The 57,671-nt window shown below is 73.9% G+C and carries 46 protein-coding genes and 1 other RNA gene (2 of these 47 only partly in view); 35 read left to right on the top strand and 12 right to left on the bottom strand.

Annotation, left to right across the window (positions count from 1 at the left end):
* The 10 genes from IR158_RS06550 to IR158_RS06505 form a co-directional block, all read left to right on the top strand.
* Positions 1-1,185, top strand: the 3' portion of a protein-coding gene (locus IR158_RS06550; RefSeq protein ID WP_291811005.1) for a 3' terminal RNA ribose 2'-O-methyltransferase Hen1. It extends 333 nt beyond the left edge of the window; the window shows 1,185 of its 1,518 coding nt (coding positions 334-1,518); its start codon lies beyond the left edge, outside the window; its stop codon occupies positions 1,183-1,185.
* On the top strand, positions 1,182-3,764 hold the full coding sequence (locus IR158_RS06545; protein ID WP_291811002.1) for a polynucleotide kinase-phosphatase: 2,583 nt from the start codon (positions 1,182-1,184) through the stop codon (positions 3,762-3,764). Before IR158_RS06550 ends, IR158_RS06545 begins: the two co-directional genes overlap by 4 nt.
* A gap of 59 nt (positions 3,765-3,823) precedes the next feature.
* The gene (locus tag IR158_RS06540; protein WP_291811000.1) at positions 3,824-4,567 is read left to right on the top strand and encodes an AAA family ATPase; all 744 of its coding nucleotides are present in this window, start codon (positions 3,824-3,826) and stop codon (positions 4,565-4,567) included.
* Between the two features lie 168 nt (positions 4,568-4,735).
* Positions 4,736-5,773 (top strand): LacI family DNA-binding transcriptional regulator, encoded by a 1,038-nt coding sequence (locus tag IR158_RS06535; RefSeq protein WP_291810999.1) that lies wholly within the window; start codon positions 4,736-4,738, stop codon positions 5,771-5,773.
* A 135-nt stretch (positions 5,774-5,908) separates the two neighbouring features.
* Positions 5,909-6,658, top strand: coding sequence for a hypothetical protein (locus IR158_RS06530; protein WP_291810997.1), 750 nt, complete (start codon positions 5,909-5,911; stop codon positions 6,656-6,658).
* 61 nt (positions 6,659-6,719) lie between these two features.
* Positions 6,720-7,751, top strand: a complete 1,032-nt coding sequence (locus IR158_RS06525; RefSeq protein WP_291810994.1) for a substrate-binding domain-containing protein — start codon at positions 6,720-6,722, stop codon at positions 7,749-7,751.
* A 59-nt stretch (positions 7,752-7,810) separates the two neighbouring features.
* The gene (locus IR158_RS06520; RefSeq protein ID WP_291810992.1) at positions 7,811-9,328 is read left to right on the top strand and encodes a sugar ABC transporter ATP-binding protein; all 1,518 of its coding nucleotides are present in this window, start codon (positions 7,811-7,813) and stop codon (positions 9,326-9,328) included.
* On the top strand, positions 9,321-10,364 hold the full coding sequence (locus IR158_RS06515; RefSeq protein WP_291810990.1) for an ABC transporter permease: 1,044 nt from the start codon (positions 9,321-9,323) through the stop codon (positions 10,362-10,364). Before IR158_RS06520 ends, IR158_RS06515 begins: the two co-directional genes overlap by 8 nt.
* Entirely contained in the window at positions 10,361-11,374 is a 1,014-nt protein-coding gene (locus IR158_RS06510; RefSeq protein WP_291810987.1) for an ABC transporter permease, read from the top strand. Before IR158_RS06515 ends, IR158_RS06510 begins: the two co-directional genes overlap by 4 nt.
* Complete coding sequence (locus tag IR158_RS06505) at positions 11,371-12,378, top strand: DUF4432 family protein (RefSeq protein WP_291810984.1); 1,008 nt, start codon at positions 11,371-11,373, stop codon at positions 12,376-12,378. The genes IR158_RS06510 and IR158_RS06505 overlap by 4 nt, the downstream gene beginning before the upstream one ends.
* A gap of 13 nt (positions 12,379-12,391) precedes the next feature.
* On the opposite strand, the gene IR158_RS06500 is transcribed toward IR158_RS06505, so the two are convergent.
* Entirely contained in the window at positions 12,392-13,666 is a 1,275-nt protein-coding gene (locus tag IR158_RS06500) for an amidohydrolase (RefSeq protein ID WP_291810981.1), read from the bottom strand.
* A gap of 146 nt (positions 13,667-13,812) precedes the next feature.
* Here IR158_RS06500 and IR158_RS06495 point away from each other — a divergent pair, with 146 nt between their 5' ends.
* The 8 genes from IR158_RS06495 (at position 13,813) to IR158_RS06460 (ending at position 22,018) form a co-directional block, all read left to right on the top strand.
* Entirely contained in the window at positions 13,813-14,778 is a 966-nt protein-coding gene (locus IR158_RS06495; protein ID WP_291810979.1) for a hypothetical protein, read from the top strand.
* 59 nt (positions 14,779-14,837) lie between these two features.
* An RNA gene (ffs, locus tag IR158_RS06490) (signal recognition particle sRNA small type) lies at positions 14,838-14,934 on the top strand.
* A gap of 159 nt (positions 14,935-15,093) precedes the next feature.
* A complete protein-coding gene (locus IR158_RS06485; protein ID WP_291810977.1) occupies positions 15,094-16,020 on the top strand; it encodes an ATP-binding cassette domain-containing protein in 927 nt (308 codons plus the stop codon).
* Positions 16,017-17,378, top strand: coding sequence for an FtsX-like permease family protein (locus IR158_RS06480; protein WP_291810974.1), 1,362 nt, complete (start codon positions 16,017-16,019; stop codon positions 17,376-17,378). The genes IR158_RS06485 and IR158_RS06480 overlap by 4 nt, the downstream gene beginning before the upstream one ends.
* A gap of 76 nt (positions 17,379-17,454) precedes the next feature.
* Positions 17,455-20,070, top strand: coding sequence for a DNA polymerase III subunit gamma and tau (locus IR158_RS06475; RefSeq protein ID WP_291810971.1), 2,616 nt, complete (start codon positions 17,455-17,457; stop codon positions 20,068-20,070).
* A 74-nt stretch (positions 20,071-20,144) separates the two neighbouring features.
* Positions 20,145-20,813, top strand: a complete 669-nt coding sequence (locus IR158_RS06470) for a hypothetical protein (RefSeq protein ID WP_291810969.1) — start codon at positions 20,145-20,147, stop codon at positions 20,811-20,813.
* A 4-nt stretch (positions 20,814-20,817) separates the two neighbouring features.
* A complete protein-coding gene (gene recR / locus IR158_RS06465; RefSeq protein ID WP_291810965.1) occupies positions 20,818-21,417 on the top strand; it encodes a recombination mediator RecR in 600 nt (199 codons plus the stop codon).
* Positions 21,418-21,436: 19 nt separating this feature from the next.
* Positions 21,437-22,018 (top strand): DUF5063 domain-containing protein, encoded by a 582-nt coding sequence (locus tag IR158_RS06460; protein WP_291810962.1) that lies wholly within the window; start codon positions 21,437-21,439, stop codon positions 22,016-22,018.
* Positions 22,019-22,135: 117 nt separating this feature from the next.
* On the opposite strand, the gene IR158_RS06455 is transcribed toward IR158_RS06460, so the two are convergent.
* The 3 genes from IR158_RS06455 to IR158_RS06445 all read right to left on the bottom strand — a co-directional run bounded on the left by IR158_RS06455 (position 22,136) and on the right by IR158_RS06445 (position 25,878).
* Positions 22,136-23,278 (bottom strand): ABC transporter permease subunit, encoded by a 1,143-nt coding sequence (locus IR158_RS06455; RefSeq protein WP_291810960.1) that lies wholly within the window; start codon positions 23,276-23,278, stop codon positions 22,136-22,138.
* Positions 23,275-24,348 carry an ABC transporter ATP-binding protein gene (locus IR158_RS06450; protein ID WP_291810957.1) on the bottom strand — a complete coding sequence of 358 codons (1,074 nt, stop codon included), beginning with the start codon at positions 24,346-24,348 and terminating at the stop codon, positions 23,275-23,277. The genes IR158_RS06455 and IR158_RS06450 overlap by 4 nt, the downstream gene beginning before the upstream one ends.
* Positions 24,349-24,606: 258 nt before the next feature.
* Positions 24,607-25,878, bottom strand: a complete 1,272-nt coding sequence (locus IR158_RS06445) for a cellulose binding domain-containing protein (protein WP_291810953.1) — start codon at positions 25,876-25,878, stop codon at positions 24,607-24,609.
* Between the two features lie 229 nt (positions 25,879-26,107).
* Between IR158_RS06445 and IR158_RS06440 the strand changes: the two genes are divergently transcribed.
* The gene (locus IR158_RS06440; RefSeq protein ID WP_291810951.1) at positions 26,108-27,373 is read left to right on the top strand and encodes an aspartate kinase; all 1,266 of its coding nucleotides are present in this window, start codon (positions 26,108-26,110) and stop codon (positions 27,371-27,373) included.
* 1 nt (position 27,374) lies between these two features.
* The gene (locus tag IR158_RS06435; RefSeq protein WP_291810949.1) at positions 27,375-28,436 is read left to right on the top strand and encodes an aspartate-semialdehyde dehydrogenase; all 1,062 of its coding nucleotides are present in this window, start codon (positions 27,375-27,377) and stop codon (positions 28,434-28,436) included.
* 153 nt (positions 28,437-28,589) lie between these two features.
* On the opposite strand, the gene IR158_RS06430 is transcribed toward IR158_RS06435, so the two are convergent.
* The 6 genes from IR158_RS06430 to IR158_RS06405 form a co-directional block, all read right to left on the bottom strand.
* Positions 28,590-29,363: a hypothetical protein gene (locus IR158_RS06430; RefSeq protein ID WP_291810946.1), complete on the bottom strand. Its 774-nt coding sequence runs from the start codon at positions 29,361-29,363 to the stop codon at positions 28,590-28,592.
* Between the two features lie 218 nt (positions 29,364-29,581).
* Positions 29,582-29,944, bottom strand: a complete 363-nt coding sequence (locus tag IR158_RS06425; protein WP_291810943.1) for a hypothetical protein — start codon at positions 29,942-29,944, stop codon at positions 29,582-29,584.
* A gap of 775 nt (positions 29,945-30,719) precedes the next feature.
* A complete protein-coding gene (locus IR158_RS06420; protein WP_291810940.1) occupies positions 30,720-31,388 on the bottom strand; it encodes a response regulator transcription factor in 669 nt (222 codons plus the stop codon).
* Positions 31,385-32,686 carry a histidine kinase gene (locus IR158_RS06415; RefSeq protein WP_291810935.1) on the bottom strand — a complete coding sequence of 434 codons (1,302 nt, stop codon included), beginning with the start codon at positions 32,684-32,686 and terminating at the stop codon, positions 31,385-31,387. The genes IR158_RS06420 and IR158_RS06415 overlap by 4 nt, the downstream gene beginning before the upstream one ends.
* Positions 32,687-32,713: 27 nt before the next feature.
* The gene (locus IR158_RS06410) at positions 32,714-34,786 is read right to left on the bottom strand and encodes a serine hydrolase (protein WP_291810933.1); all 2,073 of its coding nucleotides are present in this window, start codon (positions 34,784-34,786) and stop codon (positions 32,714-32,716) included.
* A 171-nt stretch (positions 34,787-34,957) separates the two neighbouring features.
* Complete coding sequence (locus IR158_RS06405; protein ID WP_291810931.1) at positions 34,958-37,222, bottom strand: LLM class flavin-dependent oxidoreductase; 2,265 nt, start codon at positions 37,220-37,222, stop codon at positions 34,958-34,960.
* A gap of 79 nt (positions 37,223-37,301) precedes the next feature.
* On the opposite strand from IR158_RS06405, the gene IR158_RS06400 reads away from it, so the two are divergent.
* Positions 37,302-37,796, top strand: coding sequence for a MarR family transcriptional regulator (locus IR158_RS06400; RefSeq protein WP_291810928.1), 495 nt, complete (start codon positions 37,302-37,304; stop codon positions 37,794-37,796).
* A 161-nt stretch (positions 37,797-37,957) separates the two neighbouring features.
* Here the strand turns inward: IR158_RS06400 and IR158_RS06395 are convergent, their stop codons facing one another.
* On the bottom strand, positions 37,958-40,699 hold the full coding sequence (locus IR158_RS06395; RefSeq protein WP_291810926.1) for a beta-L-arabinofuranosidase domain-containing protein: 2,742 nt from the start codon (positions 40,697-40,699) through the stop codon (positions 37,958-37,960).
* 232 nt (positions 40,700-40,931) lie between these two features.
* Here IR158_RS06395 and IR158_RS06390 point away from each other — a divergent pair, with 232 nt between their 5' ends.
* From IR158_RS06390 to IR158_RS06345, 10 genes are all read left to right on the top strand, one after another.
* The gene (locus tag IR158_RS06390) at positions 40,932-41,339 is read left to right on the top strand and encodes a GntR family transcriptional regulator (protein ID WP_291810923.1); all 408 of its coding nucleotides are present in this window, start codon (positions 40,932-40,934) and stop codon (positions 41,337-41,339) included.
* Entirely contained in the window at positions 41,336-42,265 is a 930-nt protein-coding gene (locus IR158_RS06385) for an ABC transporter ATP-binding protein (RefSeq protein WP_291810920.1), read from the top strand. The genes IR158_RS06390 and IR158_RS06385 overlap by 4 nt, the downstream gene beginning before the upstream one ends.
* On the top strand, positions 42,262-43,008 hold the full coding sequence (locus IR158_RS06380; protein WP_291810917.1) for a hypothetical protein: 747 nt from the start codon (positions 42,262-42,264) through the stop codon (positions 43,006-43,008). The genes IR158_RS06385 and IR158_RS06380 overlap by 4 nt, the downstream gene beginning before the upstream one ends.
* Before the next feature lie 30 nt (positions 43,009-43,038).
* Positions 43,039-43,776: a hypothetical protein gene (locus IR158_RS06375; RefSeq protein ID WP_291810915.1), complete on the top strand. Its 738-nt coding sequence runs from the start codon at positions 43,039-43,041 to the stop codon at positions 43,774-43,776.
* Between the two features lie 117 nt (positions 43,777-43,893).
* The gene (locus IR158_RS06370) at positions 43,894-44,853 is read left to right on the top strand and encodes an ABC transporter ATP-binding protein (protein WP_291810912.1); all 960 of its coding nucleotides are present in this window, start codon (positions 43,894-43,896) and stop codon (positions 44,851-44,853) included.
* A 1-nt stretch (position 44,854) separates the two neighbouring features.
* On the top strand, positions 44,855-45,697 hold the full coding sequence (locus tag IR158_RS06365; RefSeq protein ID WP_291810909.1) for an ABC transporter permease: 843 nt from the start codon (positions 44,855-44,857) through the stop codon (positions 45,695-45,697).
* Between the two features lie 295 nt (positions 45,698-45,992).
* A complete protein-coding gene (locus IR158_RS06360; RefSeq protein ID WP_291810906.1) occupies positions 45,993-48,521 on the top strand; it encodes a glycoside hydrolase family 48 protein in 2,529 nt (842 codons plus the stop codon).
* A 170-nt stretch (positions 48,522-48,691) separates the two neighbouring features.
* Positions 48,692-50,059: a sensor domain-containing protein gene (locus tag IR158_RS06355; protein WP_291810902.1), complete on the top strand. Its 1,368-nt coding sequence runs from the start codon at positions 48,692-48,694 to the stop codon at positions 50,057-50,059.
* Positions 50,047-50,718: a response regulator transcription factor gene (locus tag IR158_RS06350; protein WP_291810897.1), complete on the top strand. Its 672-nt coding sequence runs from the start codon at positions 50,047-50,049 to the stop codon at positions 50,716-50,718. The genes IR158_RS06355 and IR158_RS06350 overlap by 13 nt, the downstream gene beginning before the upstream one ends.
* Positions 50,715-51,686 (top strand): DUF4097 family beta strand repeat-containing protein, encoded by a 972-nt coding sequence (locus tag IR158_RS06345; protein ID WP_291810896.1) that lies wholly within the window; start codon positions 50,715-50,717, stop codon positions 51,684-51,686. The genes IR158_RS06350 and IR158_RS06345 overlap by 4 nt, the downstream gene beginning before the upstream one ends.
* A 49-nt stretch (positions 51,687-51,735) precedes the next feature.
* Here the strand turns inward: IR158_RS06345 and IR158_RS06340 are convergent, their stop codons facing one another.
* Positions 51,736-52,758, bottom strand: a complete 1,023-nt coding sequence (locus IR158_RS06340) for a LacI family DNA-binding transcriptional regulator (protein WP_291810893.1) — start codon at positions 52,756-52,758, stop codon at positions 51,736-51,738.
* Between the two features lie 346 nt (positions 52,759-53,104).
* Here IR158_RS06340 and IR158_RS06335 point away from each other — a divergent pair, with 346 nt between their 5' ends.
* From IR158_RS06335 to IR158_RS06320, 4 genes are all read left to right on the top strand, one after another.
* On the top strand, positions 53,105-54,013 hold the full coding sequence (locus tag IR158_RS06335) for a carbohydrate ABC transporter permease (RefSeq protein ID WP_291810890.1): 909 nt from the start codon (positions 53,105-53,107) through the stop codon (positions 54,011-54,013).
* Positions 54,010-54,927 (top strand): carbohydrate ABC transporter permease, encoded by a 918-nt coding sequence (locus IR158_RS06330; RefSeq protein ID WP_291810887.1) that lies wholly within the window; start codon positions 54,010-54,012, stop codon positions 54,925-54,927. Before IR158_RS06335 ends, IR158_RS06330 begins: the two co-directional genes overlap by 4 nt.
* 36 nt (positions 54,928-54,963) lie before the next feature.
* A complete protein-coding gene (locus IR158_RS06325) occupies positions 54,964-56,307 on the top strand; it encodes an extracellular solute-binding protein (protein WP_291810884.1) in 1,344 nt (447 codons plus the stop codon).
* A 109-nt stretch (positions 56,308-56,416) separates the two neighbouring features.
* Positions 56,417-57,671 carry the 5' portion of an alpha-N-arabinofuranosidase gene (locus tag IR158_RS06320; RefSeq protein WP_291810881.1) on the top strand. Its footprint extends 254 nt past the window's final position, so the window shows 1,255 of its 1,509 coding nt (coding positions 1-1,255); the start codon lies at positions 56,417-56,419; its stop codon lies beyond the right edge, outside the window.

Below are 57,671 nucleotides of genomic sequence, written 5' to 3'. Positions count from 1 at the left end.
CCCGAGCTGCCCGCACGGCGCTGGGACCTGAGCGTCCACGTCCCGGCCGTGCCGTGCCGCGGCGGCGCCGAGGCCGCGGTCCGGCTGTTCGCGCCGCTGGGGTGGCAGGTCGACGCGCGCCCCGTGCCGCTCGACCCGACGGTCCCCGCGTGGGGCGACTCGCGCTACGTCGACCTGCACCTGACGGGCACGCAGCGCGTCGCCGACGCGCTCAGCCACCTCTACGTCCTGCTGCCGACGCTCGACGCAAGCAAGCACTACTGGGTGGGGTCCGACGAGGTCACCAAGCTCGTGCGTGCGGGGGAGGGGTGGCTCGCGGCGCACCCCGAGCGCCGGGAGATCGCCCGCCGGTACCTCGCCCACCGCACCAGCCTGGCGACGTCGGCCATCGAGCGGCTCGCGGAGGTCGACGACGCCCGCCCGGAGACGGTCGACGACGCCCTCGCCGAGCCCGAGGACGCAACCGTCGACGCGGCGACCGCCGGCGCGCCCGACGCGGCGGGGCCGGCGGACGCCGCGGACCCGGCAGATCCGGCGGAGCCGACCCCACCGCCCCTGGCCCGGCAGCGCCTCGACGCCGTCGTCGCCCAGATCCGCGAGGCGGGTGCACGCAGCGTCGTCGACCTCGGGTGCGGCGAGGGCACCCTGCTGAGCGAGCTGCTGCGCGACCCCGCGTACGAGCGGCTCCTCGGCGTCGACGTCTCGGCGCGGGCCCTGACGACCGCCGCCCGGCGGCTCCACCTCGACACGCTCCCGGAGCGTCAGCGTCGGCGCATCGAGCTCGCGCACTCCTCGGTCACCTACCGCGACGCCCGCGTCGCCGGCTTCGACGTCGCGGTGCTCATGGAGGTGGTCGAGCACGTCGACCCGCCGCGCCTGGCGGCGCTGGAGCGCGCGGTCCTGGGCGCCGCCGCACCCGCGACGCTCGTCGTGACCACCCCCAACGCCGAGCACAACGTGCGGTACCCCACGCTGGAGGCCGGCACGATGCGCCACCACGACCACCGCTTCGAGTGGACGCGCGCCGAGTTCGCCGCCTGGGCACGGGCGGCCGCGGACCGTCACGGGTACGACGTCGCGCTGCTGCCCGTCGGGGTGGACGACCCGGAGGTCGGCCCGCCCACCCAGATGGCCGTCTTCCGCCGCGGTACGGCCCCGGCGAGCCACGACGGGGGTGCGCGATGACCACCCTGACGGTCCCGGCGCTCTCGCTGGTCGTCCTGGTCGGCGTGTCCGGCTCGGGCAAGTCGACCTTCGCCGCGCAGCACTTCGGCCCGTTCGAGACGCTGTCCTCGGACTTCTGCCGGGGCCTGGTCTCCAACGATGTCACCTCGCAGGACGCCACGGCCGCGGCGTTCGACGTGCTGCACCACATCGCGGGCAAGCGCCTCGACGCCGGGCTGCTCACGGTCGTCGACGCGACCAACGTGCAGCCGACGGCACGCAAGGCGCTGGTCGCGCTCGCCCGCGCGCACGACGTGCTACCCGTGGCGATCGTGCTGGACGCGCCCGAGCAGGTCTGCCTCGAGCGCAACGCCGCACGCGCCGACCGGTCGCTGGCCTCCCACGTCGTGCGGCGCCAGCGCGACCAGCTGCGCCGCTCGCTGCGCGGGCTGTCGCGCGAGGGCTTCCGCACGGTCCACGTGCTGCGGGGCACCGACGAGGTCGACGCCGCCGTGATCGACCGGCAGCCGCTGCGCAGCGACCGGCGTGCCGAGCGCGGGCCGTTCGACGTCGTCGGGGACGTGCACGGGTGCCGCTCGGAGCTCGAGACCCTGCTCGGCGCCCTGGGTTACGTGATCAGCCGCGACGCCGAGGGCCGGCCCGTCGACGCGGCCCACCCCGAGGGGCGGCGGGCGCTGTTCGTCGGCGACCTCGTCGACCGCGGCCCCGACAGCGTGGGCGTGCTGCGTCTCGTCATGGGCATGGTCGCGGGCGGGCACGCGCTCGCGGTCCCCGGCAACCACGAGCACAAGCTCGTGCGCGCGCTCGACGGCCGCAACGTGCAGGTGTCGCACGGCCTGGAGACGACGCTCGCCGAGCTGGCGCAGGAGACCGACGAGTTCCGCGCGGCGGTGCGCGAGTTCTGCGACGGCCTGGCCGCGCACCTCGTGCTCGACGACGGCCGGCTCGTCGTCGCACACGCCGGCCTCAAGGAGGAGTTCCACAACCGCGCGTCCGGGCGGGTGCGGGCGTTCGCGCTGTACGGCGACACGACCGGTGAGACCGACGAGTTCGGCCTGCCCGTGCGTCTGCCGTGGGCGGACGACTACCGCGGCCGGGCCATGGTGCTCTACGGGCACACCCCGACCCCGACGGCCACGTGGGTCAACAACACGATGTGCCTCGACACCGGGTGCGTGTTCGGCGGGCACCTGAGCGCGCTGCGCTACCCCGAGAAGGAGCTCGTCCAGGTAGCCGCCGAGCGCGTCTGGTACGAGCCGGCGCGCCCGTTCCCCACGGCGGACGAGGGCCCGACGACCGACGCGACCCCGGACGCCGCGCGCCGCGACCCCGACGTCCTCGACGTGGCGGACGTCCTGGGCAAGCGCGTCGTCGAGACGGGCCTGCACGGGCGCGTGACCGTCGCCGAGGAGAACGCGGCCGGCGCCCTGGAGGTCATGAGCCGGTTCGCCCTCGACCCGCGGTGGCTGCTCTACCTGCCGCCGACCATGAGCCCGTGCGCGACCGCCCCCGACGGCGACCTCCTGGAGCACCCCGACCAGGCGTTCGACGCCTACCGGGACGACGTCGAGAGCGTCGTGTGCGAGGAGAAGCACATGGGCTCGCGCGCCGTGGTGCTGGTGTGCCGGGACGCGGACGTCGCCGCGGCGCGCTTCGGCATGCCCGTGGGCACGACGGGCGCGGTGCACACGCGCACCGGGCGGCCGTTCTTCGACGCCGCGCGCACGGAGGCGCTGCTCGACGTGGTCCGCACGGCCGCGGCGGACGTCTGGGGGCGCGTCGGACGCGACGGCGCGCCCGCGGACTGGCTGCTGCTCGACTGCGAGCTCATGCCGTGGTCCGTCAAGGCCGAGGACCTGCTGCGCCACCAGTACGCGGCCGTCGGCGCCGCCGCACGCACCGCGCTGCCCGCGGCGAGGGCCGCGCTCGACGCCGCGTCGGCCGCCGGGCTGCCGGTCGACGAGCTGCTGGCGCGCACCCGCTCGCGCGGCGCGAACGCCGACGCCTTCGCCGCGGCGTACCGCCGCTACGTGTGGCCCACCGACGGGCTCGACGGCGTGCGGCTCGCACCGTTCCAGCTCCTCGCGACCGACGCCGGCACGTACGAGACGCGCGACCACCTGTGGCACCTCGACGTCGCCGACGCCCTGGTCGGGGCCGACCGGTCCGGCGTGCTGGCCACCACCCGACGGCTCGTCGTCGACCTCACCGACCCCGCCTCGCGTGCGGCAGGCGTCGCCTGGTGGCACGACCTGACGTCGGCCGGTGGGGAGGGGATGGTCGTCAAGCCGCTGGCCAACCTCGTGCGCGGCCGCAAGGGGCTCGTGCAGCCCGGCATCAAGGTCCGCGGACGCGAGTACCTGCGCATCATCTACGGCCCCGACTACACCGAGCCGCAGCACCTGACCCGGCTGCGCTCACGGCACCTCGGGCGCAAGCGCAGCCTCGCGCTGCGCGAGTACGCGCTGGGTCTGGAGGCGCTCGCGCGGCTCAGCGCGGGGGAGCCGCTGTGGCGCGTCCACGAGGCCGTGTTCGCGGTGCTCGCGCTGGAGTCGGAGGCCGTCGACCCGCGGCTGTGAGCCGCGGCTGCGAGCCGCGCGCGTCGTCGCGTGTCGGCCGTCCGTGATGGGGTGGGCGCATGGTCGCGCGCACGGGTCCGTGGAGCACGCTGCCCGTGCGTCGGGTGCAGGCGCGGACGGGGGTGTCCGGGGTCGACGGGGAGCGCGGCGGTGACTGGCACCTGACCGTGCCCGCGGTGCGGCAGGTGCTCGAGCAGGGCTGGGACCTGGGCCCGGTGACCGTGCTGGTGGGGGACAACGGCGCCGGCAAGTCGACGCTGGTCGAGGGCATCGCCACGGCGTTCGGCATGGCGGCCGAGGGCGGGTCGACGGGGTCGATGCACCGCACCCGCCCCACCGAGTCGGGGTTCGCGCACGACCTCCAGCTCGTGCGGGGCGCCGGTGCCCCGCGGCGCGGGTTCTTCCTGCGGGCCGAGACGATGCACGGCTTCTACACGTACCTCGACGAGCACCCCGGCAACGACCCGGTGTTCCACGAGATGTCCCACGGGGAGTCGTTCCTCGAGCTCATCGGCTCCCGGATGATGTACCCGGGCCTGTACGTCCTCGACGAGCCCGAGTCCGCGCTGTCGTTCACGGGCAGCCTCGCGCTGCTGCGCCACCTGCACGACCTGGCGCAGCACGACTCGCAGGTGATCCTCTCGACGCACTCGCCGCTGCTGGCGGCGCTGCCCGGCGCGACGGTCTACGAGGTGGGCGAGTGGGGGCTGCGCGAGTGCGCGTGGGAGGACCTGGACCTCGTCACGTCGTGGCGCGCGTTCCTCGACGCCCCGGAGCGCTACCTGCGCCATGTCCTCGACTGAGGGCGCCGACGGGCCGGGTTGGGCGCCGCACGCCGTCGCCGCCCGGAGTGCCGCTCGTGCGGGAGAGTCGGCGCGGGACGCCGGCGGGCGCGCCGTAGTATCCCTAGCCGACGGGCGTCCACGGGCCCCGCGACATCCCACCACGGCCGAGAGCGAGGCACTGCGCTGATGACCGTGAGGTCGCGGGCCGGCCGTGCAGCACGAGCGGTCGGCGTCCGGGCGGTCGCGGCGCACGCCGGCGTCTCGCTCGGTACGGTGTCGAACGTCCTCAACAGCCCCGATCGCGTCTCCGACGAGACGCGCGAGCGCGTCGAGGAGTCCATGCGCGCCCTGGGGTTCGTGCCCTCGCGCGCGGCCGGCCAGCTGCGCAGCCGCCGCTCGGAGCTGATCGGTGTCGTGGTGCCGGACGTCGGCAACCCCTTCTGGGCGGCCGTGCTGCGCGGGGTCGAGTCGGTGACGGAGGCGGCGGGCCTGACGATGATCGTCGCGTCGACGCACCAGGACCCCGCCCGTCAGCGCCGTCTGCTGCGCTCCCTGGAGAGCCAGGGCGTCGACGGCCTGGTGGTCGCGCCGATCGTGGACCGCGCGTCGGACTGGGCGCCGTTCGAGGAGCGCCGGTTCGGTGTCGTGACGCTCGACCGCCGCTCGCCCGGGTCGGGTGGTGCGTGGGTCAGCCTGGACAACGTCCTGGGGGCCGGCCTGGCCATGGGCCACCTGGCCGACGTCGGCTACCGGCGGATCGCGCTGGTGAACGGCCCGATGTCGGTGTCGTGGTGCGCGGAGCGCCGGCAGGGCGCACGCGAGGCGCTGCTGCAGCGCGGCCTCGACCCTGCTGAGGTCATGCTCGAGCTCGAGGTGACGGACCTGACGGTCGAGGAGGGCGGTGCGGCGCTCGCGCCGCTGCTGGACGCGGGCCGGCTCGACGCCGTGATGTGCGTCAACGACATGCTCGCGCTGGGTGCGCTGCTGGAGATCCGGGCGCGCGGGCTGCGCGTGCCGCAGGACGTGGCGCTCGTCGGCTACGACGACGCCGACTTCGCGCTGGCGCTGAACCCGCCGCTCACGACGGTGCACCAGCCGTCGTTCGAGATGGGGGTGGCGGCGGCCGAGCTGCTGCTGGCGGCGGACGAGCGCGAGCCGGGTGCGCACATGGAGTTCCAGCCGCTGCTCGTCGTGCGCGAGTCGAGCGGGCGACCGCCGCAATAGGTACGCGGGTTGTGCCTGACGCGGTCGTCAGCGCCCGGGCTTTGACAGCGCCTAGGGACGCATGGAGTCTTGAACCGGTTCACATGAACCGGTTCAAGAAGCGCCTCAGGCGCCCAGCGGACGAAGGACGGCAACGTGGCCAGAACCTACGCGACCCGACGTGAGTACGACGAGTGGCTCAACGAGGCCGCCAGCCTCGCGCGGGCGCTGCGCTACCCGATCACCCCTGACATGGTCAACGACTCGGCCGGGATCGTCTTCGGCGAGGACCAGTACGCCGCTTTCGAGAACGGCCTGTGGTCCCGCGAGGCCTACGAGCTCATGGTGATCTTCGAGTCCCTCAACGAGCCTGCCGTCGACGGTCTGCCCGCCGGCGGCGCCCAGTACTCCGAGTACTCGGGCCTCTGCGACAAGCTGATGATCGTCCATCCCGGCAAGTTCTGCCCGCCGCACTTCCACCAGCGCAAGACCGAGAGCTACGAGGTCGTGCTGGGGGAGATGGAGGTCTTCTACGACCCCGAGCCCGTCGTCGTCGGCGACGAGGAGCCGCTCGCCTTCCGGCCCATGCCCCAGGGGGACGCCTGGCCCGAGGGCGTCGCGCTGGCCGCCGGCCGCGAGGACTCCTACGCGCGCCTGACGAGCTACGTGCGCCTGCGTGCGGGCGACCCGAAGTTCGTCATGCACCGCAAGCACCTGCACGCCTTCCGCTGCCCGGCCGACGCGGACACCCCGCTCGTCGTGCGGGAGGTCTCGACGTACAGCCACGAGCCCACCGAGCACGCCCACGACAAGCCGGCGCCGCTGCCGGCGTGGGCCGGCCTGCACGACAACGCGTTCGTCAGCCCTGCCGCCAACACCGGCCGCCTGACGACCGCCATCCGCTGACGGCCCGCTGCCGGCAGTAGTACCCGCACACCCAGCCACACCCTGTCGAAGGAGACACACCGTGCGACACCTGTCCCGCGCCATCGGCCTCGTCGCCGCGAGCGCACTGCTGATGTCGGCCTGCGCCAGCGGCGCCGACGAGCCCGCCGAGTCGACCCCCACAGCGGGCGACGAGAGCGCCACCGTGCAGTTCGAGAAGAAGGACCCGCTGAAGATCGGGTACTCCGTCTACGACCTGCAGAACCCCTACTGGCAGTCGTACGCCGCGGGCGTCAAGGCCGGTGGCGAGGCCGCCGGCGTCGAGATCGTCGTCGTCGACCAGAAGTCCGACCAGCAGCAGCAGGTCTCGGGCAGCCTCGACCTGATCAACCAGGGCATCTCCGGCCTCGTCGTCACGCCCGTCCAGCCGTCCGCGCTGCCGTCGACGATCGACGCCGCGCACGATGCCAAGATCCCCGTCGTCATCGCCGACATCGGCACCGCCGGCGAGTACGACGCCTACATCCAGTCGAACAACGCCAACGGTGGCGCCCTGGCCGCCGAGTACGTCATCGAGCAGCTCGGTGACGTCCCCGGCCCGCACAAGGTCGGTGTCATCGAGCTGCACGCCGGCTCGGTCGTCGGCGAGGAGCGTGTCGCGGAGTTCGCCTCGATCCTCGGGGACCACGACAACTTCGAGGTCGTCTCGAGCCTCGACGGCAACGACACGGTCGACGGCGGCTTCGCCGCGGCGCAGGACATGCTGTCGGCCAACCCGGACCTGGAGGTCATCTACGCCGCCAACGACGACTCCGCGATCGGCGCCCAGCGCGCCATGGAGACCGCCGGCAAGTCGGTGGAGGACGGCTTCATCCTCATCGGGTTCGACGGCGCCGACGGCGCGCTCGACCTCATCGAGCAGGGCCTCATGAGCGCCACCGTCGCCCAGGACCCGTACGGCCAGGGCATCAAGGCGGTCGAGACCGTCCTCGCGCTCCTCGAGGGCGAGGAGGCCTACGACGACGCGGCCACGAAGACCATCTTCTTCCCGGTCGAGATCGTCACGGCCGACAACCTCGACGACTTCCGCGCGGCGCGCGCGAAGCAGGACTGAAACCCGGTGGGGCGGGGCCACGCGGCCCCGCCCCACCCGTCACCCAAGGAGTCGTCGCCATGACGGCAGTGCTGCAGGTCCTGGACATCGTCCAGGAGTACCCAGGGGTGCGGGCCCTCAAGGGCGTGTCGCTCGACCTGGCCCCCGGCCAGGTGCTCGGGCTCGTCGGTGAGAACGGCGCCGGCAAGAGCACGCTCATCCGCATCCTCGGCGGCATCGAGCAACCCGTGTCCGGCAAGGTCCTCGTCCGCGGCGAGGAGCGTGTCTTCCGGGGTTCCGCGGAGTCGCAGGCCGCCGGCATCAGCGTGGTCAGCCAGGAGTTCCGACTGGTCCCGCAGCTGTCCGTCGCCGACAACATCTTCCTCGGCCACGAGGCCACCCGCGGCGGCGTCGTCGACGCCCGCCGCACCCGCGAGCGCGCCCGCGAGCTGCTCGAGCAGCTCGGGCTGGACCTCGACCCCGACCGCCACGTCTCGTCCCTCACGGTCGGCGACCGGCAGATGGTCGAGATCGCCCGCGCGCTGTCGCGCGAGTTCGACGTCCTCATCATGGACGAGCCGACGGCCGCGCTGAACGGCGCCGAGATCGTGCGGCTCCACGAGATCGTGCGGCGCATCGCGGCGCAGGGCAAGGCGGTGGTGTACGTCTCGCACCACCTCGAGGAGATCTTCCAGATCTGCCACGACGTCGCCGTGCTGCGCGACGGCAGCCTCGTCGCGCACGCCCCGACGACCGAGCTCGACGAGGCCCGGCTGGTCGAGCACATGCTCGGCCGGGCCCCTCAGATCTTCGAACGCGGCGCGGTCATCGACGACGCCGGCGAGGAACGCCTGACCGTGCGCGACCTGCGCGTGCCGGGCATCGCCGAGCCGTTCGACCTGAGCGTGCGCGCCGGGGAGATCGTCGGCCTCGCGGGGCTCGTCGGCTCCGGCCGCACCGAGCTGACGCGCGCGCTCTTCGGCGACCTGCCCGCCACCAGCGGCCAGGTGCTCGTCGACGGCCGCCCCGTGCGGCTGCGCTCCAGCCGTGAGGCCGTGCGCCACGGCATCTTCATGCTCAGCGAGGACCGCAAGGGCGAGGGGATCCTGCCGCACCTCGACGTCACCGAGAACGCGATGGTGTCGCGCGACAGGTCCACGCTCGGCCTGCTGCACCGGCTGGTGCCCGTGCCCGCCGACGAGCGCGCCCAGTTCGAGCGCCTGCGCACCGACATGCGCATCCGCGTGCCGCACGGACGCCAGCTCATCGGCAACCTGTCGGGCGGCAACCAGCAGAAGGTGCTGCTCGGCCGCGCCCTGCTGTCCGGCTGCGCCGTGCTCCTGCTCAACGAGCCGACCCGCGGGGTCGACGTGGGCGCGAAGGTCGACATCTACCAGCTCGTCAAACAGCTCGCGGAGGCCGGCGTCGCCGTCGTGGTCTCGAGCTCCGACGCCCCCGAGCTCGCCGCCATCGCCGACCGGTGCGCCGTGTACTTCGCCGGCCGCCAGGTCGCCGAGCTGCACGGGCGCGACGTCACCGAGGACAACATCGTCGGCGCGTCGGTGGGCCAGACCGTCCAGGAGGGTTCCGATGTCTGACTCCACCTCCACACCGACCACCGCGACCCAGCTCGTCGCCGACGAGCGCGCACGCTCCGCGGAGCGCGCGCGCCGTGCCGACAGCCGCCGCCGTGTCCTGCAGAACGCCGGTGTGGCCGTCCCGTTCCTGCTCGTGCTCGTCGCGGGCCTGCTGCTCGTGCCGCACTTCGCGTCCGGCTCGAACGTCACCAACGTGCTGGTCAACGCGGCGATCCTCGCGATCGTCGGGTACGGCATGACGCTCGTCATCGCGGTGCGCGGGATCGACCTGTCCGTCGGGTCGTCGCAGGCGCTCGCGGCGTGCGTCGCCGCCGCAGCCGTCAACGCGGCGGGGCCGGTCGTCGGCGTCGTCGTCGGCATCACCGTGGGAGCCGCCCTGGGCCTGGTCAACGGGCTGCTCGTGACGCGGCTCAAGGTTCCCGGGTTCGTCGCGACCCTCAGCACCATGAGCGTGTTCCGGGGAGCTGTCCTGCTGTTCACCGGCGGCGCGCCGATCATGATCGCGTCGACGTCGTTCAGGTCGGCCGCGACGTCGTCGGTGCTGGGGGTGCCGGTGCCGTTCCTCGTCGCCGTGCTGCTCACCGGCGTCGCCTGGTTCGTGCTGGACCGCATGCGCTTCGGCAAGCACGTCGTCGCCGTGGGCGGCGCCCCGGAGGCGGCCGTCGACACGGGCATCAGCGTGGACCGCGTCCTGCTGCTCGCCTACCTGACGGCGGGCGCCGCGGCCGGTGTGGGCGGCGTCCTGCTCGCCAGCCAGCTCGGCGTGGTCAACGGCTCCATCGCCGCCGGGCTCGAGCTGCAGGCCATCGCGATCGTCGTCCTCGGCGGCACGAGCATGGCCGGGGGCCGCCCGCGCATCGTCGGGACGTTCATCGCGGCGCTGCTGCTGTCGATGATCAACTCCGGCCTCAACCTGCTCAACGTCCCGTCGTTCTACCAGTACGTCGCGCTCGGTGGCCTGCTGGTCTTCGCGCTGAGCATCGACGGAGCACAGCGTGCCGCCGTGCGCCGCATGCTCGAAGGGAGGCACTCATGACCACCGACACCGCGACCACCCCGCAGGACGCGCCCGACGCGGCTGAGAAAGCGGGTCCGCTGACGGTCGTCCGGCAGCTCGTCGCCCGCCACTACCTCGTGCTCGTGCTCGTCGCGCTGTGCGTGGCCGTCGGCGCCGCGCGCCCGTCGTTCTGGGGCGTCGGGAACCTGTCGAACGTCCTGTTCCAGGCGTCGTTCGTGGGCCTGGCCGCCTGCGGCATGACGATGCTCATCGCCGCCGGCCTGCTCGACCTGTCCGTCGGCGGCGTCATCGCCGTCGCGTCCATCGCGGTCGCGACGGTCCTGCCGCACACGACCATCGGCGGCGCGATCGCGCTGGCCCTGGTCATCGGCGCGGTGCTGGGCCTGGTCAACGGCCTGCTGGTGACGTACGTGAAGATCGCGCCGTTCATCGCGACCCTCGGCACGCTCTACCTGTTCCTCGGGCTCGCGTTCATCTGGACGTCCGGCAAGGTCGTCCCGATCACGTCGAGCAACTACCGTGCCACCACCACGGGCACGCTCGGCTGGGTGCCCGTGCCGTTCCTCGTCTTCGTGGTCCTCGCGTTCGTCACGTACCTGGTGCTGCAGCGCACGTACTTCGGCCGCACGCTGCGGGCCTTCGGCTCGAACGAGCGCGCCGCGGAGCTCGCGGGCCTGCCCGTGGCGCGCGTGAAGGTCGGCGTGTTCGTCGTCGCCGGCATCTGCTTCGCCCTCGCCGGGGTGTTCATGGCGGGCCGCCTGTCGTCCGCCGAGGGCAACATGGCCATGGGCTTCGAGATGGACGTCATCGCCGCCGTCGTGGTCGGCGGCACGGCCCTGCGTGGTGGCCGTGCGACCACGTTCGGCACGGTCGTCGGTGCGGTCCTGTTCGCGGTGCTGGCCAACGCGCTCAACCTGCTCGCCGTCGCCTCGTACTGGCAGTACGTGCTCACCGGCACGGTGCTGGTCACGGCGGTCGCGCTCGGCGCGCGTCGCTCGGCCGCCGCCGAGGTGCGGGGTGCGGGGTGACGCGGGCGACCGGTGACCTCGACGTCGCGGTGCGCCGCCTGGTGGGCGACCCGGCCCAGCTCGTCCACGTCGAGCGCCTGGTGCGGGACGACGGGCCTGGCCGCGGAGCCCCCGTGCTCCTCGTGCGGAACCCGCGAGGCCTGTCGTTCGAGGTGCTGCTCGACCGTGCCATGGACGTCGGCTGGGCCGACGCGCCCGGCCTGCCCCTCGCGTGGCGCTCGGCACGCGGGCCGGTCGCGTCGCAGCGGTACGAGCCGCAGGGCACCGGGTGGACCCGGACCTTCGGCGGCGGCCTGCTCAGCACCTGCGGCCTGGCGTCGACCGGGACGCCCTCGACCGTCGACGGTGTGCACCACCCCCTCCACGGGCGCGTCGGGCACACCCCGGCCGAGCACGTGCGCTGGCGGACGGTCACGCTCGACGGCGTGCCCGCGGTCGAGATCCGCGGCGAGGTCGTCGAGGCCGATCTCGGTGTGCCGCCTCTGCGGCTGCGTCGCCGGCTGCTGGCCCGCACCGACCGTCCCGAGCTGTGCATCGAGGACGTCGTCACCAACGAGGGCTTCGCCCCGGCGGCCCACATGTTCCGGCACCACCTCAACCTCGGCTACCCGCTGGTGCGGCCGGGGACGGTGGTGTCGGCGACGGCCACGCCGGTCGGGACGCGCGACGGGGGCCAGACCCCGACGTTGCCGTGGATGCTCGACCTCGCGGCGGACGGTGCGGGGGACGAGACCGTGCTGTACTGCCGGCCCGCGCCGGGGCCGACCGCGACGGTCACGGTGAGCGCGCCCGACGGGACGTGCGTCGAGGTGGAGCAGGACACCCACGGGTGGCCGCTGCTCGTGCTGTGGCGCGACCCCCGGCCGGGCACCAACGTGCTCGGGGTCGAGCCGTCGACGTCGCGCGACGCCGGGCGGGCCCAGGCCGAGCGCGATGGCGAGGTCCGGGTGCTCCCGCCGGGTGGCGAGGTGCACTACCGCACGGTCGTGCGCGTCCTGGCGTAGTCGTCGCCGTCCGTCAGGCGAAGCGCTCCGCGCGCTCGCGGACGCGGCCCTCGCCCAGCCCGCCGCGGGCCGTCGGGTCCCACGTGTAGACCTCGGTGCCGGTGACGAAGACGTGCTCGGCGCGGGCGTTGACGTCGAGCGGGTCGCCGGACCAGATCACCACGTCGCCGTCGAGCCCGGGGGTCAGCGCACCCACGCGGTCGTCGAGGCGCAGGAACGACGCCGGGTTCACGGTCAGCGCGCGCAGCGCCGTGTCCCGGTCCAGGCCCTCCTTGACGGCGAGCGACGCCTGGTGGACGAGGAAGTTGATGGGTACCACCGGGTGGTCCGTCGTGATCGCGACGCGCACGCCGGCACGCGCCAGGATGCCGAGGTTCTCGATGGCGCGGTTGCGCAGCTCGACCTTGGAGCGCGAGGTGAACAGGGGCCCGAAGATCACCGGCACGTCCCGCTCGGCCAGCACGTCCGCGAGGGCGGCGCCCTCGGTGCCGTGGTTGACGACCAGCCGGTACCCGAACTCGTCGGCGAGGCGCAGCGCGGTCGCGATGTCGTCGGCGCGGTGGGTGTGCTGGTCCCACGCCAGCTCGCCCGCGAGCACGGCCGCCAGCGTCTCCTTGCCGAGGTCGCGGTCGAAGGGCTCGCCCTTGGCCGCCGCGGCGTCCCGGCGCGCCGCGTACGACTGCGCGTCGACGAACGCCGCGCGGATGACGGCGGCGACCCCCAGCCGGGTGGACGGCAGCTGCTTGCGCTCGCCGTACACGCGCTTGGGGTTCTCGCCCAGCGCGGACTTCACGGACACGTCGTGGCGGATGACCTGCTCGTCGACGGTCCGTCCGCCCCACGTCTTGATCGCGACGGTGCGCCCCCCGATCGGGTTGCCCGACCCGGGCTTGATCACGGCGGACGTCACGCCGCCGACGAGCGCGTCCCGGAAGCCCTCGTCCTCGACGTTGATCCCGTCGAGCGCCCGCAGCGCCGCGCCGTTGGGCCCGGTCATCTCGTTCGTGTCGTCACCGGCCCAGCCCTCGGCCTCCTCCATGACGCCCATGTGCGCGTGCGCCTCGACGAACCCGGGCAGCACCCAGCGCCCCGTCGCGTCGACGACCCGCACGCCCTGCGGCACGGCGACGTCCGTGCCGACCGCCGTCACGACGCCGTCCTCGACGAGGACCGTGGCACCCTCCAGAGGCTGCGACGCGACGGGGACGACGTAGCCGCCGACGATCGCGACGGAGCCGCGCGCGGTGAGGATCGGCGACGGGGGCACAGGGCTGCTGACGTCGGGCATGCCGCCATCATGACGCGCACCGGGGGCCGTGCGCCCTCCTGCCGGGCGCCGCGTCGCGCCCTGCGCGTGTGAGGGGAGCGTGCAGGTCCGCGCGCAGGGCAGCCGGACGAATGTCCGGATCGTCCGACGGTGGTTAGCGTGGTGCCATGACCCAGCACCCGTCGCAGACCCCCGAGGAGCGCCTGCACCACGGCGCCCGTCCCGCCCCCGACGCGACGTCCGCGCCGTCCGCCGGCCGCTGGGACCCCGACCGGTGGGACGTCGACCGGTGGCGGTCACCCGTGGTCGGCGCGCTGCTCGGCGTCCTCACGCTGCCCGCCGTCGCGATGGTGCTGGTCGGGCTGCTGGTCCTGGCCGTCCAGGGGGTCGCGACCTGGCTCGTCGTGGCCGGCGTGGCCCTCGTGACGACGCTGCTCGGTGCGATGGGCGCCGTCGTCGCCGCCCGTGGCGGGCACCCGGGAGTCGTGCACCGGCTCGCGGTGCTCTCCTGGGTGTGGGGCGTCCTCGTCGTCGTCCTGGCCGTGGCGCTGGCGCTGTCGCTCGAGTCCGACGAGCGCGTCGCGATCGCGGTGCTGCTCGTCCTCGGCGGCACGTACACCGTCGTCCTGGGACTCGGGCTGTGGGTCGCCTCGCGGGTGCTGCCCGCGCCCGTCGAGCCGACGGGGGACGACGCGGCGGAGGTGGACGACGAGGCGACGCCGCCCCGCGGCGGGCCCACGGTCGACGACGCGTCGACGCAGGCCCCGGCGGCGGACGATGACGAGGTGCTCGCCGACTGGCCCGCATGGGGAGGGTCGGGACCCGACCCGCGCGTCGGCCGTGCGCCGCACCAGGGCAGCACCGAGGACGTGGTCGAGCCCGCGCCCGCCGCGCGTCGGACGTCCGCCGTCCCCGCGCGCGCCGAGCGCCCCGAGCGCCCCGCCGCTCCCCGGCGCACGGCCCCGACGACCGGGCCCGCCGAGCCCCCGCCGCCCCGACGCACCGCGACGCCCGAGGGCCGGTCGCCGCGCCGCACGCCGCCGGTCGGTGACGCCTCCGCGACCGAGCTGATCGCCCGGCAGCCCGGTGACGACGGGCCCCCGACGGAGCGGCTCCCCCCGATCGCTCCCTGACACCACAGGGCACGCGCCAGGTGGGCGCGACGTCCTCCCCACCTGGGTTAGGGTGGTGCGCAGACCCCTCGTACGGCGTCATCTCGCTGAACTCCCCCAGGGCCGGAAGGCAGCAAGGGCAGGCGAGCTCTGGCGGGTGTGCGGGGGGTCCTTGCATGCCCGCAGAGCGTCGGTGCGGCTGCGGGCTGCGACCTGCTCGTGCGACCACGGGTGGGCGCGTGCGCCGCGGTGTCCCCCTCGGGTTGCACGTGAGGGGCCGCGAGAAGGTCCCGGCGCCGGACGCGCCGGCCACCGGCCCGCGCGCACGATGGGCGCATGAACAACAGGTCCGTCCCCGTCCGGCCGCCGCTCCCGATCGTGTCGTCCGGCCCGGCCGCGTCGCCCGGCCCGGCCGCGTCGCCCGGCCCGGCCGCGTCGCCCGGCCCGGCCGCGTCGCCCGGCCCGGCCGCGTCGTCCGGTGGCGCGCCCCGCCTCGCGGCGCGCGGGCTGGTCCACCGCTTCGGGGCCACGACCGCGCTCGCGGGCGTCGACGTCGACCTCGCCGAGGGGGAGTCGCTCGCCGTGATGGGCCCCTCGGGGTCCGGCAAGTCGACGCTGCTGCACGTGCTCGCGGGGATCCTGGTGCCGACGTCGGGCGTCGTGGCGCTGCGCGGGCAGGAGGTGCAGGGGCTCGGGGAGAAGGAGCGGTCGCTGCTGCGCCGCAGCCGGTACGGGTTCGTGTTCCAGCTCGGGCAGCTGCTGTCCGAGCTGTCGGCACGGGAGAACGTCGCCCTGCCCGCGATGCTCACGGGCACGTCGCGCACGGCGGCCGAGGCCGCGGCGGACCGGTGGCTCGCCGCGCTGGGTCTGGCCGGCACGGAGGGACGCCGGCCGGGCGAGCTGTCCGGCGGCCAGGCGCAGCGCGTCGCGGTGGCGCGCGCCCTCGTCACGCGGCCCGAGGTGGTGTTCGCCGACGAGCCGACGGGGTCGCTCGACCAGTCCACCGGGCACGACGTCATGAAGCTGCTGGTGGAGTCGACCCGCGCGGTCGGCGCGTCGCTCGTCGTCGTGACGCACGACGCAGACGTGGCGGCGTGGTGCGACCGGCGCATCGACATGCGCGACGGGCTCGTCGTCGCGCCCGGCTCGACCACCGGGACCGGCGCGGGACCGCGACCCGGTGAGCGGGCGGCGGCCGCGGGCGTCGGGCAGGGCGTCGGGCAGGGCGTCGGCGACCTCCCCGTGAGCGGCGGTGACCGGTGAGGGTCAACCCCGTCCTCGCGCTGGCACCGCGCCTGCAGCGCGCCGGAGGGCGCGACAGCCGCACGACCACCGTCCTGGCCGTCACCGCGTTCGCGGTGTCGACGGCGCTGACGCTCTCCGTCGTCGCGGCGCTGCTCGGATTCATCGACCGGGCCGCGCACCCCGTGACCGACCTCGAGCGCGAGGCCGGCGCGTTCTACGTGACGCTCGCGGTGACGGCGACGATCCTGCTGGTCGTGCCGCTGCTCACCCTCGGTGGCGCAGCGGCACGGCTCGGCGTCGCGCGGCGCGACGCCCGGCTGGCGGCGCTGCGGCTCCTGGGCGCCACCCCGCGCGAGGTGGTCGGCCTCACGCTCGTCGACACCGCCCTGCAGGGCCTGGCCGGTGCGGTGGCGGGGACCGCGCTGTACGGCGTGCTGCTGGCGGTGTGGACGCAGATCCCCTTCCAGGGTCGCCCGTTCACCGTCGGGGAGCTGTGGGTCGGCGTGCCGGTCGTGCTGCTCACCTGGCTCGCGGTGCCGCTGCTCGCGGCGGTCAGCGGTGCCGTGTCCCTGCGGCGCGTCGTCGTCTCGCCCCTCGGTGTCGCGCAGCGCGTCACGCGTCCGGGGCTCAAGGCCGTGCGGGTGGTCGTCGCCGTCCTGGCGTTCGGGGCGTTCATGGTGGTGTCGGTCGCCGGGCAGGCGCTCGCCGCGGCGTTCGTCGGCATCATGCTCGCGGGCCTCGCGGCCGCATTCCTCACGATGAACGCGGTCGGGCCGTGGGCGCTGGGCGTGCTCGGGCGCGTGCGGCTGCGCCTGGCGCGCACGCCCGAGCAGCTCCTCGCCGCGCGACGGCTGCTCGACGACCCGCGGGCGGTCTGGCGCGTCGTCGGCGGGCTGGGGCTCGCGTCGTTCGTCGCGGGGTGCCTCGCGGTCGTGCCCCTGCTCGCGGGCGGTCCGGGCGGCACCCGGGAGGACGCGATCGTCTCGGCGGACCTGCTCACCGGGTCCCTGCTCACGCTCGCGATCACGTTCCTGCTCGCGGCCGTGTCCGCGGGCATCGCGCAGGCCGCGGCCGTGCTGGACCGGCGGCGCGAGCTGTCGCTCGCGCGGCTCGCCGGCGTGCCGACCGAGCTGTTCGACCGCGTGCGGCGACGGGAGGTGCTGGTGCCGGTGCTCGTCGTGTCGGTGGGATCGGCGCTCGCCGCGCTCGTGATGTTCTTCCCGCTCTTCGGTCTCGCTGCGCTCACCGCGCCGCAGGGCCTGCTGCTGCTCGTCGGGAGCCTGACGGTGGGGGTCGGGCTGGTCGTGGCCGCCACGGAGGCGACGCGCCCGCTGCTGCACCGCGTCCTGGCGGACACGGTCGTCCGTGCCGACTGAGAGCCCGCACGCGGGTGGGGTCCACGGGTGGGGACGGCGGTGCCGCCGTGTGGGCGGTGGCGCTTAGGCTCGGGGTGTGACGACAGCGCTGTACCGCCGCTACCGGCCCGAGTCCTTCGCCGAGGTGATCGGGCAGGATCACGTGACCGCGCCCCTGCGGCAGGCCCTGCGGTCGGGTCAGGCCAACCACGCCTACCTGTTCTCCGGGCCACGCGGGTGCGGCAAGACGACGAGCGCACGCATCCTCGCGCGCTGCCTGAACTGCGCCGAGGGGCCGACCGACACCCCGTGCGGCGTGTGCCCCTCGTGCGTCGAGCTGGCCCGCGGCGGCTCCGGGTCGCTCGACGTCGTCGAGATCGACGCGGCCAGCCACGGCGGTGTCGACGACGCCCGCGAGCTGCGCGAGCGCGCGACGTTCGCCCCCGCGCGGGACCGCTACAAGGTCTTCATCCTCGACGAGGCGCACATGGTCTCGCCGCAGGGCTTCAACGCGCTGCTCAAGATCGTCGAGGAGCCGCCGCCGCACGTGAAGTTCATCTTCGCGACGACGGAGCCCGACAAGGTGATCGGCACCATCCGCTCCCGCACGCACCACTACCCGTTCCGGCTCGTCCCGCCCGACGTGCTCGTGCCCTACCTCGAGCAGCTCTGCGCCGCCGAGGGTGTGCCCGTCGGGTCCGGCGTGCTGCCGCTCGTCGTGCGCTCGGGCGGCGGGTCCGTGCGTGACACGCTGTCTGTCCTCGACCAGCTCATCGCGGGCTCGGGCGACGAGGGCCTCGACTACGAGGGCGCCGTCGCGCTGCTCGGCTACACGCACGGCTCGCTGCTCGACGACCTGGTCGACGCGATCGCCGCCCGCGACGGCGCCTCGGCGTTCCGCGTCGTCGAGCGCGTCATCGCGACGGGCCACGAGCCGCGGCGGTTCGTCGAGGACCTGCTGGAGCGGCTGCGCGACCTCATCGTCATCGCGGCGTCGGGGGACGCGGCCGACGCGGTCCTGCGCGACGTGCCGACCGACCAGCTCGACCGGATGCGGCGGCAGTCGACGCACCTCGGCGCGTCCGAGCTGTCCCGCTCGGCCGACCTGGCCAACGCCGCGCTCACCGAGATGGTCGGAGCGACGTCGCCGCGCCTGCACCTCGAGCTGCTCATGGCGCGGCTGCTGCTGCCCAGCGTCGACGACTCGCGCACCGGCCTCGGTGCGCGGATCGACCGGCTCGAGCGCGGGCTGCCCGCGGCCGGAGCTGCACCGGGCGCGCCCGGTCCCGCGGCACCTGCGTCCGCAGGCCGCGTCGAGGAGCCGCGGTCGGCGACAGCACCCGCCGCGACGCCCGTGCCGGCGGCCCGCCCCGAGCCCGCAGCCGGGCGCGCCGAGGCACCCGCTGCCGAGGTGAGCCCGGCCGCGCACGCCACCGCGGCGAGCCCTGCCGCTGCCGACCCCGCCGGCCGCGTGCGCCCGACGGGCGCTCGGGACGGTGCCGACGAGGCGCGGGAGCGTCCGGACGGTCCCGGTGCCCGGGACGAGCCCCGGACCCCGCCGACCACGGCCGCCGCCCAGCCGTCGACCCCGTCCGAGCCGACGACCCCGTCCGAGCCGACGACCCCGTCGGAGCCGGCGGCCCCGTCCGAGCCGACGACCCCGCCTCCGTCGTCGACCGCGTCCGCGTCGTCGCCGCCCGCCCAGCCTGCGGCGCCCGTACCCGGCGCCGCCGCGGCGGCGGACACCGAGATGCTGCGCCGCCGCTGGCCGGACGTGCTGACGACGCTGCGGCGGCTGCGGCTGCCCTCGTGGGCGCTCGTCAACCAGCACGCGCAGATCCTCGAGCTGGACGCGACGACGCTGCGTCTCGGCTTCGCGCAGCCCGGTCTGGTCTCGACCTTCCGCAACAGCAACCACGGTGACGTCGTCGCACGTGCCCTGTCCGAGACGCTCGGCGTGACCGCTCGCGTCGAGGCGGTGCTCGACGAGCCCGGCGGTGCGTCGGCCCGTCCCGCGTCCGCGCCGTCGTCCGAGGTGCCGCAGGTGCCCGGGACGATCTCGCGCGAGCGAGCGGCCGCGTCCTGGGACGTCCCGGCGGCCGCACCGGAGCAGGACGCCCCGCGCGCCGTGCCCGCTGCCGCCGCGCCCGGCGGCCGTCCCGCTGCCGACGGTGCCGGCCGCGATCGCCCGGGTCGTCCGGCCGGTGCCGGCGAGGGCGCGCCCGCGGACGACCGCGCCGGTGGCGGGTCCTCGGGCCGGCCGGTGCCGCCGTGGGAGCCCGAGCCCGGTGAGGGCGCGGCCGCCCGGACGCAGGCCCCCGGCTCGGGTGGTCAGGGTGCGCGTACCGGCGAGGCGCCGGTCGTCGTGCACCCCGACGACGACATCCCGCCCGGTGACGAGCCCGACGACCCGTGGCGCAACGGCCCGCCGGCTGCCCGCACCGCCCGCACGTCCGCCGCCCCGGCCGCTGCCGGACGGCCCGCGTCGGGTGGTCCCGGCGCCCCCGGAACGGCTGCGCCGCACCGGGGGACGGCCCGCGAGCGCGGCGTCGCGGCTGCCCGCGCCGCCGCGGCGCAGTCGCGGGGCCGGATGTCGGAGCCCGACGAGCCGTCGCCCGACGACCCCACGATCGGCCAGTCCGGGCTCGTGGGTGTCCCCCTGGTGGCCCAGGTGCTCGGCGGCCGCGTGATCGACGAGCAGATCGACATCTGACCTCACCGGAGGCACCTGCCATGCCCGCAGCTCACGTGCCCGTGCCTCGTCGCGCACGAGCGGGACGAACGGGGGTGCTCGCGGCCGCGCCGCTCGCCGGCGCGCTGCTCCTCGCCGGGTGCTCGGTGCCGGGCGACGAGGAGCTCGTCGTGTCCGTCACGCGCCTCGACGCCCCGGCCACCGCGGTGGCGCGCTGGGTCGACCCGGAGACGGGTGAGGCGGTCGACGTCCTGGAGGACCAGGACGTGTGGCTCAGCGGCGACCGGCCACCCGGTGACCGGTCCCGCGACGGTCGACCCCGAGGCGACCGCCCCTCCGGCGACACGGGGGCAGGCGCAGGCGGCCGGGCCGGCACGGGGCTGCCACCGGTCCTCGACCGCGAGGTGCTCGACGGGCAGGTCACGCAGTGGCTCACCTGCGACGGCGGGGACCTGCTGGTCCCGACGGCGGAAGCCGTGGAGGTCTCGGGCGACTGCGCGACGCTGACGATCACGGCCGCGGACGCCCGTGTCGTGGCACGCGACGTCGACCGGCTGGTCGTGCAGGGCGCCGGGGCGCAGGTGGTCGTCGCGACGGTCGACGTCGTGGTCGTCGAGGCGCAGGACGTGCGGGTCGCCTGGGAGGACGGCATCCCGGAGGTCACCAGCAGCACCGGCGACGGCGCGGCGTACGGGGCCCGTCGGGGTCGTCCGGCTCGACGCGGGCTGAGGCGTCGGACGCGGCGTCGGGCACGGCTACGCTGACGGGGTGTACGAAGGCGCGATCCAGGACCTGGTCGACGAGCTCGGGCGGCTGCCCGGGGTCGGCCCCAAGAGCGCCCAGCGCATCGCCTTCCACATCCTCGCGGCGGACCCCGCGGACGTGCGCCGGCTCGCGGACGCACTGAGCGAGGTCAAGCTGCGGGTGCAGTTCTGCGAGATCTGCGGCAACGTCGCGCAGGAGCCGCAGTGCCGCATCTGCCGTGACCCGCGCCGCCAGCTGACGACGATCTGCGTCGTCGAGGAGGCCAAGGACGTCGTCGCGATCGAGCGGACGCGCGAGTTCCGCGGCCGGTACCACGTGCTCGGCGGGGCCATCAACCCGATCGCGGGCGTCGGCCCCGACGACCTGCGCATCGCCCAGCTCATGCGGCGGCTCGCCGACGGCACGGTCACCGAGGTCATCCTCGCCACCGACCCCAACGTCGAGGGCGAGGCCACGGCCACGTACCTGGCGCGGCTGCTGGTGCCGATGGGCCTGACGGTCAGCAGGCTGGCCTCGGGTCTGCCCGTGGGTGGGGACCTGGAGTACGCGGACGAGGTGACCCTCGGCCGTGCGTTCGAGGGCCGCCGGCGCCTGAGCGCATGACGACCTGGAGGGGGAGGGCATGACCACCGACGACGAGCGGCCCGTGGCGGACGCGGACCTGAACGAGATCGCGGACGCCGTCGCGTCGGAGGCCCGCGGCTTCCTCACGACGATCACGGAGGTCGCGGCCGGCTCGGCGCCCGACGCGTCGCTGCCGCTGCTGCTGCTGGCGCTGTCCGACCTGCTCGCCGCCGGTGCGCGGCTCGGCGCGACCATGGACGTCGTCCCCCCGTCGCGCTTCGAGCCCGACGTCGGCCCGGACGCGGACCTCGAGCCGCTGCGCGTCAACCTGGCGAACCTGTTCGACGGCATCGACGAGTACGTCGAGGTCGTGGACCCGCTGCTGGGCCCGGAGGTCGAGGAGGCGACGATCTCCGGGGACCTCGTCGCGATCGTCGGCGCGCTCACCCAGGGACTGGCGCACCACGAGCGCGGGCACGTGCTCGAGGCGCTGTGGTGGTGGCAGTTCAGCTACCTGTCCGACTGGGGCGAGCGGGCCGCCAGCACGCTGCGCGCCATCCAGACGATCCTCGCGCACGTCCGTCTCGACGTGGAGGACGACGTCGCGGCCGAGGCGGAGTACGACGCGCTGCAGCCCTGACGCTGGTCCGCCCGCCGGTCGCCGTCCTGGCCGCCGACCGGAGGGGGAGAGGACCGGGGGGCGGGGACGGGGAGGACCGGCGGGCGGCGTCGAGGGCCCGGCGCGGGGCCGGGCGTGTCAGGCCACGCGCGTCCCGCGGGCGAGGGTTCGCTGCGGGATGCGCAGCCGACGGACGGCGACGACGAACCCGGCGGCACCGAGCAGCAGGTTCACCGCGAGCCCGACGGGCCACACCGGACCGGCTCCGTCCCGCACGGGGACGACGTCCGAGGTGCCCTCGTCGCTCCAGCACTCGTCGAGGACCTCCGGCTCACCCAGTCGCAGGTCGCGCAGGGTCTGCGTCGCGGAGCCGACGGCCCCGGCGGGGGAGTCGTCGTACGTCGTCGCCGACGCCGGCACGGCACCGTCCGCGACGACCGCGAACGGGTTGATCGCCAGCAGCCACCACGTCCGCTCCGTCCGGGCCACGGACCGCTCCTGCACGCTCAGCTCGCACACGGGAGGTGCGGTCGGCATGCCGGTCTCGTCGTCCGTCTCCATCCAGTAGGAGTCGGGCACGCCGTAGACCTGCACGTCCTCCGTGGTGCTGAGGAACGGGTAGGTCAGGCCGAAGAAGACGGGCGTGAACACGGTGAGCGCGGCCACCGTGACGAAGGTCAGCACCGTCGAGCCGGCGGGCCGCGCCGCGAGCGTCGACCAGCCGAGGCCCATGCCGCAGACCGCCGCGAGCAGCAGCGCGATGAGCACGACCACGCGCGGCAGCGTCGCGACGGGCACGCCGCCCATCGCCAGGGCGATCGCGAAGAACGGCAGGCTGACGACGAGGAACGCGCACGCGCTGACCCACGCGGCGAGCAGCTTGCCCGCGGCGATCTCCGCCGGCGACAGCAGCGTGACCTGCAGCGTCGCGAGCGTCCCGGCGGACCGGTCCCCGTTCACGGCCGTCGACGCCAGGGTCGGCGTGACGAGCAGGCCGAGCCCGAGCACGAGCGCCGTCACGACGACGAACAGCACCGCGCCGGCCTGGTCGCTCCTGACGGCGGAGTCGTCGAAGATCGTCAGGACCCCGCCCGCGAGGAGCGTGATCGCCCCCACGACGACGAACCACACGATCAGCGCGGTCTTCCACCGTGACGAGCGGACGCGCTGCCGCAGCTCGAGGGCCGCGACGGTGCGCACGCCGTGCCACGTCACCGTCCAGGTGCCCACGCGCGGCGTCGTCCCGGGCACGGGGGTCGGGGTGGTCGTGGTCGCGGTCATCGCCGCTCCTCCTCCAGTGCGAGGTACGCCTGCTCGAGCGCACCGGCGGCGGGTGCCGACGACACCACGGGGACACCGGCGGCGACGGCGTCGCGCAGCAGCGCGACGGCCCCCGTCTCGCCGTCGACGTCGACGAGGACGCCACCTGCCCCGACGGTGCCGGCGGTCGCGTCGGCCAGGCGCGTGGCGCCGTCGGGCCGGTACGCGGTGCCGGTGGAGTCGAGCCAGGACGTCAGCGCCTCCAGCGACAGCGACCGCACCTGCCACGTGCGCCGGCCGGTCGCGACGTCCGCCTCGGACATCCCCGCGACCGTGCGTCCGCGTGAGAGGAACACGGCGTCGTCGGCCATCTCGTCGAGCTCGGACAGCACGTGCGAGGAGACCAGGACCGTGCGGCCCTCGTCCGCGAGGCGGCGCAGCAGGATCCGCAGGTCGACGCGCGAGCGCGGGTCGAGCCCGCTGGCCGGCTCGTCGAGCAGCAGCACCTGGGGGTCGTGGACGAGCGCGCGGGCCAGGCCCAGGCGCTGCTTCTGCCCGCGGGACAGGACGGCGGCGGGCTGGTCGGCGTACTCCGTGAGGTGCACGGTCGCAAGCAGCTCGTCGATGCGGGCCGAGGCGGTCGCGCGGTCGACGCGGTAGGCGTCGGCGAACGTCGCGAGGACCTCGCGGGCCGTCAGGGAGTCCCACGTGCCGAACGCGTCGGGCATCCACCCGGTGCGCGCACGGGCGCCGGCGTTGTCTGTCACGGGGTCGTGACCGGCGACGCGCACCTGGCCCGAGTCCGGGACGAGCAGACCGGCGAGGACCAGTAGCAGCGTCGTCTTGCCCGAGCCGTTGGGCCCGACGAGCGCGGTCACGGCACCGGCGCGCGCCACCAGGTCGGCACCGTCGAGGGCTTTGACCGTCCCGAACGCGCGGCGTAGGCCGGTGACCTCGATGCCGTTGGGCCGGGGGGCGAGCGTGACGGCGGCGGCGCCCGCGGCCGGACCGGTACCGGGCGGCGTCGAGGTGCTCGCATCGGGCGCCGGGGCGGACCCGTCGGGCTGGTCGTGCGGTGCGTCGGGTGGCATGTCGCCACGCTAGGAGTCCCGGCCCCCGTGCGGGTCCCCCTGCAGGTGGACGGCACCCGAATGCGCGTCGCACCAGGGGGGTAGCGCCCTCGCCGGGCAGGCCCCCGCAGTCGGCGGCAGTCGGCGCTGGATCGCCCTCTCGCGGGGGCGGTCGGGCTGGATCGCCCTCTCGCGGGGGCAGTCGGGCTGGATCGCCCTCTCGCGGGGGCGGTCGGGCTGGATCGCCCTCTCGCGGTGAGAGGGCGATCCAGCACCTCGTCAGCAGCCCGAGCGGGCGGAGCCGACCACCACGTCGTCGTACCAGAGGGTGTCCGCGCCGTCGCCGTAGCTCTCCCAGCCGAGCTTGAGGTCGACCAGGCGCGGCGTCCACGCCTTGTTGTGCCACTGGCTGTCGACGTCGTGCGTCGGCGTGCCGTCGGCGATCAGGCCCGTGACCTGCGAGCCGTCCAGCCACGTCGTCAGGCGTCCGGCCGGGTCGACCAGCGCCTCGATGCAGGACCACTGCCCGGTCGGCAGGGGCTTGCTCAGCGCGACACCGGCGGGGCTCTGCTCGGGGAGCGTGGCGTCGTCCGACGCACGGTTCCACTGCAGGGCGCCGTTCTGGCCACCCATGCGCAGGTCCCTGCCGCCGTCGTTGGCGTCCTTGAGCGCCACGAACGTCACGTGCGACGTGGGCAGCGCGGTGGTGTGGCGGACCCAGAACCGCACGTACGTCGGCTGGCCCGCCGTGCCGGAGACGGCACCGGACGCCTGGACGAACACGTGGTTGCAGTAGCCGACCGCGCCGTTGACGCGCAGCGAGCGGCTGCCGCTGTGCGCGACCGCGGAGTCGATGCTCGCGCTGCCCGTGCCCGAGCAGTCGGGGTGCACGACCGTCCACGGCGCCGCCGGCGCGGTGCCCGTCTGCGACTCGAAGCCGTCGCAGAACGCGCCGGTGCAGCCACCGGGGTCGGGTGTGGGGGTCGGCGTCGGGGTGGGCGTCGGCGTCGGTGTGGGCGTGGGTGTCGGGGTGGGCGTCGGCGTCGGGGTGGGCGTCACCGTCACCGTCGGCGTCGGCGTGGGCGTCGGGGACGGGGTGTCCCTGATGACCGTCGGCGTGCTGGTCGGCAGCGTCTGCCCCTCGCACAGCACGCCGTCAACCCGCACGTTCGCGGGTGTGGCCGGCGTCGACGTCGCGGTGCCCTGGAACCCGAAGGACGTGGTCGCGCCGGCGGCGAGCTGACCGTTCCACGAGGCGTTCGTGACGGTCACCGCCGCGCCGGACTGGCTGACGGTCGCGCTCCACGCGTTGCTGATCCGCTCGCCGGACGCGAGGTCGAACGTGAGCGTCCACCCGGAGCGTGCCGGTCCGGTGGTGAGTCGCGCCTCGGTGACGAAGCCGCCGGGCCAGGCGTTCGTGGTCCAGTCGACGCGGCACGAGTCGACGGCTTGCGCGGCGATCGCGCCGGCGACGCCGCCGGCCGCCAGGACGGCCGCGACGAGCGTGGTGACGACAGCGCGTCCGCGCGCGGTAGGACGGGTCGTGGACATGGTCCTCCCAGGGCAGTGCGCCGTAGGCTTGCCGGCGCGGGGACGGCGGCACCCACACACGGGCCGCCGTTCCGCAGCGTGGAGTACGCCGCCGGGTGTCACCAGGCGCCCAAACGCTTCAGTCGCGACCCGGACGACCGTCCACCAGTCGAACGGCCCGGTGTCCGCATCCTGGGCGCGGCCTACACTCGCGGGGTCCTTGCACGTCGAGCCGGAAGCGTCAACGCCCGTGGCCCTCATCGTCCAGAAGTTCGGTGGCTCCTCCGTCGCCGACGCCGCCAGCATCAAGCGCGTCGCGAAGCGGGTCGTCGAGACGCGCAAGGCCGGGCACGACGTCGTCGTCGTGGTCTCGGCCATGGGGGACACCACCGACGAGCTCATCGACCTGGCGCAGCAGGTCACGCCGCTGCCGCCGGTCCGGGAGATGGACATCCTGCTGACCGCCGGCGAGCGCATCTCGATGTCGCTGCTCGCGATGGCGATCCACAACCTGGGCATCGAGGCCAAGTCGTTCACCGGTCAGCAGGCCGGCGTCATCACCGACGAGGTCTACGGCAAGGCGCACATCATCGACGTGTCGCCCAGCCGCATCAAGGACACCGTCGCGCGCGGCGAGGTCGCGATCGTCGCCGGGTTCCAGGGCGTCAACCCGACGACGAACGACGTCACGACCCTCGGCCGCGGTGGCTCCGACACCACCGCGGTGGCGCTCGCGGCGGCCCTCAAGGCCGACGTGTGCGAGATCTACACCGACGTCGACGGCGTGTTCACCGCCGACCCCCGCATCGTGCCGACCGCCCGCAAGCGGGACCGCATCGGCTACGACGAGATGCTCGAGATGGCGGCCAGCGGGGCGAAGGTGCTCATGCCCCGCTGCGTCGAGTACGCCCGCCGGTACGACGTGCCCGTGCACGTGCGGTCGTCGTTCTCGACGCACACCGGCACGCTCGTGACGAACCAGGAGGACCCCACCATGGAGCAGCCGATCATCGCGGGCGTCGCGCACGACCGCAGCGAGGCCAAGATCACCGTCGTCGGCGTCCCCGACGTCCCCGGCAAGGCCGCGCGCATCTTCGAGATCGTCGCCGGCGCCGACGTGAACATCGACATGATCGTGCAGAACGTGTCGGCGGCCGCGACGGGCCTCACCGACATCTCCTTCACGCTGCCCGCGGCCGACGGCGCCCGCGCGACGTCCGCCCTGACGACGGACCAGCCGTCCATCGGCTTCCAGTCGCTGCAGTACGACGACACGATCGGCAAGCTCTCGCTCATCGGTGCGGGCATGAGGTCGCACCCGGGCGTCTCCGCCAAGCTGTTCGCGGCGCTGTCGGAGGCCGGCATCAACATCGAGATGATCTCGACGTCGGAGATCCGCATCTCCGTCGTCACCCGCGCCGACTCGCTGGACGACGCGGTGCGGGCCGTGCACACGGCGTTCGAGCTGGACGCCGAGGAGACCGAGGCCGTCGTGTACGGCGGGACGGGGCGTTGACGTGGCCGAGGGTCTGAGGATCGCTGTCGTCGGGGCGACCGGCCAGGTCGGCGCCGTCATGCGCCGCCTGCTGGACGAGCGGGACTTCCCGGTCGCGTCCATCCGCTACTTCGCGTCCGCGCGCTCCGCGGGCACGACGCTGCCGTGGCGCGGCGAGGACGTCGTCGTCGAGGACGTCGCGACGGCCGACCTGTCGGGCATCGACATCGCGCTGTTCTCCGCGGGCGGCTCGACGTCCAAGGAGCACGCGCCGCGCTTCGCCGCCGCCGGGGCGATCGTCGTCGACAACTCCTCGGCGTGGCGCCGGGACCCGCGGGTGCCGCTCGTGGTGTCCGAGGTGAACCCCGATGCGCTCGACGAGATCGAGATCGGCATCGTCGCGAACCCCAACTGCACGACGATGGCCGCGATGCCCGTGCTCAAGGTGCTGCACGACGAGGCGGGTCTGCGCCGGCTCGTCGTCTCGACGTACCAGGCGGTGTCGGGCTCGGGCCTGGCCGGTGCCAAGGAGCTCGACTCCCAGGTGCGGGCCGCGGTCGAGCAGGACACGCTCGCGCTCGTGCAGGACGGCGGTGCGGTCGCGTTCCCGTCGCCCGAGAAGTACGTCGCGCCGATCGCGTTCGACGTGATCCCGCTCGCGGGGTCGATCGTCGAGGACGGCCTGCACGAGACCGACGAGGAGCAGAAGCTGCGGCACGAGTCGCGCAAGATCCTCGACGTCCCGGACCTGCTGGTCTCGGGCACGTGCGTGCGTGTGCCGGTGTTCACGGGCCACTCGCTGAGCGTCAACGCCGAGTTCGAGCGCTCGATCTCCGTCGAGCGCGCGACCGAGCTGCTCTCGACGGCTCCGGGCGTGCAGCTCGCCGACGTCCCCACGCCGCTGGTCGCCGCCGGTCAGGACCCGTCGTTCGTCGGCCGCATCCGGCAGGACGAGGGCGCCCCCGAGGGCCGCGGCCTGGCGCTGTTCATCAGCAACGACAACCTGCGCAAGGGTGCCGCGCTCAACGCGGTCCAGATCGCCGAGGTCCTGGCGACCCGCCGCTTCGCCATCACCCGCGCCTGACGGCTGCCGCACGAGAGGTCGATCCAGCCCCGGAAGGAGGGGGCGGGATCGACCTCTCGCGTCGTGGGGAACGTGGCAGGTCGCCCTCGTGGCTGACGCCGGGAGCAGTCGGTCCGGTGCCGAGCGGTCGCCGTCGCCCGGTGACGTGCGGGCTCAGGCGCGCGGGCCGTCGAGCAGCTCCTCCAGCGTCACCCGGTAGAGGCTCGAGTTGCCGCTGCGGGCGTACAGGTCCGCGCCACGTGCCGTGAGGCCGAGGGCGCCGACATCGTCGCCCTCGGGCAGGACGAGTCGCCCGACGGGCGCGCCGACCTCGAACCCGCCCGGCCGCAGGTGGAACGGGCGGATGACGTCGTGCTCGGGACCGTAGCCCCCGACGAGGGCGCCGCGGCCGCCGTCGACGACGACGGCCCTCGCGCCCCCCGGTGGCGCTGGGCCGAGGTCCGTGACCGTGTCACCGAACGCCTGCACGAGGTGGAAGTCGGTGTAGGCGTAGCACCACGCCGTCTCTCCGGTGACGTTGAGCGCGTAGACGTCGAACACCGTCGGGAGGTCGGGCCGCTCCGACGCGTACGGGTACCACCACTGCGGCCTCAGCTCGTCGTTGAGACGCACGAGCTTGTGCAGCCCGAGGTCGTCGTCCGCCGTCTCGCCGTAGCCGATCCACGTCGAGCCCGACGGCGTGGTCAGGACGTGCCGGGGGTCGTGCCCGACGAACGCCGAGGTGATCAGCCGGCCGTCGGCGTCCCTGATCTGGGCGTTCTCCCGGCCCACCGTCCTGTGACGGCCGATGAGGAGCACCTTGCCGTCCGGTAGGGGCTGCACCGCCTCCAGATGAGGCATGTCGTCCAGGACGACCACGGGGTGGTCGCCGTCGAGGCGGTGCGCGAGCATCCGGTCCTCGCGCACCCGGCTCTGGAACAGCGCCAACCTTTCACCACGGGGCCCGAACCCGATCCGGGCAGGGAGGCCGTGCCATTGCGATCCTGTGCCGGGCCACGCCTCACGCCCGCTCACCGGGATCCTGATGCGGCGCAGAGGGACCATGGGCAGCTCGAGCGTCGGCCGCCTGCGTCGCAGCGGGAGAAGGACGTCGTCTCCGGTCATAGCGGGTGATTCTGCCTCTCCAGGGAACCGGGCCGCGCGGATCATGCACTCCGTGCGGTGGCGATCGACACCCGCCACACGAGACGGTCGGCCGCGAGACCGGGATCGGCTGCCGATCCCGCGGCGATGAGCGCGCCGATCCCGGTCTCGCCGTCGGGTGGTCCCGACTGCTGGACCGGGCCGCTGTCGAGGCGGTGGCGGACGCGGACCCCGCCGGGGCCCACGTGTGTGCGGCAGTCCGGCGGCGGACGCGGTTCAGTCGCCGGTCGGGCGGGCGCCCGGTCCCAGCGCGCCAGCACGGCGACGGCGACGCCGAACCCCGCCAGGCACCCGTGCGGGTAGTACCCGAGCGCGAGCATCCCCGCGAGCAGGACGGCCGGGGAGCACGCGAGCAGCACCCGCACGCGGCGCTGCCTCCCGGTCCCGCGGTGAGTGCGGCAGCGACCCCGGCGACCGCCACAGCACCGAGCACGACGGCCTCGGCGCCCCACCACGCGTGCAGCGGGGAGGCCTCGTCGGCGCCGAGGTAGCTCACGGGTGTCACCACCGCGCCGGTGAGCGTCGCGACGGCCAGGACCCGCCCGCCCCACCGCGCCGGTTGCAGAGCTACGAGCAGGGCCACGCCGATCGTGAGGAACGACAACGCGGCCAGCGCGCCGACGACGACGTACGGGTCGCCCACCCACGCCCCGACGCAGCGGTACGGCTCGACCCCGGCCAGGGTGTCGACGACGGGCCACGAACAACGCATGGCGACGAGGGGAAGGGTCAGCAGCGCCCACGCGGCGCCACCGACGGCGAGTCCCGTCGCGAGCCGTGCCGAGGAGTCGAGGCGTGCCGTCCGCGCGCCCGACCCGGGCACGTCCGGCCAGGCACGCGGTTCCGCCCCGTCCGTGGCGGCCCGTCCGCTCGTGTCGCACCACTGCTCCGGTCGGTCGGGCCCTGGCCTGCTGCCGCGGGCATCGTCGCAGGTCGGCGCTCCGGGGTCAGTCCCCGAGACGGGTGGACCGACCTCCGTGAGCCGAAGGGCAGGCTCCGACCGGTGCTGCTCTCTCGCGGTGTGTGGGTGACTGGATTGCACTCTCACGCCCTGCGGGGGTGACTGGATTGCACTCTCACGGCCTGCGGGGTGACTGGATTGCACTCTCACGCCTGGGGGGTGGGGGCTGGATTGCACTCTCACGCCTGGGGGGTGGGGGTGGCCAGGCCGGTGCGGTAGGCCCAGACGACCGTCTGGAGGCGGTCGCGGGTGCCGAGCTTGGTCATCGCGCGGCCGAGGTGGGACTTCACGGTGGACGGCTCGACGAACAGGGCGTCGGCGATCTCCGCGTTGGACAGGCCCTGGGCGAGGAGCCGGACGATGTCGGTCTCGCGCGGTGTGAGGAGCTCCGCCTCGGGGCCCGGTGCGGGCGCGGGTCGACGGCGCGCGAACTCCGCGATGACGCGCCGGGTCACGGACTGGTCGAGCATGCCGTCGCCGCGGGCCAGCCGGCGGATCGCGTCGGCCAGGTCCGCGGGGTCGCAGTCCTTGAGGACGAACCCCTCGGCGCCCGCCTCCAGCGCACCGAAGACGTACTCGTCGAGGTCGAACGTCGTCACCACGAGCACGGCAGGCAGCGCGGCGCCGTCGCGCTCGGCGACGATCTGCCGGGTCGCGGTCAGCCCGTCGCCGCCCGGCATCCGCACGTCCATGCAGACGACGTCGGGCTGCGTCCGACGCACCACCGCGACGGCGTCCGGGCCGCTGGACGCCTCGCCGACGACCTCCAGGTCGCCGTAGTCCTCCAGCAGCACGCGGAACCCCGCGCGCACCACCGCCTGGTCGTCGACCAGCACCACCCGGATCACGCACCCACCGTCCCGTCGTCGCCCACCGGCTCACCCACCGTCCCGTCGTCGTGCCACGCCGCCCCGTCCACCGGCACCCGTAGCCGCACGCGCCACCCGCCGTCGTCCGTCGGCCCGGTGTCGAGCGTGCCGCCGACGAGCGCCGCGCGCTCCCGCATCACGGCGAGCCCCGCGCCGCCGTGCTCGCCCGGCGCGGGGCGGACGGCCGACAGCGGCGCGCCGTTGACGACGTCCAGCACCACCGCGTCGCGCGCGTGCTCCACGTGCACCCGCACCGGTGCGCCGGGGGCGTGCTGCCGAGCATTCGTGAGGGCCTGCTGCGCGACCCGGTAGACCGAGACGTCCGCGAGGGGCGGCAGCGCCTGCGGGGCGCCCACCTCCGCGAGCTCGACGGTGTCGCCCAGGTCCCGGGCGCCGCGCACCAGGTCCGGCAGCGCCGCGACGCCGGGGACGGGTGCGGTGCCGTCCTGCTGGTCGTCGCCGCGCAGCAGCCCGACCACCTGCCGGAGGCTGTCGAGCGTCTCGCGGCCCTGGTCGCGCAGCCACGCGGCCCCGGCACGGGCGGCGTCCGGGTCCCGTCCGACGAGCCGCTCGACGGCCGCCGCCTGCACGACCATGCCGGACAGGTGGTGCGCGGCGACGTCGTGCAGCTCGCGCGCGAGGCGGGCCCGCTCCTCGGCGACGGCGGACCGGACCCGCGCGTCGCGCTCGCGCTCGAGCTGGGCGGCGCGCTCCTGCACGAGCCGCAGGTGGTCGCGCCGGGTCGCCAGGTACGTCCCGATCAGCACGGCTGCGCCCCAGATCAGCAGGGACGACGCGCCGTGCTGCAGGACCGCGTCGCCGCCGGCCCCCCGGGCTGTGATCGCGACGGTCGTGCCGGCCGCCTCGGCGAGCGCGACCGCGCCGGCGACGCGCAGCGCCCGGCCCGTCGGCAGGTTCAGGCCGATCGTCGCGCCGGCGACGAGCGCCGCGACGGTCCGCACCGACACGTCGGGGGCGAGCGCCACGATCGCGACCTGGGTGCCCACCACCAGGGCGAGACAGGCGTCCAGCCGCACCCGCCGCAGCGCGAGGGCCAGGCTCTGCACCGCGACGACCAGCACGATCCACGGCAGGACGGCCCGCGCACCGGGGAGCTCGGCCGCGGCGGCCGTCATCGTCGCCAACGCGACGCCGACCATGAGCACCGTGACCGCGACCGCGAGCAGCAGGTCGCGCGCGGCGGGGCCGCGCACCCCGAGGCGTGACAGGCGCTCGGCCCACCACGCCTCGGGGGCGACGCCCCGGGGGCTCTCCATGTCGGACATCCTCGCGTGCCGACCGGCTCAGTAGGTGATGTTCGGTGACGTGAGCAGGAGCTCGTTCGCGGACCAGGAGACCGCGGCGAACGCGACGAGCAGGACGCCGGCCCCGGCGACGCGCAGCGGGCCGGTGCCGGCACGGGACTCCGCGACGAGTCGCCAGACGGCGGCGAGCAGACCCAGGACGCCGATCCACGTGAGTACCTGCACGACGCGGATGACGGACGTCGGGAAGTCGCCCTCGAGCTGCATGATGCTCATGGCGACGAACGCCCAGCCGGCGACCGCGAGGACGGCCGACGCGGACGCGACACGGGTGAGGGCACGGGGCAGGCGCAGCCGGGCCCGAGACGGTGACGCGGGGGACGGTGACGTGGAGGACGGCGACGCGGGGGAGGTGCCAGGCCCCGCGGAGTCGCGCACGGTGCGGCCCCGTACCTTGCGGACGACGGCGCCGGCGGACCAGGCCAGCAGACCCAGGAGGAGGACGACGACACCACCGAGGAGGGCGGGGACGGCCGCGCTGCCCGTCGCACTGACGGGCACGAGGGTCATCGCCGAGTCGTGGCCGATCAGCTCGACACGTCCCTCGTCGTCGGTCTCCACGACGAACCGCCGGTCGCCGCCGACCTCCTGGTACACCCACGGCTCGATCTCCTCGTACAGGAGCGGGTGGACCGACGTGACGCCCGGCGGCAGGAGCACGCGGTCACCGTCGACGACCTGCAGCTGCAGCGGCCGGACCAGGCTCACCGCGGACATGAACGTCGAGTGGAAGCCGCGGTTGCTCCGGTAGGAGCCGGCGACGACCTCGGCGTGCGCGGCGCGGGTCGCGTCGTCGACCTCCGACGTCGTCGGACCGTCGGCGGGCAGGTAGCGGTCGGTGAACGCGGCGAGCACCTCGTCGCGCAGCGCGTACGCGGACTGCCCGGGGCCGGTGCTGTTGAACGACACGAACAGCCCCGTGCCCTCGTCGGGCCACAGCCGCAGGTGCGTGTGGAAGACGTTGGTGTCGCCGCCGTGACCCACGGCACGAGGCCCGCGGCCGGTCTCGTCGAACCAGCCGAGGCCCATGCGCGGACCCGCGGCGAGCGCGCCGAGGCTGTCGGCGTCGAGCGCCGGCTCCTGCATGAGGCGGCGGGTCGCGTCGGAGAGGACGTCGTCCCCGTCGGCCTGCCGGCCCAGGTGCACGAGCATGAAGCGTGCCATGTCGGTCGCGGTCGCGCTCAGCGCCCCGGCGGGCGGCTGGCCGACGACCTCGAAGTCCGAGGGCGGGTCGTCGGACGTCGCGTACCCCTGCGACATCTGCCCGGCGAGGTCCTCGGGCAGCGGCTGCTCGAACGTCGAGGACGACATCCCGGCGGGGGCGAGGACGTGCTCGGCGACGTACTCCTCGAAGCGCTGCCCGCTGACGGCCTCGACGACGTAGCCGGCCAGCGCGTTGCCGTAGTTGGAGTACGCGGGGGTTGTTCCCGGCTCGAAGACCTGCTCAGGCGGGTCGATGACGAGGCTGGCCCGCAGGTCGGGGGCCTGGCCCGGGGCGCCGAACATGCCGCTGAGGCGCTCCTCGAAGCCGGAGGTGTGGGTGAGCAGGTGGCGCAGCGTCACGGGGTGGTCGAGGTCGAGGCCGAGCTGCGTGTACTGCTCGACGTCGGTGTCGAGATCGACCTGGCCGTCCTCGACGAGCTGCATGACGGCGGTGGCCGTGAACATCTTCGAGAGGGACCCGAGCCGGAACAGCGTGCCGTCGGGGTCGACGGGCGTCCCGGCGGCGACGTCGGCGACGCCGAACCCGCGGGCTGTGAGCATCTCGCCGTCGTGCACGACCGAGACGGTGGCACCGGCGACCTTCGCCTCCGCCAGCGCGTCGGGGAGCGTGTCGTCGAGCCACGCGTCGACGTCGGCCTTCGTCAGCCCGGCGGTGGAGGCGGGCTGGGGGGTGCGGGGCTCGGGTGCGGTCGCGGCGCCCCCGGCGCACGCGGTGAGCGTGGCGACGAGCGCCGCACCGGCGAGGGCGACGGCGGTGCGGCGCAACGGCCGCGTGGTGTGGCGCGGCTCGCGGTGCGGCGGCTCGGTGCGGCGTAGCGACGTGCCCATGGTGACCTCCTGCGTCGCGAGCGTCCGGACGGTTCCGGATCTCGGCCTCGCGACCTGCATCCATGCTGGTCAACGCAGGGGCGCCCGGTCTTGGGGCGCAGCGGGGAACCTCGGTTGCGACCTTGGGGGGAGGCCGGCCGCCCCAGGGCGTGCCGCAGGGGCGGCCCCCACCTACCCCCGCGGGTCGATCGGGAAGTTCTGGTCGAACACGTGGTCGGGGTCGTACGTGCGCTTGAGGGCGCGCAGCCGGTCGAGCGTGGGCTGCGGGAACGCCTCGAGCAGGCGCTCAGGACGCGGGTCGGTCTCGAAGGAGAGGTACAGGCCGTCCATGTGGGGGTGCGCGAGGCGGTCCCAGGCGTCGTCGAGGCCGGCGCGGGTGGAGCGCCCGGCGAAGGCGCTCACGACGAGCTCCTGGTGCCGGTGGGCGTACGCGGTGGCGTCCGGGGCCACGTCGTTGCCCGCGCCGCCCGTGGCGCGCAGCTGCATGAGCCCCGCCTCGCCCGAGCCGAGCAGCGCCGCGAGGTCCGCCGCGGCCGCGGACGTCATGGTCGGCAGCAGGCCGGACCGGGTGACGGGCGGCGCACCGCCGTCGTGGTGCTTGGCGACGGGCCCGACGACGCCCGAGTACGGCGTCAGGGACGCGCGCTGGTCGAGCACGGGACCGGCACCGAGCAGCTCCTCGAGCACGGTGACGGCCGACGTCGTGTCGTCGTCGGCCCACACGGTCATGGCCTGCGCGAGCGGCTGGCGCCCGCCGCCGCCGGCCTGCAGGTGCAGGAAGCTCGTGAGCTGCCGCGGCGCGTCCCGCACGGTGCGGCTCCAGCGCTCGACGAGCCCGGCGGGGTCCGACGCGTCGAACGTCATGGTCGCGTACACGACGTCGGGCACCTCGGCCGCCTCGATCTCGACCCAGGTGACGACGCCGAGGTTGGCGCCCGCGCCACGCAGCCCCCAGAACAGCTCGGGCTCGTGCTCCGCGTCCACCACGTGCACGGTCCCGTCGGCCGTGACGACCTCGTACGCGACGACGTGGTCGATCGTCAGCCCGTACGACCGTCCGAGCAGCCCGATGCCGCCCGTGGTCGCCAGGCCCCCGACGCCCACGCCGCCGTAGTCCCCGGACGAGATGGCCCACCCCCGCCGTGCGAGCGTCGCGGCGACCGTGCCCCACGTCGCGCCGGCGCCCAGCCGGACGCGTCGGGCCGCCTCGTCGACGACCGTCACCTGGTCGAGCGCGCCGACGTCGAGCAGCACGCCACCGTCGTTCGTCGAGCGGCCGGAGATGCCGTGCCCGCCGGAGCGCACGCCGAGCGGGCCGTGCTGCTCACGCGCCCAGCCGAGCGCGTCGACCACCTGGGGCGTCGTGCGGGGGAGCAGGACGACGCCGGGGGCACCGCGCCTCATGTACGTCGAGCGCAGCCCCGCGTAGGCGCGGTCGCCGGGCTCGACGGCGGTGACGTCGGACGGGACGGTGTCGTACGCGATGCCCTGGGCGCGCTTCGCGAGCGCGACCGCGCTGCGGACGGGTCCGGCGGCGGTGCCGGACGTCGCCCGCTCGGCCGCGACCGCGTCCCGCACGGCGGGGGCGACCTGCTCGGCGAACGTGCGGATCGTCCCCGGGTCGTCCGTGGCCAGGACGAACGTGCCGGTGCCGTCCTCGAGCGCGTACCGGACCAGTGCGTCGACCCACTGCTCGGGCGGGCCGTCGAGGCCGCCGCCGGGCGTCGGGGTGAAGCGTCCGCCGATGTTCAGCAGGCGGCGGATCTCGCGCGGGTCGCGTCCGGCGCCGGTCGCGGCCTCGTCGATGGTCGCGTTGGCGCGGCCCAGGTCGCCGGGCTGCATGTAGGCGAGCGACGGCAGCCAGCCGTCGGCCTTGCGCCCGACGAGCCGCAGCATGCGCGGCTTGTACGCACCGACCCAGATGCCGATGTCGTGCGCCGGGGCCGGTCCGCGCTTGGCGCCCGCGAGCCGGTGGTGCTCCCCGTCGACGCGCAGCGGACCGCGCCCGTCGGTGTCCCACAGCGCGCGGATGACGTCGATCGCCTCGTCCAGCGCGCCGACCGCCTCCCCGGGCGTGAGCCGCGGGACGCCCATGGCCTCGATCGCGTCCCAGAAGGCGCCCGCGCCCAGGCCCAGCTCGGCGCGTCCCCCGGAGAGCAGGTCCAGGCTCGCGGCGGCCCGCGCGAGGACCGCCGGGGGGCGCATCGGCACGTTGAGGACGTTGCCGGACAGGTGCACGCGTTGCGTGCGGGCGGCGACGTAGGAGAGCAGCGTCCACGTGTCGAGGAAGGACGGCTGGTACGGGTGGTCCTGGAACGTCACGAGGTCGAGGCCGACCTCTTCCGTGAGCACCGCGAGCTCGACCGGTGCCTGCGGGTCGGCGTTCTGCGGGGTGAGGAACGTGCCGAACTGCAGCTCGTGCCCGTAGTCGGTCATGACGGCGCCTCCAAGATCGTGTAGTGGGTAGATCATATGCACGACAGACGATCTACCGGAACGCGAGTATGCTGACGGCGTGACGGACACCACGACCCGCGCTGCCGCGCCCGCACCGGAGCGCCCCGCCGAGGACCTCGGCTGGCAGCTCGGCACGCTCCTGGCGCGCTGGCGCGACGGCGTCGCCGACGCCCTCGAGGGCATCCCGGCCGGCCCGCGCGGTTACCACCTGCTGCGCGTCGCCGCCGAGGCGACCGTCCCGCCGACCCAGGCGGCGCTCGCGAGCCACCTCGGCATCGACCGCACCGTCATGACCTACCTGCTCGACGACCTGTGCGACGCGGGCCTCGTCGAACGCTGCCCCGACCCCGCCGACCGCCGGGTGCGCCGCATCGCCGCCACCGCCACCGGGCGGTCGCTGCTGGCCGACGTCGAGGGCCGCATGGCCACCGCCGAGGTCGATGTGCTCCGCGGCCTGAGCGCGGGCGAGCGTGACACGCTGCGCACCCTGCTGGCGCGCACGACCGGGACCGCCGCGCCGGGCGAGGACCGCTGCGCCGTCGTCACCGGCTGACGCCGCCGGCCGTCGAGCAGGCGCAGGTCCTCCTGGTCGTCACGGCGACCCCCGGGACGCCCGACGACGAGCTGCGCCTGCCGGCCTCCCTGGGCCTGCGCCCGGTCCCGCGCGGGGGACCCCGGCGGAGGCGGTGGGGCCCACCTCCGCCGGGGAGATCGTCAGACGAACCGCCACAGGTGGTCGGCGGTGCCGCTGTCGTCCCACACCAGCACCTGGGCGCCCTGGCTGGTCGACATCCCGTCCACGCCGAGCACGCGCCCTGTCGCGCTCTGCAGCCGGAAGTACCCGCCGGAGCCGTACCGCAGCCGCCACCGCTGCGTGCTCGCGCCCGTGTCGGTGGTCGAGACCGCGCGCCCGCCGTTGCCCGTGCCGTCGACGGCCAGCACCTTGCCCGTGTGCTGGTTGCGCACGCGCAGCAGACCGTCGCCGCCGAGCACCGCGGTCCACAGGTGGTCGGCCGTGCCCGTGTCGCCCCACTGCAGCACGCGCGCGCCGTCGGCCGTCGACATGTCCGTGACGCCCAGCACCAGGCCGCTGTTCCGGTTCTGGATGCGGCGCGCGCCGGTGGGTACGACGCGCCAGCGGTTGTCGGTGGTCCCGTCGTCGCCGGTCATGACGGCCTGCGTGCCCTGCGCCGTGCCGTTGCCCTGCATGCCGAGCAGGCGCGACGTGTGCGCGTTGCGGACGCGGTGCGTGCCGTCGCCCGCGTCGAGCAGCGTCCAGCGGTGGTCGGCCGTGCCGGTGTCCCCCCACTGCAGGACGCGCGCGCCGTCGGCGGTCGACATGTTCTCGACGCCCAGCACCTTGCCGCTGTGGACGTTGCGCAGCTTGAGGCCGTCGCCGTCGGGCACCAGGACCCAGTCGTGGTCGGCGGACCCGTTGTCGGCCCACTGCAGCGCCAGGCCGCCGTCGGCGGTGGACATCGAGGCGATGCCGAGCACCAGGCCGCTGGCGGCGTTGACCAGGCGGTAGGGGCCGGACCCGCCCGTGGGCGTGCCGCCCGACCCGTCGGTGCGCCAGTAGACGGTGTAGTTGTGGCCGTGCGCGTCGTAGAACGGGCCGAGCGGCACGGCCTGACCGTCGGCGCGGGCCGTGAACGCGAGGGACGACGCGCTGCTGCGCGCGACGGACGCGACGTCCAGGGTCGGTGGCGCCGAGAGCGTCCGGTCGCCGTAGTTCCCGGACAGCACGACGGGACCGTAGAAGAGCGCGCCCGTGCGGGGGTCGTCGTTGGTCGGCTCGACGCGCACGCTCATGGGCAGCCGCACGCCCAGCGCGTCGCCCGCGGCCCACGTGCGCGTGACGGAGGCGTACGTGCCGGGCGTCGCCGTGACGCCCAGCGGTGCGCCGTTGAGCGTCAGGGACGCGCCGGTGGCCCACGACGGGATGCGCACGCGGAGGGTCCACGACCCCGCCGGGCTCCCGCCGACCGTGAGGGTGGTGGTGTCCGCCACGGGGTAGGACGTGGTCTGCGTGACCGTGAGGCCCCGCTCGGCCCACGTGAGGGTCGAGGCCATGAACAGGTTCACCGTGAGCGTCGTGCCCTCGAAGAAGTAGATCGAGTCCATGAGCTTGGTGCTGGTCTCGATGCCCGTGCCCTGGCAGCACCAGAACGTCGTGTACGGCGTCGAGAACGTGCCGCCGCCCCACGCCGGCCCGGAGGAGACGCCGCGCCGGCCGCCCGGGCGCAGCGGCGTGAAGTACGAGAAGCCGCCGAGCGGGTCGGTGGGGTTCTGCGCGCCGAGCAGGTGGTTGAGCAGCGCGCGCTCGTAGAAGTCGAAGTAGCGGGCGTCGTCGGGGTCGAGGGTCCACAGCTCACGCGTGAGCTTGAGCATGTTGTACGTGTTGCACTGCTCGCACGTGTCGTTGTCGAGGTACGTCGAGATCGCGTTCGCGGGACGGAAGTGCTCGGCCTCGCTGTTGCCGCCGATCGCGTAGGTGTGCGCCCCGACGGTGATCGCCCACGCGTTGCGCGCGACGTCGCGGTAGCGGGTCGTGCCGGTGGACTTGTACTCGCGCGCCGCACCCACCCACTTGGGCACCTGCGTGTTGGCGTGCGACCCGTTGAGCTGGTCGCGGTTGGCCGCGAGGGGGTCGAACGACGCGGCGTGGTCGAACCGCTGCGCGACGCGCAGCCAGCGGCTGTCGTCGGTCATGAGGTAGAGGTCCGCCAGCACGGCGTTCATGCCGCCGAACTCGACCCGCAGGCACGTCTGCATCTGCGCCTGCGACAGCCGTGCCGTGCGCGTGTCGACCCAGCCGGCGAGGCGCAGCAGCACGTCGCGGGCCTGCGTGCTGCCCAGCAGCCGCCAGACGTCGAGCAGGCCCGCGAGCGTCTTGTGGATGGCGTAGTAGGGCACGTTGCCGTTGCCGGTCCCCGTCTCGGCGACCGTGAGCTCGGACTCGGGGAATCCCGACAGGTACCCCGTGGCGAACCCGGCGGCGCCGTTGTTGTCCTGGCAGCGGGCCAGCCCGGCGACCATCGTCGTGGCCTTGTCGCGGCACGTCGTGTCGCCCAGCACGGCCCACGCCTGGGCCCAGGCGGTGAGGAAGTGCCCCTGGCTGTGGCTGCGGAAGGGGAAGGTCGGGGCCTCCCACCCGCCCAGCGGCTGGGCGTTCTGCGTCGACAGCCGGTGGTTGGCACGGAAGCTGTACAGCAGGCGGTCGACGTCGACGCTGCGCAGGTAGGCCAGCGTGCGGTCCTGGTTCTGGGTCCAGCGGCTCGCGGCCAGGCGCACCTGGCCGAGCTCGAAGGGTCGCGCCCGGGTGCCGATCTCCGCGCGGGCCAGGGGCGTCTCGGCGGCGAGGGCCCGGGGGAGCGGCCCGAGGTGCGGCCCCGCCGCGACGACGAGGCCGGCGGCACCGGCGAGCTGCAGGAGGCGTCGCCGGGTGAGCGGCACCCGAGGGTGGTCTGCGGGAGGTGGTGGCTGGGACATCGTCGGGACCTCTCCGTCGAGGCGGTGTGAACGATCACAACCGGGATGCCGGTGAACGTAACCCGGCGCGCGGTGGTCGTAAACGCCGTGGCGCGGACGAAACGCTTCGCAGTCCGCGACGGGGGGTTGCAGCCGGCGCGGTTCTATGGTTCATTAGTCGAGTAATGAACCAGACAACCGGCAGGAAGGGGTGACCGTGTTCGACGGACGCGACCCCGTGTACCTGCAGATCGCCGACCAGATCCGCCAGGACGTGCTCTCGGGAGCCCTGGCCGCCGAGGAGCAGGTCATGTCCACGACGCAGTACGCCACCACGTTCCGGATCAACCCGGCGACGGCGGCCAAGGCGTTCGCGCAGCTCGTCGACGAGGGCGTGCTCTACAAGCGCCGGGGCGTCGGGATGTTCGTCGCCCCCGGTGCCCGCGAGCGGCTGCTCGCCGACGCCCGCGAGTCCTTCTTCACCGACAGCGTCGACCCGGTGGCCGACGCCGCCCGCGTCCTGGGCATCGACGTCGAGGACGTCGTCGCCCGGCTCCGCGCCCGCGCGGCCACCGCCCCGGCGCCCACCACCACCACCGACGGACCCCAGGGAGATGCACGATGACCGCGACGACCACCGGCTGGGGCGTCGAGCTGCAGGGCGTCACGCAGCGCTACGGCGACGTCGTCGCGCTCGACGACGTGACGCTGACGATCCGTCCCGGCACCATCACCGGCCTGCTCGGGCGCAACGGCTCCGGCAAGTCCACGCTCGCCGGGCTGGTGGCCGCGTTCCGTCGTCCGACCGCCGGCCGGGTCCTCGTCGACGGCGAGGACCCGTGGGAGAACGAGCGCGTCGTGCCCGGCGTGTGCTTCGTCCGCGAGTCGGGCGACGTGCTGGACGACTACTCGCTGAAGGACAACCTCGCGTACGTCTCCGGTGCGCGCCCGACGTTCTCGCACGAGCTCGCGGGCGAGCTCATGGACCTGTTCGAGCTCGAGCCGCAGCGCAAGCCGTCCAAGCTCTCGCGCGGCAAGAAGTCCGCCTTCGGCATCGTGCTCGGCCTGGCGTCGCGCGCGCCCCTGACGATCCTCGACGAGGTCCACCTGGGGCTCGACGCGCCCAGCCGGTACGCGTTCTACGACACGCTGCTCGCGGACTACGCCGAGCACCCGCGCACCCTGGTGCTGTCCAGCCACCTGATCGACGAGATCGAGCGTCTCCTCGAGGACGTCGTCGTGCTCGACCGTGGGCGCGTGCTGGTCACCCAGGACGCCGAGAGCCTGCGCGCCGAGGGTGTGTCGGTCACCGGTCCGGCGACCGCGGTGCAGGAGTTCGTCGCCGGGCGCGAGGTGCTCGCGACCCAGCGGCTCGGCGGCACCGTCCAGACGACCGTGCGCGGCGCACTCGTGGAGGGCGACGTGCGCCGCGCACGGGAGGCCGGGGTCGACCTCGGCCCCGTCCCGCTGCAGGACCTGTTCGTGCACCTGACGGACCCGAACCGCACGGGCGCGTCGTCGTCCCGCGCACGCCAGGAGGTCGACCGATGACCACCGGCACCACCGCACCCGCGCGCACCACGACACCCGTCGCGCACACCGTGCGTCGGCTGGGTGCCGCCCTGCTCGTCATGGCCGGGTGGTTCTGGGGGATCGCGGTGGCCGCGATCACGGTCGCCAACGTGGTCGCCTGGCTCGTCACCGGCCGCGTGGACGTGTCCATCGCCGTGTACGCGCGTCAGGGCTCGCTGTGGTTCCCGTTCTCGCTGGCGATCATGCTCGTCGCCGCCTACCTGCGGGTCCACGTCGCGGCCGGCATGACGCGGCGCACGTTCGTCCGCGCCGCCGTGCTCGTCGAGGTGACGGCCGGTCTGGCGTACGCGGCGATCCTCACGGCCGTCATCCTGGCCGAGCGGGCCGTCCACAGCGCGCTCGGGTGGGACGCGACGATCACCGAGATCCAGCTCACCGACGAGTCGTCGCCGTTCTGGCTGCTGTTCCTCGACCTCGCCGTGCCGTTCGTCCTCGGCAACCTGTCGGGCCTGCTGGTCGGGATCGTCTACCAGACGCGCGGCGGGTGGTGGGGCACCCTCACGCTGCCGCTGACGGTCGGCCCGGTCGCCGTCTCGCAGTACGTCGCAGGGGCGCGGCTGGTCGACCTGCCCGGCGTGTGGACCACGACGCCCGGAGGTGACATGGCGCTCGCCGTCGGCATCGGTGCCGCGCTGGGGGTCGTGATGCTCCTGGTGTTCGCCACCCTGACCCGGCGCGCCCAGCTCGCGTCGAACGCCTGACCCACCCGCTCGACCCGGAAGGAGGAGACGATGACCACCACCGACGTGACCCGTCCGTCGCCGACCCTGAACACCGTGCAGTCGCTGAGCCGGACCGTCCTGCGCCTGGCCGCCTGGTTCTGGGGCCTCGCGGTGGCCGGCGTCGCCGTCGCGACGCTCGTCGTGTGGCTCGTCGACGGCGAGGTCGACCAGCTCATCGCGGTGCTCGCCCTCCAGGGCGGGATCTGGTTCCCGTTCTCCCAGGCCATCGCGGTCAGCGGCACCTACCTCGTGGCGCACGTCGCCGCGGGCATGACGCGTCGCACGTTCGTCCGGGCGGCGCTCGTCGTCGCCGTCGTCACGGGGGTCGGCTACGCGGTGGCCCTCGGGCTGCTCGTCCTCGCGGAGCGTGCGCTCCACCTGGCCCTCGGCTGGGGCGTCCACATGGCGACCGTCGGCCTGCCGGTGGGTGACCCCTCCGTCGGTGACCTCCTCGTCGCCCTGGTCGCGCTCGTCGTGCCGTTCGCCCTGGCCAACGTCGCCGGGCTGCTCGTGGGGATCGTCTACCAGCGGCTGGGCGGCCTGTGGGGCACGCTCGCCCTGCCGTTCACGGTGGGACCGCTCGCGCTGGTCCTCTACGTCCTGCCGTTCGTCCCGTTCCTCGGTCTGCCCGAGGGCGGCCCGCGGATCGCACTCAGCGCCCTCGTCGGCGTGCTCCTCGCCGCGGCCTGCGCCGCCGTGTTCGCGACGCTCGCGCGCCGCACCCAGCTCGCCTCGACGACCGGCTGAGCCCACCGCCGCCCACCGCGGCACGACCCGCCACCGCTCACGGAGCCGGCAGCTGCCGTCTCCGCGGCACCCCACACCCTCGCGCCGAGCGGCGCACCACCCTCGAGGAGGCGCACCATGAGCTCCACCCCGGTCATCCTGGCCGAGCACCTGCGCAAGTCCTACGGCACCACCCACGCGGTCCGCGACGTCTCCCTGTCGGTCGAGCGCGGCGAGATCTACGGCATCCTGGGGCGCAACGGCGCGGGCAAGACGACGACGGTCGAGATGATCGCCGGTCTGCGCCGCCCCGACGGCGGCACCGTCAGCGTCCTCGGGCTCGACCCCACGACGCAGGCCGCCGCGCTGCACGAGAGGGTCGGGCTGCAGCTGCAGGAGTCGGCGCTGCCCGACCGGCTGCGCGTCCAGGAGGCGCTCGAGCTGTACGCGTCCTTCTACGCCGCCCCGGCGGACCCGGCGGACCTGCTCGACCTGCTCGGGCTCACCGCCAAGCGGGACGCCGCGTTCAAGGACCTGTCCGGCGGGCAGAAGCAGCGGCTGTCGGTCGCGCTCGCGCTCGTCGGCCGGCCCGAGCTGGCGATCCTCGACGAGCTGACGACGGGACTCGACCCGCACGCCCGCCGCGAGACGTGGGCGGTCGTCGAGGCGATCCGCGACGCCGGGGTGACGATCGTGCTCGTCACGCACCTCATGGAGGAGGCGGAGCGGCTGTGCGACCGCATCGCGCTCATCGCGGCAGGACGCGTCGCGGCGGTCGGGACGCCCGACCAGATCGTCGAGCTCGCGCAGGGGGAGCACGTGCTGCGCGTGCGTCCCGAGGTGCCGGTCGCCGACGGTGTGCTGCTCGGCGCGCTCGCGGGGGTCCCCGGGGTGCGCGAGGCGGTGGTCGAGGACCGTGCGCTGGTGGTGCGCGGCGGCGGTGCGCTCGTCCAGGGCGTGCTCGTCGCGCTCGCCCGCCACGGCGTCACGACGCACGACGTCCGTCTGGAGCGCGCGTCCCTCGAGGACGCGTTCGTCTCCCTCACCGGTGCGCAGAGCGCCGAGCCCGAGCTCGCCACGACCACCGCGGAGGTGTGACATGACCACGACCCCGACCCCCACCACCACGCCTGCTGCTGCACGACGCGGCGCCCTGGCCCCCGCACCTGCCGCGACGCACCGCCGCGGTGGCGCGCTCGTCCGCATGATCGTCGCCGAGGCGCGGCTGCTGATCCGGGACCCGGCCGCGGCGTTCTTCTCCCTGGGCTTCCCCGTCGTGCTGCTCACGGTGCTGGGGCTCGTGATGCCCTGGGCGGACGACCCCTTCAGTGACCAGGACCCGCTGCTCGCGCAGATCACCGCCATCACGGGGTACACGCCCATCGTGCTGAGCCTCGCGATCGCGACGATCGGCCTGTCGAGCTTCCCGGTCACGGTGGCCACCTACCGGCAGCGTGGCGTGCTGCGCCGGCTCTCGACGACACCGGTCGGGCCGTCGCGGCTGCTGGTCGCGCAGGTGCTGGTCAACCTCGCGGCGCTCGTGGTCGCGGCGGCGCTCGCGCTCGTGTCGGCCGTCGTCGTGCTCGACATCGAGCTGCCGCGCCAGCCGTGGACCGTCGCGCTGGCGTTCCTGCTCGCGGTGCTGTCGGTGTTCGGGCTCGGTGCGCTCATCGCGGCCCGGGCGGCGACGACGGGGGCGGCGAACGGGCTGGGCATGACGGCCTACTTCATCAGCCTGTTCTTCGCCGGCGTGTGGATGCCGCTGCCCATCATGCCGGAGGTCGTCCAGACGATCGCCACGTACCTGCCGCTCGGCGCCGCCACCCAGGCGATGACCGACGCGTGGGTCGGTGCGCCGTTCCCGACGCAGCAGATGGTCGTCATGGCGCTGTGGGCGGCGGTCGCGACGCCGCTGGCGGTGCGCATCTTCCGCTGGAGCTGAAGGAGCGAACGTGCCCCGACGGCGCGTCACCCCACCGGGTGGCGCGCCGTCCGCGTGCGGCCGGTCTGGTCGCGCTCCCACGAGGTCCCGTCCCTAAGCGTTTCGCCACCTGGACGGCGCACGCGCGCGTGAAGAGAGTGAGCGACGTCCAGACCGCTCGCCGCGGTGCGCGATGCCGCGCCACCGGCCCGCGGTCCGTTCCTTCTCGCAGGACTGGCGGCGGCACCGAGGCCGCCGGCAGGTTCCACGGCGGCACCGAGGCCGCGCGTGGTCGACGCCAAGAAAGGTACGGAAGATGTCCTCAAGCACCCGACGGCGTGCCGTCAGAGCGGCCTGGGCCGTTCTGACAGCCACGTCGCTCGTGGCCGTGGCAGGCGCGCAGGCCGCGTCCGCCCTCGCCGGGCCCACGGCGCAGGTCGCGCCCGCAGCGGTCGTGGTCGACTCCGAGTACGCGGAGCGGTTCCTCGAGCAGTACGACAAGATCAAGGACCCCGCCAACGGGTACTTCAGCCCTCAGGGCATCCCCTACCACGCAGTCGAGACCCTCATGGTCGAGGCCCCGGACTACGGGCACATGACGACGTCCGAGGCGTACAGCTACTGGCTGTGGCTCGAGGCGCTGTACGGCCAGGCGACGGGAGACTGGGACCCGCTGAACGAGGCCTGGGTCAACATGGAGACGTACATGATCCCCCAGCAGGCGGATCAGCCCACGAACTCCTTCTACAAGGCCGACGCACCGGCCAGCTACGCCTCGGAGTACAACCACCCGAGCAACTACCCGTCGCAGATCGGCAGCAGCGGCAGCGTCGGCAAGGACCCGATCGCGGCCGAGCTGCGCGCGACGTACGGCAACAACGACATCTACCAGATGCACTGGCTGGGCGACGTCGACAACATCTACGGCTTCGGTGCCGCGCCCGGCCCCGGCTGCCAGCTGGGCCCGGACCACGAGGGCATGTCGCTCGTCAACACCTTCCAGCGCGGCCCGCAGGAGTCGGTGTGGGAGACCGTCCCGCACCCCACGTGCGACGACTTCACGCACGGCGGGCCGAACGGCTACCTCGACCTGTTCACCGGTGACGCGTCGTACGCCAAGCAGTGGAAGTACACGTCGGCGTCCGACGCCGACGCGCGCGCCGTCGAGGCCGTCTACTGGGCCAACAAGTGGGCGACCGAGCAGGGCAAGGCGGCGGACGTCGCGGCGACCGTCACCAAGGCCGCCAAGCTCGGCGACTACCTGCGCTACACGCTGTTCGACAAGTACTTCAAGACCATCGGCTGCACGTCGCCGAGCTGCCCCGCCGGGTCCGGCAAGGAGAGCGCGCACTACCTGCTGTCCTGGTACATGGCCTGGGGCGGCGCGACCGACTCGAACGCCGGCTGGGCGTGGCGCATCGGCTCGTCGCACGCGCACTTCGGGTACCAGAACCCGTTCGCGGCGTGGGCCCTGGCCAACGACCCCAAGCTGACGCCGAAGTCGGCGACCGCCAAGGCGGACTGGACCAAGGCCGCCGAGCGTCAGGTCGAGCTCTACCAGTGGCTGCAGTCGTCCAACGGCCCGATCGCCGGTGGCGCCACCAACAGCTGGGACGGTGCGTACGCGCAGCCCCCGGCCGGCACGCCGACGTTCTACGGCATGGCCTACACCGAGGCGCCCGTCTACAACGACCCGCCGTCGAACCAGTGGTTCGGCATGCAGGCGTGGGGCGTCCAGCGGCTCGCCGAGCTCTACTACGAGACGGGCAACGCCAAGGCGAAGACCGTCCTCGACAAGTGGGCCGCGTGGGTCGTCGACCACATCGAGACGGACGGCGCCGACTGGTCCGTCCCGTCCGAGCTGACGTGGTCGGGCAAGCCCGACACCTGGAACCCGACCAACCCGGGCTCCAACTCCGGTCTGACCGTCACGATGAAGAGCTCCGGCCAGGACGTCGGCGTCGCCGGCGACACCGCCCGTGCGCTGCTGTTCTACGCGGCCAAGTCGGGCAACACCGAGGCGCGTGACACCGCCAAGGACCTGCTTGACGCGATCTGGGACAACAACCAGGACTCCCTGGGCGTCTCCTCGGTCGAGACCCGCAAGGACTACCAGCGGTTCGACGACGTCTACACCGCGGGTGGCAACGGCATCTACATCCCGTCCGGCTGGTCGGGCACCATGCCCAACGGCGACGAGGTCAAGCCCGGTGTGTCGTTCCTCGACATCCGGTCCTTCTACAAGCAGGACCCGCAGTGGGCGAAGGTCCAGGCGGCGCTCAACGGCGGGGCCGACCCGCAGTTCGAGTACCACCGGTTCTGGGCGCAGACGGCCATCGCCGGTGCGCTGTCCGACTACGCGCGCCTGTTCGAGGACGCGGGCCCGGGCGAGGACCCCACGGCCACGCCGACGCCGACCGTGACGCCGACGCCCACGGTGACGCCGACGGTCACGCCGACGCCCACCGTGACGCCCACGCCGACGGTCACGCCGACGCCGACGTCGAGCCCGACGCCGACGCAGAACCCCACGGCGTCCTGCTCGGTGAGCTACACGGCGAACAGCTGGAACACCGGCTTCACGGCCTCGGTGAAGGTCACGAACCGCGGGACCACCGCGCTGAGCGGCTGGAACCTGAAGTTCACGTTCGCCAACGGCCAGCAGGTCCAGCAGGGCTGGAGCGCGACCTGGTCGCAGTCCGGCTCGACCGTGACGGCCACGAACGCGGCCTGGAACGGCACGCTGGCACCGGGTGGCTCGGTGGACATCGGCTTCAACGGCTCGCACTCCGGGACGAACAACGCCCCGACGTCGTTCACGCTGAACGGCGCGACCTGCTCCTAGTGGTGACAGGTCGTCGCAACCCGTCGTGACCCCATGCGCGACGGGGGAGGGGCCGGTCCCGGGCACACGCCCGGGGCCGGCCCCTCGTCGTCGGGGTAGGGCTGGCCCTACCTCACGACGTGGGTGGGCACAGCAGCGCCGGGCCGGGCGCGGCGCCTAACGTCGACGGCATGAGCACAGCCGGCGACCACGTCGCCCCCCCGCCCCTCCTGGACGACCCCCCGGTCGCCGACGACGTCCCTGTCGTCGACGACGTGCGGGCCGTGGCGCCGATGCTGACGGGCGGCCGCGCGCTCGCCCTGGCCCCGGTCTCGGGTGCGACGTGGGCGGGCGCCGGGCAGCTCGTCATCGCGGCGGCCGTGAGCCTGGCGGCCGCGATCGTCGCGGTCGTCGGCGTCGCCACCGGCGTCGGTCTCGCCGTCGTCGTGGTCGGGGTGCCGCTGCTCGTCCTGACGCTCGTGCTCGCCCGCGGGTACGGCGCGGCCGAGCGGGCCCGCCTGCGCGCCCAGCTCGGCGTCGTCGTGCCGCCCCCTGCCCCTGGCCCCGGTGCCCCGTACCGCCCGCGGTCCTGGTGGCCGTGGTTGCGCGACGCCCGCGCGTGGTCGGCCGTCGCGCACGCACTCGTCGCGTCCGTGCTGACCTGGACCGCGGGGCCCGTCGCGCTGAGCCTGGCGGCGTTCGCCCTGGTCGTCCCCGTGGCGCCGTTCGCCGGACGCACCAACGGGGTCCACCTCGCGCTGCTCGTCCCCGTGGCGCTGGTGGCGGCCTGGGCGGCGGCGCTCGTCGTGCAGCTCGCGACGTTGGCACAGGTCCGGCTGACCCGCGCGCTGCTGGGTGCACGGTCCCGTGCCGAGGCGGAGCGCGCCGCGCGCGCCGCCGAGCAGCGGGCGACCGTCGCCGAGGGACGTGCCGAGCACCTGCGCGAGACGCGCTCGGCGGCCGTCGTCGCGGCCGACGACGAGCGGCGCCGCATCGAGCGGGACCTGCACGACGGCGCGCAGCAGCGGCTCGTCGCGCTCGGCGTCGAGCTCGGTGTCGCGCGCCGCACCGCCGCGCACGACCCCGCGGCCGCTGCGGCAGCCCTCGACGCGGCGCACGGTGAGGTCAAGGAGGTGCTCGCCGAGCTGCGCGACCTCGTGCGCGGCGTGCACCCCGCCGTGCTCACGGACCGTGGCCTGGACGCCGCGCTGTCGGCGCTCGCGGCGCGCTGCCCGGTCCCCGTCGACGTCGACGCGGACGGCGTGGGGCCCGGGGTCGGGCCGCAGGCGCAGGCCGCCGCGTACTTCGTCGTCGCCGAGGCCCTCACCAACCTCGCCAAGCACGCGACGGCGTCGCGGGCGGTGGTCCGCGCCGACGTGCACGGTGACCGGCTGCGCGTCGAGGTCCGCGACGACGGCGCCGGTGGCGCGCACGCCGCGCCCGGGGGCGGGCTCGACGGCCTGCGCCGCCGCGTCGAGGCGCTCGACGGCACGTTCGACCTGGTCAGCCCCGCCGGTCGGGGCACCGTGCTCACCGTGGAGGTGCCGTGCGCATCGTGATCGCCGAGGACTCGGTCCTCCTGCTCGACGGGTTGACCCGTCTGCTCACGGCCGAGGGCCACGCCGTCACCGGCTACCGCACGGCCGACGAGCTGGTGGCCGCCCTGGGCGACCCCGCCGCCGACCTCCCCGACGTGGTCGTCACCGACGTCCGCATGCCCCCGACGCACACCGACGAGGGCCTGCGCGCCGCCGTCCACCTGCGGGGCCTGCACCCGCGGCTGCCCGTGCTGGTGCTCTCGCAGTACGTCGAGCAGCGGTACGCCCGGGAGCTGTTCGCCGCCGACGCCCGCGGCCTGGGCTACGTCCTGAAGGACCGCGTGGCTGACGTGGACGACTTCCTCGCGGCGCTCGCCCGGGTCGCCGCGGGCGGCACGGCGCTCGACCCCGAGGTGGTCGCCCAGGTGCTGGCGCGGTCGCGGCAGGGCCTGTCCGACCTGCTCTCGCCGCGTGAGCGCGAGGTCATCGCGCTCATGGCCGAGGGCCGGTCCAACGCGGCGATCGCCGAACGGCTCGTCGTCGGCCTGCCGGCCGTGGAGAAGCACGTGACATCCATCCTGACCAAGCTCGACCTGCCCCCCGACGCCGACGACCACCGCCGCGTCCTCGCGGTGCTGCGCTGGCTCGAGGACGGCCCGACGAACGGAGCACGACCGTGACCGCGACACCCACCACCGACCTCTCGACGGCCCCGCCGCCGGCACGTTCCACCGCCCGACGCTCACCCGGCGGGCGGGCCCTGACCGTGGTGGGCGTCCTCGCTGCGGTGCTGGTGCTGCTCATCGGCGTGCTGCAGGTGGTCGCCTTGATGTTCACGAAGACGACGTCGGCGAGCGCGACGCTCGCCGCCACGGACGTCGTCGAGCTCGTCGCCGACGGCGAGGTCCGGGTGAGCGTGTCCCCGGACGACGACGTCCGGGTCGAGCGCGTCGCACGGTTCGCGTGGGGCGGGCCCCGCTACGAGGTCACGTCGGACGGCAACCGGACGGTCGTGCGGCACGAGTGCGTGGAGCTGAGGGCGATGAACTGCTCGGCGGAGCTGGTGGTCGACGTGCCGGAGGGCACCCACGTGGTGGTGCGCACCACCGACGGCGCGGTCCGCGTGGACGGGCCCGCCGGGAACGTCGAGGTGCGGGCGGCCGACGGCGACGTGCACGTGGCGGGCGCGCAGGGGACGCTGGACGTGCGGGGCGTCGACGGTGACGTGACGGTCCGTGGGGTCGGCGGCGACGTGGCGGTGGCGCTGGCGGACGGGGACGTGCGCGTCACCGACGTCGGTGGCGACGTCGTGGTCCGTGGGCGCGACGGGGCGACGTCCCTGGCGGGGGTGGCGGGCGACGTCGAGCTGCGGGCGACCGACGGTCGCGTCGAGGTCCGCGACGTGGGCGGTGCCCTCACGGCGAGCGTCACGGACGGCGACGTCCTCGTGGCGGCCGTCGGCGGTGACGTCGACGTGCAGGCGACGGACGGCGACGTGACCGTGCACGGCCCGGGCGAGCCGGTCGCGCTGAGCATCAGCTCCAACGGGGAGCAGCGGGTCGAGGGGCCGACGGACCCCGACGCGGACGTGCGTGTCGACCTGCGGACCGTCGACGGCGACGTGGCGTACCTGGAGCCGGAGGCCTGACCTTCCCACGGGGTCGGTGTGGGGTGTCGCCGCCGTGCGGCGGCACCCCTCACTCGCCCGTGGACTCGCGGGTGACGATGCGGAACGCCGCCTTGTGCAGCCGCGGCGGCCGCAGCGCGCGGCTGCCCTCCTCGATCCGTTCGACGAGCATCGCGACGGCCGTCTCGGCGATCTCCTCGCGGCCGGGGTCCACGCTGGTCAGCGAGGGTGTGGTGAAGCGGCCGTCGGCGATGTTGTCGAACCCGATGACCGCGACGTCGTCCGGCACGCGGCGGCCCGCCTCGGCGAGGGCGCGCAGCACGCCGATGGCCAGGCTGTCGTTGAGGGCGAGGATCGCGTCGAACTCGACGCCGGACGCGAGCAGCTCGCGGGTCGCCTCGACGCCGTTGATCGGGTGCCACGGCGCGACGGCGCGCTCGAGGCGCCGGTCCTCCGGCAGGCCGGCGACGGCGAGCGCCTCGCGGTACCCCCGCACACGCAGGTCGGAGGGGCGCATCTGGCCGGTGCGCTGGTCCGGGTGCGCTCCCACGACCGCGATGCGTCGCCGTCCCAGGGCGGCCAGGTGCTCGACCGCGGCCCGTGCGCCCTCGACGTTGTGCATCGTGACGTGGTCGTTGGGGCCTCCGAAGATGCGCTCACCGAGCAGCACGAGGGGGTAGGTCACGTCGTCGAGGAGGCCACGGTCCTCGGTGCCCAGGTGCTCGGGGCTGAAGAGCATGCCGTCGGTCTGCCGCAGGCCGTTCGCCAGCACGTCCATCTCGTGCGCGCGGTCCGCACCGGCCTGGCCGATGATCACACCGAGGCCGCGACGCTCGGCGGCGGCGATCACGGCGTCGGCCAGCTCGGCGAAGTAGGGCTGGCGCAGCTGGGGCACGGCGAGCCCGATGACGCCGGTGCGGCCGGACCGCAGCCCGCGCGCCGACAGGTTGGGCCGGTAGCCCAGGTCGGCGATGGCCTGCTGCACGCGCGCCCGGGTCTCGGGGCGGACGTGCGGGTGGTCGTTGACGACGTTGGAGACCGTCTTGTTCGAGACGCCGGCGCGCTGCGCGACGTCGTGCATGGTCACCTTCACGCCCGCTGCTCCGTGCTCTGGCTCGTCGGTCGGGCGTCCGCCGGTGCGATCCGCGCGCGGGTCGCCGTCCGGAGCAGGCTCCGCGTGGTCTCCATGCCGGAGAGGTTGACAGATCCCGACCGCGGACGCAATAGTGGCGCAGCGGTTACGACGTCGTAAAACGCCAGGTCAGCGCTGTATATCGTCATAGTCGACGAAGCGCAGTGCCACATGTGGTGAAACGTCCGACTCAGGACGCGGTGCCCGGTTCGACACAGCCGTCGAGCGCGCAGGTCCCGTCCTGACTGGCAGGAGGAGTGAAGTGGCACAGCTGAAAGAACTCTCGGCGCCGCCCAGGACGCCGGTCGTGCACCGGCTCAAGGGGTTGCTCTACTCGCAGCGCCTGGCCCCGTACTTCTTCATCGCCCCGTTCGTCATCACGCTGCTCGCGTTCTGGGCCGTGCCGCTCGTGCGGACCTTCGTGATGAGCACGCAGAGCGTGATGTTCGGCGAGGCCAGCTTCATCGGCACCGACAACTACGAGCGGCTGTGGCGCGACCGGATCTTCTGGCAGGCCATGTACAACAGCGCGCGCTACATGGTGCTCACGCTCGTCATCCTCATCCCCGGCCCCCTGCTGCTCGCGACCGTCATCAGCTCCCGGCTCGGCTCCGCACGGCTCAAGGGCTTCTTCAAGGCCTCGCTGTTCGTGCCCGCGCTGACGTCCGTGGTCGTGGCCGGCATCATCTTCCGGCTCATGTTCTCCGAGTCGAGCACCGGCCTCGTCAACGAGGTGGTCACGTGGTTCGGGGCGGACCCGGTGCGCTGGTTGCGGACCGACCTGGGGGGTCTCGTCGCGCTGCTGGCGCTGGCCACCTGGCGGTACACCGGCGTCAACATCCTCTACTTCCTCGCGGGGCTGCAGTCCATCCCCGACGAGTACTACGAGGCGGCATCCATCGACGGTGCCGGCAAGGTCCGGCAGTTCTTCTCCATCACGCTGCCGAACATCAAGCCGACCATGGTCTACGTCACGACCATCAGCATCTACGGCGGCCTGGCGATGTTCCTCGAGAGCTTCATGCTCTACGCCGGCAACGCCTCCCCGAACAACCAGGGCCTGACGGTCGTCGGCTACCTGTACCGCCGCGGCATCGAGGAGAACGACCTCGGGTACGCCTCCGCGGTCGGGGTGGTCCTGCTCGTCGTGATCATGGCGATCAACCTCACCTACCTGACCCTCACCGGCACGTTCAAGAAGGAGGAGTCCCGATGAGCGCGCCGATCTCGCCGTCGACCACGGCCGACCCGTCGACGGGACCCGAGGCCGTCGACGTCCGCCCCCGCACGAGGTACCCCCTGCCGCGGGCGCTGTTCGTCACGGTCCAGAGCGTCTTCCTCCTCACCATCGCGTTCATCGTCCTGGTGCCGCTCGTCGCGATCTTCGCCGGCACGTTCCAGGACGGCGGCGAGATCATGCGCAACGGCCTGCGGCTCGACGTCGACCTGAGCACGTTCTCGTTCGAGAACTACGCGATGCTCTTCACCGACTCGGGCCTGTACTTCCGGTGGTTCGCCAACTCGGTGGGCCTGACCCTCGTGCAGGTCGCCGGCACGCTGCTCGTCAGCTCGTTCATCGCGTACGGGTTCGCGATGTACGACTTCAAGGGCAAGAACGTCGCGTTCGTCTCCGTGCTGCTGCTCATGACCGTCCCCTTCGAGATCATGATGCTGCCGCTCTACGTCATGGTGAACGACCTCGGCCTCGCGGACTCCTACTCGGTGATCGTCATCCCGTTCCTCGCGGCCGCCGTCACGATCTTCTTCTTCCGCCAGTACTTCCTGGGGATCCCCAAGGAGCTCCTCGAGGCGGGGCGCGTCGACGGCGTCACCGAGTTCGGCATCTTCTTCCGCGTCGTCCTGCCCATCGCGCGTCCCGCGATGGCGGCCATGGCGATCCTCAACGGCATGGTCACGTGGAACAACTTCCTGTGGCCGCTGCTGGTGCTGCGCTCGGCCGAGAAGTTCACGCTGCCGATCGGCCTGAACACCCTCCTGACGCCGTACGGCAACAACTACGAGCTGCTGATCATCGGCTCGTTCTTCTCCCTCCTGCCCGTTCTCGTCCTCTTCCTCTGCTTCCAGAGGTTCTTCGTCGCCGGCATGACGGCGGGGGCGCTCAAGGGCTGAACGCCCACCGCACCAACTAGGAATGGAGTCACAACCATGGCTGGACCACGCAGGTACCTGCCGCTCGCAGCAGCGGGCCTCGCAGGCGTGCTCATGCTGTCGGCATGCGGCGGCGGCGGTGGCTCGGACGAGCCCGCAGCCTCGCCCGCCGACGGTGAGGCGACCAAGCTCGACATGTGGGTGTTCGCCGAGCTCCACGCGGACTACTACGACCAGATGGCCGAGGAGTGGAACGAGCAGAACCCGAACCGCCCGGTCGACCTCGACGTGACCGTGTACCCGTACCAGGACATGCACAACAAGCTGCAGCTGGCGGTCAACTCGGGATCCGGCCTGCCCGACGTCGTCGACATCGAGGTCAACAAGTTCTCCAACTTCGTGTCCGAGGACGGCCGCACGCCGCTCATGGACCTCTCCGAGGCGGCCGGCCCCTACAAGGACGACGTCGTCCAGGCCCGGCTCGACCTGTACAGCCGCGGGGACAAGATCCTCGGCTTCCCGATGCACGTCGGGGCCTTCGTCACCTTCTACAACGCCGCCCTCCTCGAGGAGGCCGGGATCGACTACACGACGATCAAGACCTGGGACGACTTCAAGGAGGCCGGTGTCACGTACAACCAGGCCACCGGCAAGGCGTTCGGCATCGCCAGCACCACCGTCAACTTCGTCGAGCCGCTCATCGTGGCGCAGCTCGGAGGCAACTTCTTCGACGAGGACGGCGGCCTGGCCGTGAACAGCCCCGAGGTCGTCGAGGCGCTCGCGATGCAGCAGGACATGCTGGACGCCGGGGCCATCTCGACCATCCCCGGTGGTGGCCCTGACGACGAGCAGGCGTTCGGTGTGATCAACAGCGGCGAGTACGCCGCCGTCGTCTACCCCGCCTGGTACACGTCGCGCTTCGTCGACTACATGCCCGACCTGGCCGGTGACGTCGCGATCGCGCCGGCCCCCGTGGTCGACGGTGGCGAGGTCGCCACGATCGGCGGCGGCGGCACCGGCACGGCGGTCATCGAGTCGTCGCCCAAGAAGGACTTCGCGGCGGAGTGGCTCGCGTTCGCCAAGCTGTCGCCCGAGGCGAACGTCGCCGTGTGGCAGGTGCTCGGCTTCGACCCCGTCAACATGTCGGTGTGGGAGGACGAGGCCGTCACGAAGGACCCGGAGAACAAGTTCAACAAGTACTTCCGGACGAACCTGTTCGACGTGCTCAACGAGGTCAAGGACGGCATCGGCCACTTCGACGGGTTCACGAACCCGAACCTGCCGACGCTCAACAACGTCTTCACGACCACCACGCTGACCGAGGTGTACGAGAACGGCGTGGAGCCGCAGCAGGCTCTCGACCAGGCGCAGAAGGACCTGGAGAACCAGGTCGGCAAGTAGTCTCGCCCGCCCCGGGCTCCGGCACGTGCCGGAGCCCGGGGCGTACGTCATACCCGCGCCCGACAGGCGGCCACCCGCCGCCGGGCGTCCATCCATCACAGGAGTAGCAATGCAGAGCGGCAAGCTGTCGATCGATCCCGCCTTCGTCGTGGCGCCCGTCAACCGCCGGGTCTTCGGATCGTTCGTCGAGCACATGGGGCGGTGCGTGTACGGCGGGCTCTACGAGCCGGGCCACCTCACGGCGGACGAGGACGGCCTGCGTGGCGACGTCCTGGCACTCGTGCGGGAGATGGGCGTCACGGCCGTGCGCTACCCGGGCGGCAACTTCGTCTCCGGGTACCGCTGGGAGGACGGCGTCGGGCCCGTGGAGGACCGCCCGACGCGCCTCGACCCCGCCTGGAAGACCATCGAGACCAACGCGTTCGGGCTCAACGAGTTCATGCGCTGGGCCCGCAAGGCCGACATCGAGCCGGTCATGGCCGTGAACCTCGGGACGCGCGGCATCGCCGAGGCCGTCGAGCTCCTGGAGTACGCGAACCACCCGAAGGGCACCGCGCTGTCCGACCTGCGCGTCGAGCACGGCGCGCCCGAGCCCCACGCCATCCGCACGTGGTGCCTCGGCAACGAGATGGACGGCCCTTGGCAGCTCGGCCACAAGACGGCCGAAGAGTACGGCCGCCTGGCGGCCGAGACCGCGCGCGCGATGCGCCAGGTCGAGCCCGACCTCGAGCTCGTCGCCTGCGGGTCGTCCGGCCGCGCGATGGCGACCTTCGGCGCTTGGGAGGACACGGTCCTCGAGCACACGTACGAGCTCGTCGACCACGTGTCCGCCCACGCCTACTACGAGCTCGACGGCGACGACCGGGCCAGCTTCCTCGCCTCGTCCGTCGACATGGACAAGTTCATCCGTGAGGTCGTCGCGACGGCCGACGCCGTCGGTGCCCGCCTGAAGTCGTCGAAGAAGATCATGATCTCGTTCGACGAGTGGAACGTCTGGTACAACAAGGCGCTCACCGCGTCGGGCATGCCGGAGGACTGGGTCGAGGCCCCGCGCCTCAGCGAGGACCAGTACACGGTCCTCGACGCCGTGGTCGTCGGCTCGCTGCTCATCACGCTGCTGCGGCACAGCGACCGCGTCGCGATCGCCTGCCAGGCGCAGCTCGTCAACACCATCGCCCCGATTCGCTCGGAGCCCGGCGGCCCCGCGTGGCGGCAGTCGATCTTCCACCCCTTCGCGCTCACCGCCCGGCACGCGCAGGGTCAGGTGCTCGACCTGCGCGCGGACGCCCCCACGATGGAGACGGCCGTGCACGGCGAGGTGTCGGTGCTCGACTCCGTCGCCACGTACGACGCCGGCGAGGGGC

Origin of the sequence: Cellulomonas sp. (genome assembly GCF_015234515.1) — a bacterium.
Classification (GTDB): Bacteria; Actinomycetota; Actinomycetes; order Actinomycetales; family Cellulomonadaceae; genus Cellulomonas.
Note: the sequence above shows the minus strand (reverse complement) of the source record. Positions and strands in the feature narration are given on the sequence as shown.

Bases quoted from the DNA above. Each gene is read 5' to 3' on its own strand.
- IR158_RS06545 (WP_291811002.1), top strand. From the start codon at position 1,182: ATGACCACCCTGACGGTCCCGGCGCTCTCGCTGGTCGTCCTGGTCGGC.
- IR158_RS06540 (WP_291811000.1), top strand. From the start codon at position 3,824: ATGGTCGCGCGCACGGGTCCGTGGAGCACGCTGCCCGTGCGTCGGGTG.
- IR158_RS06535 (WP_291810999.1), top strand. From the start codon at position 4,736: ATGACCGTGAGGTCGCGGGCCGGCCGTGCAGCACGAGCGGTCGGCGTC.
- IR158_RS06520 (WP_291810992.1), top strand. From the start codon at position 7,811: ATGACGGCAGTGCTGCAGGTCCTGGACATCGTCCAGGAGTACCCAGGG.
- IR158_RS06515 (WP_291810990.1), top strand. From the start codon at position 9,321: ATGTCTGACTCCACCTCCACACCGACCACCGCGACCCAGCTCGTCGCC.
- IR158_RS06510 (WP_291810987.1), top strand. From the start codon at position 10,361: ATGACCACCGACACCGCGACCACCCCGCAGGACGCGCCCGACGCGGCT.
- IR158_RS06500 (WP_291810981.1), bottom strand. From the start codon at position 13,666: ATGCCCGACGTCAGCAGCCCTGTGCCCCCGTCGCCGATCCTCACCGCG.
- IR158_RS06495 (WP_291810979.1), top strand. From the start codon at position 13,813: ATGACCCAGCACCCGTCGCAGACCCCCGAGGAGCGCCTGCACCACGGC.
- IR158_RS06485 (WP_291810977.1), top strand. From the start codon at position 15,094: ATGAACAACAGGTCCGTCCCCGTCCGGCCGCCGCTCCCGATCGTGTCG.
- IR158_RS06460 (WP_291810962.1), top strand. From the start codon at position 21,437: ATGACCACCGACGACGAGCGGCCCGTGGCGGACGCGGACCTGAACGAG.
- IR158_RS06455 (WP_291810960.1), bottom strand. From the start codon at position 23,278: ATGACCGCGACCACGACCACCCCGACCCCCGTGCCCGGGACGACGCCG.
- IR158_RS06450 (WP_291810957.1), bottom strand. From the start codon at position 24,348: ATGCCACCCGACGCACCGCACGACCAGCCCGACGGGTCCGCCCCGGCG.
- IR158_RS06445 (WP_291810953.1), bottom strand. From the start codon at position 25,878: ATGTCCACGACCCGTCCTACCGCGCGCGGACGCGCTGTCGTCACCACG.
- IR158_RS06415 (WP_291810935.1), bottom strand. From the start codon at position 32,686: ATGGAGAGCCCCCGGGGCGTCGCCCCCGAGGCGTGGTGGGCCGAGCGC.
- IR158_RS06410 (WP_291810933.1), bottom strand. From the start codon at position 34,786: ATGGGCACGTCGCTACGCCGCACCGAGCCGCCGCACCGCGAGCCGCGC.
- IR158_RS06405 (WP_291810931.1), bottom strand. From the start codon at position 37,222: ATGACCGACTACGGGCACGAGCTGCAGTTCGGCACGTTCCTCACCCCG.
- IR158_RS06385 (WP_291810920.1), top strand. From the start codon at position 41,336: ATGACCGCGACGACCACCGGCTGGGGCGTCGAGCTGCAGGGCGTCACG.
- IR158_RS06380 (WP_291810917.1), top strand. From the start codon at position 42,262: ATGACCACCGGCACCACCGCACCCGCGCGCACCACGACACCCGTCGCG.
- IR158_RS06375 (WP_291810915.1), top strand. From the start codon at position 43,039: ATGACCACCACCGACGTGACCCGTCCGTCGCCGACCCTGAACACCGTG.
- IR158_RS06370 (WP_291810912.1), top strand. From the start codon at position 43,894: ATGAGCTCCACCCCGGTCATCCTGGCCGAGCACCTGCGCAAGTCCTAC.
- IR158_RS06365 (WP_291810909.1), top strand. From the start codon at position 44,855: ATGACCACGACCCCGACCCCCACCACCACGCCTGCTGCTGCACGACGC.
- IR158_RS06360 (WP_291810906.1), top strand. From the start codon at position 45,993: ATGTCCTCAAGCACCCGACGGCGTGCCGTCAGAGCGGCCTGGGCCGTT.
- IR158_RS06355 (WP_291810902.1), top strand. From the start codon at position 48,692: ATGAGCACAGCCGGCGACCACGTCGCCCCCCCGCCCCTCCTGGACGAC.
- IR158_RS06330 (WP_291810887.1), top strand. From the start codon at position 54,010: ATGAGCGCGCCGATCTCGCCGTCGACCACGGCCGACCCGTCGACGGGA.
- IR158_RS06325 (WP_291810884.1), top strand. From the start codon at position 54,964: ATGGCTGGACCACGCAGGTACCTGCCGCTCGCAGCAGCGGGCCTCGCA.